Raw genomic sequence first — 57,671 nt, forward strand, 5'->3', positions numbered from 1 at the left:
CCACGCGATTGCGGCGTACCAATAGGCAAACGCCAAACTTTCTCTTTATAAACAATTCCACGTGATGAAAAGAAAAGAACCGGCGTATGTGTATTAGCTACAAATAAACGGGTTACAAAATCCTCATCTTTTGTAGCCATACCAGAACGCCCCTTACCCCCACGACGTTGGGCACGGTACGTATTTAAAGGCACACGTTTAATATAACCACTATGACTAACCGTCACCACCATTTCTTCTGGTGCGATCAGATCTTCACTATCCATATCCGCACTACCAAAACCAAAAACAGTGCGCCGAGGAGTTGCAAATACTTCACGAAGAGCGTTTAGTTCATCTTTAACAATACCCATAATTCGTGAACGCGATGCCAAAATATCAAGATAATCGGTAATATCTACACCAATTTTATTTAATTCGTCAGCAATCTCATCGCGACCAAGTGCTGTTAACCTCTGCAAACGCAACTCCAAAATAGCACGCGCTTGTTCTTCTGATAAATGATATGTATTATCCTCATGGATAATATGACGAGGATCATCAATAAGCTTAATTAAAGGTGCTATATCAATAGCCAACCAACGCTGCTCCATTAATTGTGCGCGCGCTATTTGTGGATCAGATGCCTTGCGAATTAATGCTATAATTTCATCAATATTAGCAACAGCAATAGCAAGCCCAACTAAAACATGCGCACGCTCACGCGCTCTACGTAAAAGATATTTTGTTCTCCGACTTACCACTTCTTCACGGAAAGAAACAAATGCACGAAGTATATCAAGCAACGTCATCTGCTCAGGTTTGCCACCATTCAACGCAACCATATTACAACCAAAAGAGGCCTGCAGCGGCGTATAACGATACAGTTGATTTAAAACAACATCCGCAACAGCTTCTCTCTTAAGCTCAATAACAACCCGATACCCATCACGATCAGATTCATCGCGTAAATCAGAAACTCCATCAATGCGTTTATCACGAACTAATTCAGCTATCTTTTCAATCATCGTAGCTTTATTAATCTGGTAAGGTATCTCGCTTACGATAATTGCCTGCCGATTATTGCGAATTTCTTCGATATCGACTTTAGCACGCATAATAATTGAACCCCGCCCCGTTTCATATGCTGAACGAATACCCGAACAACCAAGAATAATACCCCCTGTAGGAAAATCAGGACCAGGAATGATTTTAATCATCTCATCTAGCGTTATACTGGGGTCATCAATTAAAGCGATACACCCATCAACAACTTCACCAAGATTATGTGGAGGAATATTAGTCGCCATTCCTACAGCAATACCACCCGATCCATTTACCAAAAGGTTAGGAAAACGTGCTGGTAAAACCATAGGTTCACGTTCACGCCCATCATAATTATCTTGAAAATCAACAGTATCCTTATCAATATCAGTTAAAAGTTCTTCTGAAATTTTCTCTAAACGACATTCTGTATAACGCATCGCTGCAGGTGGGTCACCATCAATGGAACCAAAATTTCCTTGCCCGTCAATCAATGGATTTCGCAAAGAAAAATCCTGCGCCATACGTACTAATGCATCATAAATCGAAGCATCACCGTGGGGATGAAATTTCCCCATCACTTCACCGACAACACCTGCTGATTTACGATAAGATTTGTTGAAAGAAAGACCCATTTCATTCATCGCATGAAGAATACGACGATGAACAGGTTTTAATCCATCACGCACATCAGGTAATGCACGTGACACAATCACGCTCATCGCATAATCAAGATAAGAGCGTTGCATTTCTTCAATAATACTAACTGGCTCAATACCGGTCAGCACATCACGTTCTGTCAGTGGAGTAAGATCGGTCACAGTTTCAATACTTTCAAAAAAGAATCATTTTGATCGTTTATATCTAAAAATACTTTAAAATGCTAATTCCCCTGCCCACAAGAGAGTGAGAATTGAACAATAATTTCCAACATATTATTCGTTTATATGAAGAATCAGAAATAAAATGAATATAACTCACTCCCCTGAGTTAAAAAATGAAATAAACAATACCCAATGAATCTCTTCAAATTCCCCGCGTATCTTAAGCAATCTTTTCAATAAAAACACTTAAATAAAGATTTTAAAAATAGACCATTGCCTTTACAATAATCTTCCATCTTCAATCTACTTACATACTTTTTGACATGAGTGCACAACAGCAGCACCCTATGTTATAACCTACCACAATATTTTTAATATATTTACTGGTCAGCTTAACTGCATGATATAAAATAAGTTTTTTATTTTTCTTATAAGAAAATAAGCTTCAAATTAGAAATTTACTTTTCTTTCTTGAAAAGAAAAAAGCAATAATAACATCATCTTATAGATTATCAAAACGGCACATCATCATCCAATTGGTGTGAAAAATTTCCTTCCAAATAATTATTGTTCTGACTAAAATTCTCTTTGCGATCCAAACTACTATCACCAAAGTCACCACTGCCTAAAGGACTTGTGTCTTGCATTCTCTCGCCACCATCCATAGCACCACGACCTTCAAGCATTTGTAATTCACCACGATATTTTTGTAAAACAACCTCTGTCGTATAACGATCATTACCATTTTGGTCTTGCCATTTGCGTGTTTGCAATTGACCTTCAATATAAATTTTATTGCCTTTTTTTAGATATTGTTCCGCAATCTTTACAAGGTTTTCATTAAAAATAACAACACTATGCCACTCAGTGCGTTCTTTACGTTCATTCGTATTACGGTCACGCCAGCTTTCCGAGGTGGCAATACGTAGATTTGCCACTTGATCACCAGAGTTCAAACGACGGATTTCAGGATCAGCACCAAGGTTACCAATCAAAATAACTTTATTAAGGCTACCAGCCATTATACAAACTCCAAAATTTTAAATTACTTCATTATAGTAAAAGATGATAAAAACATATAGCTATGTTCATCATAAAGGAAAAAAGCTGTGTCTTTACTCCTTTTTCCAAAAGAATTTACACTCTTCTTTCCCATTATAATAATGGAACACATTGTAATTTCAAAGAAAAGATCTTATTTCACATAATAGTGTAAAATTTTTGTTCATACGCCAAGGATCAGCATGTCTCACCAAAAATATATTTCTATTCGCGGCGCACGTGAACATAACCTTAAAAACATCGACCTTGACCTTCCTCGTAATAAATTAATTATTATAACAGGGCTTTCTGGCTCAGGGAAATCATCCTTAGCTTTTGATACAATTTACGCCGAGGGTCAACGTCGTTATGTTGAAAGCCTTTCTGCCTATGCGCGCCAGTTTTTGGAAATGATGCAAAAGCCAGATGTTGATCAAATAGACGGTCTGTCTCCTGCTATCTCCATTGAACAAAAAACCACTAGCCGTAATCCTCGTTCAACAGTTGGTACTGTAACTGAAATTTACGATTATATGCGCCTTCTCTTTGCTCGTATCGGTATCCCTTATTCACCTGCTACAGGCCTTCCTATTGAAAATCAAACAATCAGCCAAATGGTTGACCAAATTATGGCCTTACCAGAGGGTACGCGGATTTTTATTATGGCGCCTTTAGTGCGAGGAAGAAAAGGCGAATATAAAAAAGAGCTAGCAGAACTTTTAAGAAAAGGATTTCAACGTGCCAAGGTTGATGGCAAATTCTATGAAATTCCTGATATTCCTCCGCTTAATAAAAAATATAAACACGACATAGACGTAGTGATAGATCGCCTTGTTGTGCGTCACGACATTACTTCTCGTTTGGCTGATAGTATAGAAACCTGTCTACAGCTTGCAAATGGACTTGCGATTGCTGAAATGGCAGATCAACCTTTAACAATAAAGGAAACCTCAAAGGAATCTGCTAATAAATCAAAAAATGAAACACATAAACGACTCATTTTTTCAGAAAAATTTGCCTGCCCTATATCTGGATTCTCTATTCCTGAAATCGAGCCACGTCTTTTTTCATTCAACAACCCTTTTGGTGCTTGTCCCACTTGTGATGGGCTTGGCATTCAAAAAGCAATCGACCCAGCAAAAATTGTGCCTAATGAAAACCTTACTTTAAAATCTGGAGCCATTGCCCCTTGGTTTAAATCACCCTCACCTTACCATAACCAAATATTAAAAGCGTTAGGCAAAGCCTATGCATTTAAACTCACAGATAAATGGTGTGAACTGTCAAGTGAAGCCCAGCGTGCTATTTTATACGGTACAAAAACAAAAGAAATCCCCCTTATCCATGAAGATGAAGGCTACTCTAACACAACAACCCAATATTTTGAAGGCGTTATTCCAAATATGGAACGGCGATGGAAAGAAACCGATTCTGCTGGTTCATATAAAGAAATTGAATATTACATGTCTTCTTCACCTTGCCGAGCTTGTAATGGTTATCGGTTAAAACCAGAAGCACTCTGTGTTAAAATTCATGAAATGCACATTGGGCAAGTATCAGAACTCTCTATCCTAAAAGCAAATGATTGGTTTGCTAATATTGATCAATATCTTAATAAAAAACAACGTAATATTGCAGCACGTATTTTAAAAGAAATTCGTAAACGTTTAGAATTTTTAAATCATGTGGGACTTGAATATCTTACCTTATCTCGAAATTCAGGAACACTTTCAGGTGGAGAAAGTCAACGTATTCGGCTAGCATCTCAAATTGGTTCTGGTCTCACAGGTGTTCTTTATGTTTTAGATGAACCGTCTATTGGCTTACACCAACGCGATAATGGACTCCTTCTACAAACGCTGTGCCATTTACGTGATCTTGGCAATACAGTTATCGTTGTTGAACATGATGAAGATGCCATTCTTACCGCAGATTATGTAGTGGATATTGGCCCTGCTGCAGGTGTTCACGGTGGAAAAGTTATTGCTCAAGGTACACCGCAGGAAATTATGAACAATCCATCCTCGCTTACAGGCCAATATCTTTCAGGAAAAATGGCAGTTACTATGCCCGCCAAGCGACGTAAAATATCAAAATCAAAAGTACTCAAAGTGATTGGTGCTCAAGGTAATAACCTTAAAAATATCAATGCCGACATCCCTCTTGGAACTTTCACTTGTGTAACTGGTGTTTCAGGTGGAGGAAAATCAACATTTCTCATTGAAACTCTGTTTAAAGCTGCATCGCGCCATATTATGGGAAGTCATCAAAATCCAGCACCCTATACCAAAATTGAAGGCCTAGAATTGCTTGATAAGGTCATTGATATTAATCAATCACCTATTGGACGCACCCCACGCTCTAATCCAGCAACTTATACTGGTGCTTTTACCGCAATCCGCGATTGGTTTGCTGAACTTCCTGAATCAAAGGCTCGTGGTTATCAAGCAGGACGTTTTTCATTTAATGTCAAAGGGGGACGTTGTGAAGCATGCCAAGGTGATGGTGTTATTAAAATTGAAATGCACTTTTTACCTGATATTTATGTTACATGTGATATATGCCAAGGGAAACGCTATAATAGAGAAACGCTAGAAGTAAAATTCAAAGGAAAATCCATTGCTGACGTACTTGATATGACAGTCGAAAAGGCTGAAAAATTTTTCCAAGCTGTCCCTGCTATTCACAACACAATGAAGACTCTTGTCAAAACTGGCCTTGGTTATATCAAAGTTGGACAGCAGGCTACAACACTTTCTGGTGGTGAAGCCCAGCGCGTAAAACTTGCCAAAGAACTTTCACGCAAAACAACAGGTCGCACACTCTATATTTTAGATGAACCAACAACTGGTTTACATTTTCATGATGTTGCAAAACTTCTTGAAGTTTTGCATGAACTCGTCGAGCAAGGCAATACAGTTGTAGTTATTGAGCATAATCTTGAAGTCATTAAAACGGCTGATTGGATTATTGATCTAGGACCAGAAGGTGGAGATGGCGGTGGTCAAATCGTTGCAATTGGTCGCCCTGAAGATATCATAAATATCCCTGAATCCTATACTGGAAAATTTTTAAAAGAACTTTTGTTACGCCGACCTTTGCATAATTCAGACTCTTAAAGAACTTAATGATATAATCATGAATAAAAATAAAGTTCGTAACTTATAATTATACCATTTTTATTCTTCACAAGCCTTTTTTATGCTATAATAAAATAATATTTTACTTCATATGTTATGCTGGAATTGTTTGCCTAAAAAACACATAATTATATTATTTTTTATTTTTTCGTACAGAAACTATTTGTTGGCACATCTCGTGCTTGCCGATATAATGTATAGTAGCCTAAAAAGATAAAATAACGTTGGAGATGATTTCAAGCATGAAAAAAATTGAAGCTATTATAAAACCTTTTAAACTGGATGAAGTGAAAGAAGCACTTCAAAAAGTGGGCTTACAGGAAATTACTGTAACAGAAGCAAAAGGTTTTGGCAATCAAGAGGAGTATACAGAACTTTACCGTGGTGCTCAATATGTTGTTGATTTTCTACCTAAAGTAAAAATTGAAGTTGTTGTTATAGACGAAATCCTAGAACAAGCTATTGAAGCAATACGTAAAGCAGCTCAAACAAACCATAGTGGTGATGGAAAAATATTTATTTCATCCATTGATGATGCTATTCGTATTCGTACTGGTGAATCTGGCATTGGTGCTCTTTAACATTTACAAAAATTTTTACTTTTTCTATTTACCTCAGTCCAATAAGGAAATTGCATATGACAACCGTATCAGACATACTTAAACAGATTGCAGATAATGACATACGCTTTGTTGATTTACGTTTCACCGACCCGTGGGGTAAATTACATCACGTTACAATAGATGTTACCGCAATCAGTGAAGATACACTTACTGATGGCATCATGTTTGATGGTTCTTCAATTGCTGGATGGAAAACAATTAATGAATCTGATATGGTATTAATGCCAGATCCAGAAACAGCTCATATGGATCCCTTTTTTGCTCAGTCTACTTTAGTCATACTGTGCGACGTACTCGATCCTATTTCTGGAGAATTGTATAATAGAGATCCACGTTCCATTGCAAAAAGAGCGGAAGCTTATATGAAATCCTTAGGGATAGGTGATGCAGTTAATATAGGTCCAGAAGCAGAATTTTTTATTTTTGACGATGTACGTTACAAAAACGACCCGTATAATACAGGCTTTAAGCTTGATTCAAGTGAACTTCCATCAAATGATGATACTGAATATGAAATGGGCAATCTCGGGCATCGACCACGTATGAAATGTGGTTATTTTCCAGTTCCTCCTATTGACTCTTGTCAAGACATGCGTTCTGAAATGCTCACCGCACTAAAAGATATGGGCGTAAATGTTGAAAAACATCATCATGAAGTAGCTGCAGCTCAACATGAACTAGGTATTCGATATGATACATTAGTTCGAGAAGCTGATAAAATGCAAATTTTTAAATATGCTGTACATCAAATTGCAAATAGTTATGGAAAAACAGCAACTTTCATGCCAAAGCCAATTTTTGGTGATAATGGTTCAGGCATGCATGTTCACATATCAATTTGGAAAGGTGGAAAACCAACCTTTGCAGGAAATGAATACGCCGGGCTATCAGAAACCTGCTTATTTTTTATCGGTGGTATCATTAAGCATGCAAAAGCAATTAACGCTTTCACAAACCCATCTACTAATTCCTATAAACGTTTAGTTCCTGGATTTGAAGCACCTGTTCTTCTTGCTTATTCTGCACGCAATCGTTCGGCATCTTGTCGTATTCCATTCAGCTCTTCACCAAATTCAAAACGTGTGGAAATTCGTTTCCCAGATCTAACGGCAAATCCATATCTAGCCTTTGCAGCACTCTTAATGGCTGGCCTTGACGGTATTAAAAACAAAATTCATCCTGGACAGGCTATGGATAAAGATCTTTATGATCTACCCCCTAAAGAGCTTAAAGACATCCCTACAGTTTCAGGTAGCTTGCGTGAAGCGCTTGAAGCTCTTGATAAAGATCGTAACTTCCTTAAAGCAGGAGATGTCTTTGATGACGACCAAATCAACTCTTTCATTGAATTGAAAATGCAAGAAGTTTTGCGTTATGAAATGACTCCGCATCCTATTGAATTTGATATGTATTATTCTGTTTAAAGAATAAGTCATGCTATTCAATCTAAAAATGGAGGCTTCAACCTCCATTTTTTTGTGATGTTTTTTTCTAAAGAGTATGAGCTATCTTTTTGCTGAGATATTTTTTCTTTATAAGAAAGATTGAATCCTTTCGAATCAATAATCAAGGTTCCTAATGCTGCAGATTTATCGATCTTTCTTTACTCTTTTATGTTTTGTTTTTATGATATTAGCAGCACAGGCCAATGAAGTAACAGATGACGAATTAATAAATCTACAAAAGGCAATTTTTATTTATAATAAAGCACTTAAAGAAATTGATTCAAATGCTATCTTAAATGCTATTCCTCCTCAAATTATCGAGAGTTTAGCTGCTAAAAAAAATCTTAATAAAGCACAATTTCAGCAAATAATAAAAAGTCAAATAGAACAACTAGCGAAAAATTATAAAATTGAGAATATAAAAATCGACCAAACGCAAAAACGTGAAGGAAAATTTGATAACGGTATTCCTTATTTTATTATGCCTTTAGAAATTGCAATTACGATAAATAGTGGAACAAAGTGTTATATCAAAAGTGAGATTATTGCCCTTCTCGAAAATAATCAGTGGTATTTTATTCGTGGCAATGACGACACAGCCTTAAACATAACCAATGAAGCTTTTCCCGGACTTGAAAAAATAAAAATTAATTCAACAGAAATTATAAAAATATCGTAATTGGAAATTTCACGTTTATGTGTGAGAAAAAGAAAGTTTCACTTATGTACAGGCAGTAATAATTGTAGCCGCTGCATTAAATTCAGCCTTTTTGTAAGCTCGCTGCATCATCGCTTCCTCATCAATACCCCATTGTTTCTTCGTCCAATTCTCATCTAAATGAGCAATATCCCAAGCATTATCCAAATTAATTTTCTTCTCAGCTACAGCAAAAGCAATAAGAGAAGAGCCTGTTAAAGTAGTCATTGCATGAAGTGCAGCAAGTATATAAGGGGATTTTATTTTGCGTAAATAATTACTCACCGCTTGAATAGCTTCCCATGGTTGTTCAATATGCATAAGTCCTGCTGCTATATTAAAACGTGCACCAAGTTTTTCTTCTGCCCAATCAAGTAAAAAGTCCCATTGTTTACATTGTTGTTTTACAAGTTCTTTTGGTGTTTGTGCACGATAAAAAATCATATCACATGCAACAAAACGCAATAAATCTTCAAAAATAACTTGCATATTATCGGCTATACCATCAACAACAGTGTTAACAAGACGCGTAATTGGCATTCTTCCTGGATCAATGCTCTCTTCCTGCACAGTAAATTCCTGTGCTACTAATGTAGCAAGTGCTTCTGTTGGCATGAGAAGACAGCGCTTCGCAGGTGTTTTTACGGGAGCTCCATCTAATAATATGGAAAAACCTCCCTCTTCATGCGTGATACTTACTTCTTTATAAAATCGTTTAGGTAGTGGCTGACATGAAAGCTTTTGTACATTGTAAACAGGATTATCCTTATTTAACGGTATATTAAAATCATCTAAAATTTTACGCATATTGTTCTACTTCTAATATTTTCAATTAATCTACCGAATTTTCTAAAATAAAATCCACACACTTCTCATACATTTTATACATTAGATATCACGTGATAAGCTTAAGAAAAACCAATTGTACTCATGTTATTGGCTATCTATATCTAATATTGAACTCTTAGCGTAGTAGTTCTTTTATTTTCATACTAATCTCTACATGAGACTCAAACAGAATTATAAAAGTAGCAATTAGGAAAATAATTATTAATCGTTTGCATTATCAATTAAATAATTAAATAATAAAATTGATACATCTAATTGAAAATACAGCGTAATTTTTTTATCACCACACCAAAAAAGATAGGATATCTAGCCATTGAATAAAGTGGCTAAAACTTTTATTCTTGAATGAAGTAAAGTTTCAAATATTGTTTTATTACAGATTAAAAACAATACCCGCTTATTAGTTTAAATCATCTCTTATATTTCACTATCGATGGTTTATGGTATAAAATTGTTATTGTCTTTTACTAAAAAAACTCCAATGATATTTTTTATAATTTGGCAGTTGATCATCAAATTCCTCAAATACCTTCTTATAATAACAAGTAATTAAACACTGCTAATAAATTGCGTTACTACAATTAATAAAATTAAGCTGAAAATTTTTTATTATTCTGTATCGCCATCATTTTCATTAAAAGCTAAAAGATTAAAGCTTTGTACCATATGAGGCGGTAAAGGAGCTATAATATCCAATATGCCTCCTGAGGGATGAGGAATACGAATACGGCGTGCATGAAGATGAAGACGATTTTGAATGCCACCAGGTAATTCCCAATTACTGTCAGAAAAAAAATATTTTGAATCGCCAATAATTGGATGATCCATATAAGCTGCATGAACACGTAGCTGATGTGTTCTACCAGTATAAGGTTCCATTTCTAACCAAGATAGAGCTCGCCCTCGCGTATCTAAAACACGATAGTAAGAAACTGCGTGATTAGAATCTGGTTCTCCATGTTCACAAACACGCATTTTATCGCCTTGTGCAGTTGTTTCCTTTACCATCCATGTTGAAATTTTATCTTGCTTTTTTTTAGGCACTCCCCGTACCAGCGCCCAATAAATCTTTTTCGTTTCTCGTGCTCGAAAAGCAGCAGTCAAAACCTGTGCCGCTCCCCTTGACCGAGCAATAATAAGTACACCTGATGTCTCACGATCAAGACGATGAACTAACCGTGGCTTTTCTCCTTTTTTATTACGCCACACTTCAAGCATACCATCAATATGGCACGTTAAACCAGAACCACCCTGTACAGCCAAACCTGCAGGTTTGTTTAATACAAAGATTTTTGGATCTTTATAGAGAAGCATTTTTTCCAAAATGGCTAATTTGTCCTGATCATGAATGGTCTTACCCGTTGCAGAAAGATTTCTCTTATTATCACCAGACAAAAACGGTACACGAATAGACTGCCCCATAATAAGACGTATATCAGTTTTAACACGCCTGCCATCAACGCGTATCTGGCCAGAACGCAGCAGTTTTTGTAGATACCCAAACGCAAGTCCTGGATAATGCACCTTAAACCAACGATCTAAGCGCATTCCGCCTTCACTTTCCTCAACCTTTTTGATTTCTACACCCACTGTAATAAACCCTCTTGCTAATACAATTTCCCTGTTTACCAACCGTATTTTCTCGTCTTTATAAACGCAAAAACTACATCCTTTTAAAATTAGACTTTATCACATTGCATTACAATCAGTATCCAAAATTGCATTTCCTTTCTGTATAAATTTCATTACTTCAAAGAAAACAATTACATAAAGAATTAGTAATCCTAATTTTGTAACTGCAATAGCTATTGGAGATAACCATCCCGTGCTTTTATTAAAAACATACGCGCGTGTTCTCTCTTATCTAGATAGAGAAAAAAGCACATTTTTTTTAATCTGTGCCGCTAATGTTATACTGGCTATTATCACAATAGCAGAACCTATCTTGTTTGGTCACGTCATTGATGCAATTGCAGACAAATCCGGTATCGTTTTTAACCTCACACTTTGGGTGTGTTTTGGTGTTTTTAATATTATTGCATACATCCTTGTAGCTCGTGGTGCAGATCGCTTAGTTCACAGACGGCGTTTAAGCGTTTTAACAGAATCTTTTGAGCGTATCATTACTATGCCATTAATTTGGCACCAACAACGTGGAACTTCTAATGCCCTTCATACGCTATTGCGCGCTACAGATTCCATGTCAGCTATATGGCTTGATTTTATGCGCCAACATCTTTCTACTTTTGTCGCATTATTCGTTCTAGTGCCCATAGCCTTTAACATGAACTGGCGTCTTTCAATAGTCTTAATGGTTCTTGCCATCATCTATGTATTGATTGCACGCTTAGTGATGCAAAAAACAAAAGACGGACAAGCCGCTGTAGAACGTTATCACCATAGTGTTTTTAAGCATATCAGTGATTCAATTTCTAATGTTTCCATTGTACAAAGCTATAACCGAATAGCAGAAGAAACGTCAGAGCTTCATCAATACACAAGTGATCTTCTTAAAGCACAAAACCCTGTTCTAAACTGGTGGGCACTTGCTAGTGGTTTAAATCGAATGGCCTCAACCATTTCAATAGTATGTGTATTTCTTCTTGGTGCTTTTTTTGTGGCAAAAGGCCAACTAAGTGTAGGTGAAGTTGTCTCTTTCGTCGGATTTGCTCAATTAATGATTAGCCGTCTTGATCAAATTAGCGGCTTTATTAATTTAGCTGTATCCTCACAAGCAAAATTACAAGAATTTTTTGAAATGGAAGACTCAACTTTTAATATGAAAGAACCTGACAACCTTCCTTCTCTTCAAAATGTTAAAGGTGCGATTCAATTTCATCACGTAACTTATGCATTTCCAAATTCTTCTCAAGGTGTCTTTGACATTTCATTCGAAGTCAAAACAGGACAAACTGTTGCTATTGTAGGACCAACAGGTGCTGGAAAAACAACATTAATCAATTTGTTACAGCGCGTATATGACCCTACAGTTGGACATATCAAAATTGATGGAATAGATATACGCTCCATTAACCGCGAATCCTTACGCAAAGCTCTAGCAACAGTATTTCAAGATGCAGGTCTCTTCAACCGTAGCATTCGTGACAACATTGCAATAGGTAGAACGACCGCAACAGATAAAGAACTTTATGAGGCGGCAAAAACAGCTGCTGCTCATGATTTTATTTTGAATAAAAATAATCGTTACGATACATTGGTTGGTGAACGAGGCTCCCAATTATCAGGTGGAGAAAGACAGCGATTAGCAATTGCGCGTGCCATTTTAAAAAATGCACCTATTCTCATTTTAGATGAAGCAACCAGCGCTCTTGATATTGAAACAGAAGCACGTGTTAAAGACGCTATTGATTGTGTAAGCCAAAATCGTACAACTTTTATTATAGCGCATCGTCTTTCAACAATCCGCAATGCTGATCTTATACTTTTTCTAGATCATGGTCGCTTAATTGAACAAGGTAGTTTTCAAGAGTTGACTAAAAAAGGTGGCCGTTTTTATAAATTATTAAAAGCCGGTGGATTAACAAACGATCAGCCAATGATAAAAGTGGAAGGTGAAAATGTGATTCCACTGTGTGAATTTATTGCATCGTAAAATAAGTGTTTCTTTTCTATATATTCAAATGCAAACTTAATCTAAATTACAAGTTTCTAGTCCCTTACAAGGCTTGTAATTTAAGTAATACGAAAATAAATTCACAAGTTTTTAAGAAAAACTTCCAATGCTGCAATAGCGTCATAAGCTTTATCCCCTTGCGGACCACCAGCTTGCGCCATATCAGGGCGCCCACCACCACCTTTACCACCAAGAGTATCTGATACAATACGTACTAAATCAACAGCATTTATTCTATCAATCAAATCATCAGTTACGCCAACAACAACACTTCCTTTGCCATCTTCTGAAACACTAATGAAAGCTACAACACCAGATCCAATCTGCTTTTTTCCAGAATCCACTAATGTCTTAAGATCTTTTGGTAAAATATTTTGAATGACACGTCCTATAAAAGAAATGCCATGAATAATTTTTATATCTGTTTTATTGTTCTTTGTAGCTCCACCATTAAGAGCAATTTTTCCGCGTGAATCACTTAATTCTTTTTCAAGCTTACGACGATCATCTAGTAAAGTTTGAATACGTTCTTGTACATTAACAGGAGAAGTTTTTAAAAGAGCAGCAATGTCATAAAGTTGCTTACCTTGATTACAGAGGTAAAGACGCGCAGTTTTACCTGTTAATGCTTCAATACGGCGAACTCCAGCAGCCACAGAACTTTCAGAAACAATATGAATCAAACCAATTTCGCCTGTTCTGTTCACATGTGTACCCCCACAAAGCTCAATTGACCAACAGCTTTTTTCTCCTATCTGCTCATGCCTTTTCCCCATAGAAACAACACGAACTTCATCACCATATTTTTCACCAAATAATGCTATTGCCCCTTCAGAAATTGCATCATCCACTGTCATCACGCGTGTTATTACTTCACTATTTTGCAACACAATTTCATTGGCTAAATCTTCTATTTTTTTCAATTCTTCTAGTGAAATTGATCGTGGATGAGAAAAATCAAAACGTAATCGGTCGGGTGATACAAAAGAACCTTTCTGTACAACATGATCCCCCAAAGTTTGACGCAAAGCCTCGTGTAATAAATGAGTAGCAGAATGGTTTGCACGAATTTTTTTACGACGAACACGATCAACTGTTAATTCTACACAATCACAAGTTTTTGCTTGGCCACTTTTAACCTCACCAATATGAACAAAAACGCCTTTAGCCTTTTTCTGAGTATCATGTACTTCAAAAACAAAATTTTCACCAGAAATTATACCGCTATCCCCAATTTGCCCACCAGACTCACCATAAAAAGGTGTCTGATTAACAACAAGCATAGCTTTTTGCCCTGAAGAAACTTTATCAACAATTTGACCATCGCAGATAAGAGCAGTAATAACACCTTCCGCTTTTTCTGTTTCATAACCCAAAAACTCTGTAGTACCTACTTGATCACGAACAGAAAACCACACCGTTTCCGTGACAGACTCACCAGAACCAGACCAATTAGCGCGAGCCTCTGCTTTTTGGTGTTCCATCGCTTTGTTAAAAGCATTAACATCAACAGATATTCCACGGTGCCGAAGAGCATCTTGCGTCAAATCAAGTGGAAAACCATATGTATCGTAAAGTTTAAAAGCAACTTCACCATTAAAACAATCGCCTTCCTTAAGATGAATACTTTCTTCATTCAACAAACGAAGACCCCGTTCAAGAGTTTTACGAAAACGTGTTTCTTCCAATTTTAAAATTTCTGAAATTAAAGATTCGGCACGCACTAATTCAGGATATGCTTGCCCCATTTCGGTTATCAAAGCAGGCACAAGACGCCACATCAATAACTCTTCTGCGTCAAGAAAATGAGCATAACGCATAGCACGACGCATAATACGACGTAGAACATATCCCCGACCTTCATTAGAAGGGAGAACACCATCTGCAATTAAAAATGCAGAAGAACGTAGATGATCAGCAATAACACGATGACTAACAACAAAGTCACCAATCGCCTCAACTCCTGTCATTCTTTGTGACTCACGAATTAATGCAGAAAAAAGATCAATATCATAATTATCGTGTACACCTTGCAAGACAGCAGCAATTCGTTCTAATCCCATCCCAGTATCAATGGAAGGGTGAGGTAATTCAATCCGTTCGTCTTTGCTCACTTGCTCATACTGCATGAAGACTAGATTCCAAATTTCAACAAAGCGATCGCCATCTTCATCAGCACTTCCAGGAGGCCCTCCAAAAACTTTATCACCATGATCATAAAAAATCTCTGAACATGGACCACAAGGCCCTGTATCCCCCATCATCCAAAAATTATCATTTGTTGCAATGCGGATAATTTTTTCGTCTGGGAGACCCGAAATTTTACGCCATAACTGAGCAGCTACATCATCACTATGAAAAACTGTAACCAACAACTTATCTTTTGAAAGACAAAATTCTTTTGTTAGAAGGTTCCATGCAAAAAAAATTGCTTCTTCTTTGAAATAATCACTAAAAGAAAAATTACCAAGCATTTCAAAAAAAGTATGGTGGCGTGCAGTATAACCAACATTATCAAGATCATTATGCTTTCCACCCGCACGTACACACTTTTGTGCAGTTGTTGCCCGGCTGCAGGAGAGCTGTTCAAGTCCAGTAAAAACATTTTTAAACTGAACCATTCCTGCATTTGTAAACATTAATGTAGGGTCATTGCGCGGAACAAGTGGGCTAGAAGAAAGAACTTTATGTCCATTACGATGAAAATAATCCAGAAATGTTGACCGGATCTTGTTAACGCTATTCATATTTACACTCGCACAATACAGTACAAAACTGCAAAAATAAAACTCATTTTTAATTAAACACTCTCTTTGTCACTTTTAGAGTAACTTAATTAAAATAGAAATATTTTTTCAGAAAAATTTGAAAATAAAAGATTTTACACTTAAAAAACTAACAAATAAAAACAGAAAAAACTAAACTGCACTTAAAATAAGCATTTTATTAAATTGATTCATCGCTTTCTGTATTCTCTAAACTTGCATTTTCTAATAACTCAATTGCAAGCAAACCAGCATTTTGACGTAAGGCCGATTCAATCTCTGTCGCTATTTCCGCATGTTCGTGTAAAAATTGCTTTGCATTTTCACGTCCCTGCCCTAAACGTTCAGAGTTATAGGAGAACCACGAACCAGATTTCTCTACAATACCAGCTTTAACACCCAAATCAATCAATTCTCCTACTTTGGAAATACCCTCACCATAGATAATGTCAAACTCCACCTGTTTAAACGGAGGTGCCAATTTATTTTTCACCACTTTAACACGCGTTTGATTACCAATTACCATATCCTTATCTTTAATCGCACCAACACGACGAATATCTAAACGGACAGAAGCATAAAATTTTAAAGCATTCCCACCTGTTGTTGTTTCAGGAGAACCAAACATTACACCAATTTTTATGCGAATCTGATTAATAAAAATAACCATACAGTTAGAGCGAAAAATTGATGCCGTTAATTTACGTAAAGCTTTACTCATCAATCGAGCTTGCAATCCCGGTACAGAATCATTCATTTCACCATCAATTTCCGCACGTGGCGTTAAAGCTGCTACTGAATCAACAACCAGTACGTCAATTGCACCGGAACGAACAAGCGTTTCTGCAATTTCCAAAGCCTGTTCACCGGTATCCGGTTGAGAAATAAGTAGATCTTCTAATTTAACACCAAGTTTACGTGCATAAATAGGATCGAGAGCATGTTCTGCATCAACAAAAGCACAAACTCCACCATTTTTCTGAGCTTCAGCAATAGCATGAAGAGCTAGTGTCGTTTTTCCGGAACTTTCTGGCCCATAAATCTCAATAATACGCCCTTTTGGTAATCCACCTACACCTAAAGCAATATCTAAGGATAACGAACCAGTTGGAATTGTTTCAATTTCAACAACCTGCTCCTTTTGCCCAAGACGCATAATTGAGCCTTTACCGAAAGAACGTTCGATTTGTGATAGAGCAGAATCTAGAGCTTTTGTTTTATCCACAATCATATCCTTAGTAAGTCAGAATAATTTTTCATACAATATATACTGCTCTATTAACTTAATTAAAGTCTGGAGTTTAGATTTTCACAGACTATTTCATCTCTATCTTCGTTGTATCAACAATTTTTAATCAATGTTATAAAAAAATCATATTTTCTTTTGTAACACAAAGCATATTTCAAAAAAATGCATCGAAAAAAATAGCAGCTTATGTATTAATTTATATCGTTAACCTATCTCATCCATAAAGAAAGTACCCCAAATTTTAATACAATGTTTTGGGTACACATTTTCTAATATAACGTGCATGAGCATCTAAACACGCGGAGCCAGGGTTACTAATCTACCGCTAATAGCCCAAAGTTAACGTTAATCAAAATCATGTAGTATTTGCTAAATAACTTGAAGCATCAATCAGAAAACCATTAAATATACTAACAATCATACTTAATTACAGTTTCGCAAACAACTTTCAAAACTTAGTTATCACCTAGATCTGAATCTACTCTCACTTAAAAAAGAAAATTCTTAATTATGGTAAAGAATGATATTTTTTGCACATGAGCTAGCTTATTAACAAAGCTATAATAATTGTGGCTGAATTGAAATCTACTAAAGAAAAATAAAAAATGATTTAGCTACAATCTTGTTTTTGATTGGTTCGTTTTTGTCGTAACTTTTTCCACCATTCAAGACGTTTCATAATTTCACGCTCAAAACCACGTTCCTGCGGTTGATAATAAATTTGACGTCCAAGTTTTTCAGGAAAGTACTCCTGCCCTGAAAAAGCATCCGGCTCAGAATGGTCATAACGATAACCTTCCCCATATTTATTTTCCTTCATAAGTTTTGTAGGAGCATTAAGGATATGCTTAGGAGGAGGTAAAGAACCATTTTTACGTGCACAATGCATTGCTGCTTTATAAGCAAGATAAACTGCATTAGACTTTGGTGCCGTAGCGATATAAAGGCATGCTTGTGCTAAAGCTAATTCACCCTCAGGCGATCCTAAATAATTATAAGCATCCTTTGCTGCATTACAAATAACAAGAGCCTGCGGATCTGCCAAACCAATATCTTCAACAGCTATACGTACCAATCTGCGTCCAATATATAGAGGATCTTCACCCGCATCAAACATACGTGAAAGATAATAAAGAGCAGCATCGGGATCAGATCCACGAACTGATTTATGTAATGCTGAAATAAGATTATAGTGACTATCTTGACCTTTATCATAAATTGGAGCTCGGCGCTGAACGATTTCTTGTAAAACTTTAGCATTAAATATTTCTTCCGGACGTGCAGCACACCAGATTTCTTCAGCTAATGTTAGTACCGCTCGCGCATCACCATCAGACATTCTTATCAAGAGATCTCTAGCATGATCATCTAAGGGCAAAGATTTGCCCTCCACTTCCTCAGCGCGCTTTAAAAGCATGCTTAAACTTTTACTATCATGTAAGCGAAACGTCAAAACACGTGCACGTGAAAGAAGGGCACTATTGAGTTCAAATGAAGGATTTTCAGTTGTTGCCCCTACAAGAACCACTGTACCATCTTCCATAAAAGGAAGAAAAACATCCTGCTGAGCACGATTAAACCGATGAATTTCATCAACAAATAAAAGTGTTCGACACCCAGACATAAAGCGAGCTTGAGCTACTTCAAAAATTTTCTTTAACTCTGTAACACCAGTACAAATAGCAGAAACTTGCTCAAAAGCGAAATTCGTCTCAAATGCCAATAAACGCGCAATTGTCGTTTTACCTGTTCCTGGAGGACCCCAAAAAATCATTGAACCAAACGAACCAGATTCTATCATACGTGAAAGAAAACCTTCCGTTCCAATCAAATGATCTTGCCCAACCACCTCACTCAAAGAACGGGGGCGCATTCTTTCAGCAAGTGGCCGATTTTTACTGACATGAGAATCAAAAGATGAAGTAAAAAAATCTTTATTCAAAATACCCCTCAGCGGATAAATTGACGAATATAGACACCATTGCGTTCATATTCCAGCTGCCAAGTACGCGGATGTTCCTGCATAAGAACTTTTTTTAATTGATTCACAGTTTGAATTTGATGACCATTAACAGCGCGCAAAATATCTCCTGAGCGGAAAATCTCTGCAGCATTACTCATGTTATCGAGATTAGCAATCACAACACCTTTTACAGTCGCAGGAAGATGAAAACGTTGACTATTTTGTGGTGTTAAATCTAGTACTTCAGCCCCAGAAAGAGGACTTTTATCAACAATTTTTTCAGATTTTAAAAATGCAGAATTAAACATTGATGAGATAGTTATCTTTGTCTTTAAAGTTTTTCCATCTCGCAAATATTCTAAATTAAGGTTTTGCCCAACACTAGTTGTTATCAAACGATATATAAGGCTATCTGGACTATCAATTTGTACATTTTGCACACTTAAAATAACATCGCCCACTTTTAAACCAGCTTTTGCAGCAGGACTATCTTGAACAATTTCAACAACAATAGCTCCATATGGACGTTCTAAACCCAAACCACTTGCAACGTCAGGTGTAACCCTTTGAAAAGATGCGCCAATATAAGGTGGCACAAAAAACTTTTCACCACGTTTAACTGTATCAAGAACTACTTTAACAAGGTTAGCTGGAATAGCAAAACCAATTCCTGTAGAACCGCCGGAGCGCGAATAAATAGCTGTATTAATCCCAATTAATCGGCCATTCACATCAATTAGAGCACCACCAGAATTACCCGGATTGATAGCCGCATCTGTTTGAATAAAAAAATCAAAATCAGAAACACCAACACGTGTACGTGCTTGCGCTGAAACAATACCACTTGTAACTGTTTGACCAACACCAAAAGGATTACCAATCGCAAGAACGAGATCGCCAACTTCAACTGCATCAGAATTTCCTAAAGGAAGAATAGGAAACTGAATATCTTTTGAATTAATTATTTCAAGTATCGCAATATCAGTTGCTTCATCTTTTAATATAACTGTGCTTTCAAACTCTCTTCCATCAGAAAGAGCAACTTTAATCTCGTGAGCACCTTTAATAACGTGGTAACTCGTAACAACCAAACCACGTGCATCAACAATTACCCCAGATCCTAACGATGATTGCGTGCGTAAAGATCTGTTATTTTGATAACGACCAAAAAATTGCTCAAAAAATGGATCATCTTCAAAAGAAGAACGCATTTTAACTTGTCGAGCAACGTAAATATTTACAACCGATGGAACAGTTTTTTTAACTAAAGGAGCAAATGAAAAAGTGATTTCTGATTGTGTTTGTGGAACTTGAGCATTCGTGGAATGAAACGATATTAATGCCATAATCACAAAAAAAAGCCCTATTAAAATAGAACGCTTCATTATCCACTCCCTCAAAAACTAAAACAGCCCCCATTTAGTAGAACATGGAAATCTTCTTATTTATCTCCATTTATTTGATATTTAAATCAAAAATGTCTGACTTTGGCAAGTAATATTGCAAAACCAACAATGAGAACAATCTTCTTTTTTCACTTATATATTGAACAACATTTATTCTGAAGCACAAATAAAAAAACGCCTCAGAAAGGCGTTTTTCATTCCCCCAAAAAAGAAAAGCTCCTTACGAAGAAGCCTTTTCTTCACTGGAAACCCCTTCTATATGTTTATAATTTACAGAATTTTTTGCATTAATATCCCTATCAACAAATTCTATAACAGCCATAGGTGCATTATCACCAGTACGAAAACCTGCTTTCATAATGCGCAAATAACCACCTTTGCGTGATGCATAACGTGGTGCAAGCGTATCAAATAACTTTGCAACCTTTTCAGTATCACGAATAGCTGAAATTGCTTGCCGGCGCGCGTGCAAATCACCCCGTTTACCAAGTGTAACCAACTTTTCAACAATAGGGCGAATTTCTTTAGCCTTTGGAAGCGTCGTCACGATCTGCTCATACCCGATCAACGAAGCTGCCATATTGGCAAACATTGCTTTACGGTGACTGGCAGTCCGGTTTAGCTTGCGACCTGATTTACCATGACGCATGAGCTTTCTCCTTAATTTAATTCTTAATACTGATCTTCATAACGCTTAGCAAGATCATCAATATTCTCAGGTGGCCACGCAGGAATCTCCATACCAAGATGGAGCCCCATACATGCAAGAACCTCTTTAATCTCGTTTAATGATTTACGTCCAAAGTTTGGTGTCCGAAGCATTTCAGCCTCTGTTTTTTGAATAAGATCACCAATATAAACAATATTATCATTCTTAAGACAATTTGCTGAACGAACTGAAAGCTCCAATTCATCCACTTTCTTAAGAAGTGCAAGATTAAAAGAAAGCTCAGAAGCTGGTTCTTCAACAAGTTCTTTTTGTGGCTCTTCAAAATTGACAAATACCGACAGTTGATCTTGAAGAATACGCGCTGCAAAAGCGACAGCATCTTCACCATTAACAGCACCGTTAGTTTCAATCGTTAACGTCAACTTATCGTAATCAAGGACCTGCCCTTCGCGTGTATTTTCTACTTTATAAGATACCTTACGAACTGGCGAATAAAGACTATCGATGGGGATAAGACCTATAACCGCATCATCTACACAATTACGATCAGATGGAACGTAACCTTTTCCTGTATTCACAATAAATTCCATACGAATTTCCGCACCCTCATCTAGCGTGCAAATAACATGCTCGGGATTAAGGATTTCCATATCTCCAACAGTACGTATATCTCCAGCTCTAACAACACCAGGCCCTTCTTTACAAATGATAACATGCTTAGGGCCCTCCTCTTCCATGCGAATAGCGATTTCTTTGATATTTAAAATAATATCTGTAACATCTTCACGAACACCTGGAATTGATGAGAACTCATGCAATACACCATCAATTTGCACAGCAGTAACAGCAGCACCACGCAGTGATGATAATAATACACGACGAAGTGCGTTTCCTAATGTTAAACCAAAACCACGCTCAAGCGGCTCTGCAACAACATTCACTACATTTGAATTACCACCTGCATGAAACTCAACCTTATTGGGTTTAATTAACTCCTGCCAGTTTTTCTGGATCATATTTTTATTCCTGTTCTTTAGTTCCGCTACCATTCAATCGCAACGGCCAGTGTGAACATCGGAAAAAGTTTCCGATTATGAAAAACAATACCTAATCAAACACGCCGTCTTTTTCGGGGACGACATCCATTATGAGGAATTGGCGTTACATCTCGAATGGAAGTAATTACAAAACCAACAGATTGCAACGCACGCAAAGCAGATTCACGACCTGACCCAGGACCACAAACTTCAACTTCCAATGAGCGCATACCATGTTCTTGCGCCTTTTTAGCGCAATCCTCTGCTGCAACCTGTGCAGCAAAAGGTGTAGATTTACGAGAACCCTTAAACCCCTGAGCACCAGCAGATGACCATGCAATCACATTCCCTTGAGCATCAGTAATAGTAATCATCGTATTATTAAATGTTGAATTGATATGCACAACACCTGATGAAATATTTTTACGCTCGCGACGGCGAACACGTGTGGCTTCCTTGGCCATAACTTTCCTTTCAACGATCTCTCCACTGCCGTAACACCAGCAGCTCCACCTTATTTACCTTTATTCAAAACTTCCCACAAAAAGAAGAATATTAAAAATAAAAGATCACTATTATTTCTTCTTACCAGCAATTGCTTTAGCTGGACCTTTACGCGTACGCGCATTAGTATGTGTACGCTGCCCACGAACGGGTAAAGAACGACGATGGCGCAACCCCCTATAACAACCAAGATCCATTAAACGTTTAACATTCATCGCAACTTCACGACGAAGATCTCCTTCAACTTGATAACCTTGATCTATCGTTTCACGAATTTGCAACACTTCCGCATCTAAAAGTTCATGTACACGACGTTCCGGAGGAATGCCAACTTTCTCGACAATTTCTTGAGCAAATTTCCGTCCAATCCCGTGGATATACTGAAGCGCAATAACTACACGCTTATTTGTTGGGATATTGACGCCAGCAATACGAGCCACACTTATTCTCCTTGATTATGTTAACAATGAACCATAAAATACTTGAAGCACTTTATAGAAACAAAGAAATGATCTCGGCTCCCACATACCCCAAATCCCATTTTTACTGAAATAAATAAAGCAGCTTTTGATAGATTTTACTATAAAAGTCAACTCTTTTCATTTATTTTTAAAAATTTTCTTATTTAAGGAACTCTCTAATTGTACGTGATACATCAGTAACACCAGCCATTCCATCAACCTTTTTTAACAAACCTGTGTTTAAGTAAAATTCTGATAAAGGAGCTGTTTTTTCACGATATTCAACTAATCGTTTTGCAAAAGAATCAGAGTTATCATCTGAACGAACCTGTCCACCAACAGCAATCGTTTCCTCAACACGTTTCTTCATGCGCTCAATCAAAGCCTTTTCATCAACAATAAATTCAATAACGGCATTAAGCTGCACGTTTTTTGATTGCAAAATTTCTTGTAATGCCTCTGCTTGTCCTACAGTGCGCGGATATCCATCCAATATAAAACCGTTTACACAATCATTCTCACCAATACGATCTGATACAATTTGATTAACAATATCATCAGACACCAAAGCACCACTTTCTATAATGGCTTTAGCTTTTTTACCAATCTCTTTCTCTGCCATAACGGCTTCACGCAGCATATCACCCGTTGATAATTGAGGAATGTTATAATGCTCACCTAATATTTTAGCTTGAGTACCCTTACCAGCCCCAGGAGGTCCTAAAAAAATAACTCTCATCGATTCCTTTTACCTCCACGGAGTTTTGATTTTTTAATCAACCCTTCATATTGATGCGCAACAAGATGTCCCTGAATTTGAGCAACTGTATCAAGTGTAACAGTAACAACAATGAGCAAGGATGTACCCCCAAGATAAAAAGGAACATGCAGTGCTGATATCATAAACTCCGGCAGTAAACAAACTAGAATAATATAAATCGCACCGACAACAGTGATACGTGTCAAAACATAATCAATATATTCAGCTGTACGTTCACCAGGGCGAATTCCAGGAATAAAACCTGAATGTTTTTTTAATTGATCTGCTGTATCACTAGGATTAAATACAATAGCTGTATAAAAAAAACAAAAAAATGCCATCAAAGCCGCATAAATTATCATATAAAGTGGCTGTCCATGACCAAGAGAAAAAGAAATAGTCTGAATCCACTGCGGCATTTTATCAGAAAAATTATTAATAGTTGCAGGCAACAATAACAAAGATGAAGCAAAAATTGGAGGAATAATTCCAGCAGTATTCAATTTTAAAGGAAGGTGCGACATATCACTCTGAAACATCTGATTACCAACTTGACGTTTCGGATATTGAATAAGAATTCGTCGCTGTGCACGTTCTATAAAAACAATGAATCCAACAACAACAACAATAATAAGAACAATTCCTATTAATAAAAAAGTTGATAAATCAGCATGACTATGTGCAGTCAAAAGTTGAGCAAAAGTGGAAGGAAAATTAGCCACAATACCTGTAAAAATAATGAGAGAAACCCCATTACCAACACCACGTGATGTAATCTGCTCGCCAAGCCACATTAAAAACATCGTCCCACCAACCAACGTAATGACAGCAGAAATACGAAACATTACACCTGGCTCCAAAACAATTTGAAGTCCTGTTCCTATACCGGTTTCAAGCGCAACCGCAACACCAAAAGCTTGCAGAATAGCTAATACTACCGTTACGTAACGAGTATATTGATTGATAATTTTACGGCCTAATTCACCCTCTTTTTTAAGAGATTCCAATGAAGGAATAATTGAAGTTAGCAACTGTACAATAATTGATGCTGATATATAAGGCATAATTCCTAGTGCAAAAATCGCCATCCGCCCAACAGCACCCCCAGCAAACATATTCACCAACCCCAACACACCAGACGCGTGCTGTTCAAACGTTTGCCGTAAAGCATCAATATTAATGCCAGGTAAAGAAATATAAGTACCAAAACGATACACAAGAAGTGCAGCTAGAGTAAACCAAATACGCTTTTTTAATTCAGTCGCACGTGAAAAAGTACCAAAATTTATATTGGAAGCAAGTTGTTCTGCAGCTGATGCCATAAAATCTCTCCAGTTTATACTCCAACTCGTTGCTTACACAACAATAACCCTAACATTCATATGCTATATAAGAATAAACGCAAAACTTAAATGGTCTCTCATAAATAATGGCCTAGAACGAGTTACAGACACCCCTTTCCAGGCCAGCTACTATTTGTCAAAATGAACTTACTGGACAGATTCAAGAAAATTAATCTGACCACCAACTTTTTCAATCTTTACACAAGCAATTTTAGAAGCACCAGAAACATTAAACACAACTTTAGCTTTTAACTCACCATCAGAAAGAAGACGAACACCATCTTTTACACGACGAACAACACCAGCTTCTTTTAGTACAAATACATCAACCGGTTTTTCAATATTTAACTTTCCTGTATCAATCGCTTGCTGAATTCGACCTAATGAAACTTCATTATAAATCTTAGCAGAGAAATTTCTAAATCCGCGCTTTGGTAAACGACGATAGATAGGCATCTGCCCACCCTCAAAACCATTAAGTGATACACCAGAACGCGATTTTTGCCCTTTAACACCGCGACCACCAGTTTTACCACTACCCGAACCAATACCGCGTCCAATACGCTTACGATTCTTTGTTGCGCCTTCGCGATCACGCAGTTCGTTGAGTTTCATATTCTATACTCCTGCGACCTTCTATTCTAACTTTCATCTACAATCCGAACAAGGTGGGAAACCTTAGCAATCATACCTCGCACACAAAGCGTATCCTCTAAAGTGCGACGACGACGCATCTTATTTAATCCAAGCCCCTTTAACGTTGCACGTTGAGTTTGTGGCCTTCGAATCGGACTTCCAATTTGTTCCACCGTTACAATCTTACCAATCTGAGATTTTTTTTGAACCATTTTCAATTCCTTTTCTGACAAACCTCAGAAATTATTCCTCTGAACCAATCAAATGTTGGCGACGCGACTGTAAAGTTGAATATTTAATACCACGCTGCGCCGCAATATCTTTAGGATGAACCTGACGCTTTAAAGCATCAAAAGTCGCACGAACCATATTATAAGGATTTGATGAACCCAATGATTTAGCAACGACATCTTGCACACCAAGAGTTTCAAAAATAGCACGCATTGGCCCACCAGCAATAATACCAGTACCAGCAGAAGCTGAGCGCAATAACACGCGACCAGCTCCATGACAACCTTCAACATCATGATGTAATGTGCGCCCAGATCGAAGCGGAACATAAATCATTTCACGCCTTGCAGATTCTGTAGCTTTACGAATTGCTTCAGGCACCTCACGCGCCTTACCATGACCAAAACCAACACGTCCTTTTTGATCTCCAACAACAACAAGAGCAGCAAATCCAAAACGTCGTCCACCTTTTACAACTTTAGCAACACGATTAATGTGCACAAGTTTATCAACAAATTCACTACTATTTTCATTTCGACGCTCATCGCGATCATTACGTTCTTTTTGTGCCATTCCTCATTCCTTTTTCTTTTCCGGAAGCACTTTAACTAATCCTCAACATTAAATTAAGGAACTCATATGAAACATTAAAAATATCTTCTTAGCAGAATTGCCAAACAAGATATTTTAAAAAATCAAACCGCCCTCACGAGCAGCTTCAGCTAAAACTTTCACTCGACCATGATAAACATATGCTCCACGATCAAAAACAACTTCATTAACACCAGCTTTTTTTGCACGTTCAGCAATTAATTTACCAACAGCAAAAGCGGCCGCTTTATCAGAACCGCTTTTTAAAGATTTTCTCAATTCTCCTTCAAGAGTACATGCAGAAGCAAGTGTACACCCACATAAATCATCAATAATTTGTGCATAAATATTCTGATTTGAGCGGTAAACACTAAGTCTCGGACGACCATTAGCAACAGTTTTAATTTGACGACGAACACGCTGCGCACGGCGCTGAATAACCTTTTTAGATGAAACCATAACGCAAAACCCTTACTTCTTTTTACCTTCTTTACGAACGATACGTTCATCTACATATTTAATACCTTTACCTTTATAAGGCTCGGGTCCACGATATTCACGAATTTCTGCTGCAACTTGCCCAACTTGTTGTTTATCAATTCCAGAAACAACAATTTCTGTTGGCTTAGGGACTGTTACAGTAACACCAGACGGCACTTTATAAATAACATCATGGGAAAAACCCAATGATAATTGAATATCTTTACCCTGTAAAGCAGCACGATAACCAACGCCGTTGATCTCAAGTTTCTTCTCAAAACCATCTTTCACACCGCAAAAAATATTCTCAATCATTGAACGTGACATACCCCATTTAGAGCGTGCATCCTTTGATTGATCACGCGGTAAAACCGACACAACATTTTCCTCAAGCTTGACCAAAACTTCATCATTAACGACGTAGCTCAGTTCACCTTTTGGACCCTTCGCCTTAATCAACTGACCTTCAACAGTGGCCGTAACTCCAAGAGGAACCGGAATAGGTCTTTTTCCAATACGAGACATTGTTTTAACCTGTTTTACTTTCGTTTGCTTACAACCAATCAGAAAACACGACAGAGAATTTCTCCACCGACATTTTGTTCACGCGCTTCATGATCTGCCATTACCCCTTTAGGAGTCGACAAAATTGAAATACCAAGACCATTTGCTACCTGAGGAATAGACTTAGCAGAAACATACACACGACGACCAGGTTTTGAAACACGTGAAATCTCACGAATAACAGCTGAACCTTCAAAATACTTCAATTCAATCTCGATTTCGGATTTCCCTTTACCAAAATCAACCTGATTGTACCCACGAATATAACCTTCAGACTGCAAAACATCAAGCACCCGCCTACGAAGCTTAGAAGCAGGCGTAACCACTTTATCTTTTTTACGACTAAGCGCATTACGAATACGTGTTAACATATCACCAAGAGGATCTGACATAGACATCTTGTTATCTCCTCTTACCAACTAGATTTAACAATACCAGGAATATGGCCTAGAGAACCAAATTCACGTAGCGCAATCCGCGACATTTTTAATTTACGATAATAAGCTCTTGGACGCCCCGAAACTTCACAACGATTACGAATACGAACCTTTGCAGAATTACGTGGCAGTTCCGCCAACCGAATAGAAGCTTTAAAACGCTCTTCAAGCGAAACCTTCTGATCCATCACAATTGCTTTCAAACGCGCACGACGCGCAGCATAACGTTTTGTCATCACAACACGATGCTTATTTTTTTCAACGGCACTTACTTTGGCCATAATCTCACCTCACTACGTCTGCCGTTACAAGCGAAATGGAAAATTAAAAGCACGCAATAATTCACGTGCTTCATCATCCGTTTTTGCTGTCGTACAAACGATAATATCCATGCCCCAAATCTGATCAACTTTATCATAATTGATCTCTGGAAACACAATGTGCTCTTTAATACCCATAGCAAAATTGCCATGACCATCAAAGCTTTTTGGATTCAAACCACGAAAATCACGAACCCGTGGAAGAGCAATCGTAATAAGACGATCCAAAAACTCAAACATACGATCTTTACGTAATGTAACCTTAGCCCCAAGCGGCATTTTTTCACGAACCTTAAAACTCGCAATAGAATTACGCGCATAGGTAACCACAGCTCTCTGACCTGTTATCAATGTCAGATCTTCAGCTGCAATAGATGGTTTTTTGGAATCAGCAGTTGCTTCACCAATCCCCATATTAATCACAATTTTATCAACACGTGGAATTTGCATTTCGTTTTTATAGTTAAACTTCTCTTGAAGCATTTTACGAACAACTTCAAGATAATGCGTCTTCATACGCGGTTTCTGTTTTTCTTTAGCCATTAATCAGTTCTCCCGACCGTTTGGCAACACGAACTTTATTACCATCCGCATTTACACGAAAACCTACACGTGTAGGTTTACCATCTTTAGGATCAATAACCGCCAAATTAGACAAATGAATAGGCGCTTCCTTAGAAATAATTCCAGCTTCTTGTGTTTGAGTTTGACGCTGATGGCGTTTAACTACATTAATTCCAAGAACAAGAGCGCTGCTATTTTTGGGATTCACCTTAATAACTTCACCGCTACGACCTTTATCTTTCCCAGATAAAACGATAACTTTATCACCTTTTCGAATCTTTTGCACGATATTTACTCCTTACAACACTTCAGGAGCGAGTGAAATGATCTTCATGTGGTTTTTACCACGAAGTTCACGAGGAACAGGCCCAAAAATACGTGTACCAATAGGCTCTTTTTTATTATCCACCAAAACAGCAGCATTTCTATCAAAACGAATTACACTACCATCCGCACGACGAATATCCTTGGCAGTACGGACTACCACAGCTTTCATCACATCACCTTTTTTAACACGGCCACGGGGAATAACATCCTTAACCGAAACAACAACAATGTCACCGACCGAAGCATATTTCCGCTTTGAACCGCCCAGCACCTTGATGCACATGACACGACGAGCACCAGAATTATCAGCAACGTCGAGGTTTGTTTGCATCTGAATCATGACTGGCCACCACCTTTTCTTAATGTTTAAATCCGACTATGCCTTTGGCACATCCGGACTTGCCTGTCAAACAACAATGAAGCTATGGTTATCAAAATTTACCCAATGGAAAAAACCAATGTTAAATTTTAAAACAATTAGCCTGGTTAATTACGTTACACTGTCTACAACAACAATCCAACGTTTATCTTTCGAAATCGGTTTAGATTCTTGAATAGAAATCTGATCTCCGATTTTGAATTGATTGTTCTCGTCATGCGCCTTGTATTTTTTAGACTGTCGAACCGTCTTTTGGAGAAGCGGATGAGAATAACGACGCTCCACTTTGACAACTACAGTTTTATCATTCTTGTCGCTAACGACAACGCCTTGCAAAATGCGTTTAGGCATCTCTTATTTCCTTAAACCTTGTTTCCATCCATCTTCTGACGAAGAAAAGTTTTAATACGCGCAATGTTACGACGAACTTGCTTAACACGTGCTGTTTTTTCTAATTGACCTGTCGCTTTCTGAAAACGCAGATTAAACTGCTCTTTCTTTAACTTAGCCAATTCATCTTTCATTTGGTCGAGCGTTTGCGCCCGTAATTCTTCGGCTTTCATCGCTTAACCTCTTTATTCAGCAATTCGTTGAACAAAACGAGTCTTAACAGGCAACTTCGCAGCACCCAATCTAAGAGCTTCACGTGCTACATCCTCAGGAATCCCGTCAAGCTCAAACATAACACGCCCAGGAGAAACACGCGCTGCCCAATAGTCAACACTTCCCTTACCCTTACCCATACGAACTTCAGTCGGCTTAGATGTAACCGGAAGATCTGGAAAAATCCGAATCCATACACGACCAGAACGCTTCATGTAACGTGTAATTGCACGACGCGCCGCTTCAATTTGGCGCGCAGTAATACGCTCTGGCTCAATAGCCTTCAGACCGTAAGCACCGAAATTCAAATCCGTACCACCTTTCGCAACACCGTGAATACGGCCTTTGAATTGCTTACGAAATTTTGTGCGCTTTGGCTGCAACATTACTTTTCACTCCAAATCTCAATTTAACCATAAATCAAGTATTTTCACGGCGGCGATTCGATGAAACTCCTGAATGATCACTTTCCATAGCACGACTTTCCGAAGCCATTGGATTATGTTCAAGGATCTCACCTTTAAAAACCCAAACTTTAACACCACAAATACCATACGCCGTTTTAGCCTCTGCTGTACCATAATCCACATCGGCACGCAAAGTATGAAGTGGAACACGACCTTCACGATACCATTCCATACGAGCAATTTCAGCACCACCAAGACGACCAGAACAATTAATACGAATACCTTCCGCCCCAAGACGCATAGCGGATTGAACAGCACGTTTCATTGCACGCCGAAAAGCAACACGACGCTCAAGCTGCTGAGCAATTGATTGAGCAATGATTGTCGCATCAATTTCCGGCTTACGAATCTCAACAATATTTAGTGAAGTCTCAGCATTCGTCATTTCTGAAAGTTTACAACGAAGCTTTTCAATATCAGCACCCTTTTTACCAATAATAAGACCAGGACGTGCTGAGTGAATTATAATACGACACTTTTTATGAGGACGTTCAATAACAACCTTAGAAATAGCCGCTTGCTTCAGCTCTTCAATCACATATAAACGAATTTTTAAATCTTCATGAAGAAGACGTCCATATTCACCACTATCAGCATACCAACGTGAATCCCAAGTCCGATTAACTCCAAGACGAAGCCCTATTGGATTGATTTTCTGCCCCATTACGCAGCCTCCTCTTTTTCGGTAACTTCACGAACAATAATAGTAAGATGCGAAAATGGACGCTCAATCCGGCTAGAACGCCCGCGACCACGAACATGAAACCGTTTCATTACTATAGATTTACCAACATGCGCTTCTGAAACAATCAACGAATCAATATCAAGATCATGATTATTTTCCGCATTTGCGATCGCTGATTCAAGAGTTTTTCTAACTGTCTGAGCGATACGTTTACGTGAAAATGTTAAATCAGCCAACGCCGTATTAACCTTTTTACCACGAATCATCGCAGCAACCAGATTAAGCTTTTGTGGACTAACACGAATCGTTCGAGCAACAGCCTTCGCTTCATTGTCCTTAAGTTGGCGCGGAACTTTAGCTTTGCCCATTATTATTTCCTTTTTGCTTTCTTATCCGCACCATGACCATAATAGGTTCGAGTAGGAGCGAACTCGCCAAATTTATGTCCAACCATTTCTTCAGAAACAGAAACAGGAATATGTTTATTGCCGTTGTAAACACCAAAAGTCAAACCAACAAATTGCGGCAGAATGGTAGAACGACGACTCCACATTTTAATAACTTCATTACGCCCACTTGCACGTACCTTCTCTGCTTTTCCAAGAAGATAGCCGTCAACAAACGGACCTTTCCAAACTGAACGAACCACTTTAGACTACCTCTCTTACTTCTTACGTTGATGACGCGAACGCATAATAAATTTATTAGTAGCTTTATTGGAGCGTGTACGCTTACCTTTCGTAGGCTTACCCCAAGGAGATACAGGGTGACGACCACCCGATGTACGCCCCTCACCACCACCATGTGGATGATCTACTGGATTCATAGCAACACCACGAACATGAGGACGTTTTCCACGCCAACGCGACCGACCAGCTTTACCATCATTAATATTTCCATGATCAGGATTTGAAACAGCACCAACAGTTGCAAAACAACCACCAGGAACCAAACGCTGCTCCCCAGAATTAAGACGAAGAATAGCCATTCCCTGATCTCGCCCAACTAACTGTGCATAAGACCCCGCCGAACGTGCAATCTGACCACCTTTACCAGGTTTCATCTCAACGTTATGGATAATCGTACCCACTGGCATATTACAAAGAGGCATTGCATTACCTGGCTTAATATCAACATTTGAACCAGTAATAACCAAATCACCAACACCAAGACGCTGAGGTGCAAGAATATAACTTAATTGACCATCTTCATAACGAATCAATGCGATAAAAGCAGTACGATTTGGATCATACTCCAAACGCTCAACCTTTGCAGACATATCACGTTTAAGGCGCTTAAAATCAACAAACCGATAGCTACGCTTATGCCCCCCACCTTGAAAACGGGCTGTAACTCTACCATGATTATTACGCCCACCCTTTGACGACAACCCTCCCGTCAGCGTCTTTACAGATTTACCCTTATGAAGATCAGAACGCTCCACAATAATAAGCTGACGTTGCCCGGGTGTTGTTGGATTAAAGTGCTTAAGTGCCATTATTCTTATCTCCGAGCTTTATTAAAGACCTGTTGAAAGGTCAATTGAGTAACCTTTAGCCAATGTCACAATCGCTTTTTTGACATCATTCTGTCGACCAACAACACCTTTGAAACGCTTCACTTTACCCTTACGAATCGTTGTGTTAACAGCCTTAACCTTAACATTAAAAAGCGCCTCAATAGCTGCTTTGATTTCAGGTTTCATTGCTTTTGGTGCAACATTAAAAACAACTTGATTATATTCAGAAATCATAGTCGATTTCTCAGTAATAACCGGACTAATAATTACATCATAGTGGCGAAGATCCGTCATTTGAAACGCTCCTCAAGAGCCTCAACAGCTGCCTTCGATAAAACAAGCTTATTGCGACGCAAAATATCATAAACATTAATCCCCTGAACTGGTAAAACATCAATATTAGGGATATTAGATGCTGCACGAGAAAAATTCATATTTATTTCTTTTCCACCAATTAATAGGGCATTATTAAAACCAAGCTTAGAAAAACTCTTAGCAAGTACCTTAGTTTTAGCATCCTGAACATTAAGTTCATCAACTACAATCAAATCATTTGTCTTTAGCTTTACTGACAAAGCAAGACATAGCCCAAGCGCACGACTCTTTTTAGGAAGAATATGCACGTGACTACGAGCCACTGGACCATGTGCTTTACCACCACCTCGAAACTGCGGTGCGCGAGCAGATGAATGCCGGGCACGCCCAGTTCCTTTTTGTTTAAACATTTTCGCACCTGTCCGAGCCACATCCGAGCGCCCTTGTGACTGATGCGTTCCTTGCTGACGACGCGCAAGTTGCCAACGAACAACACGCTGGAGAATATCTTCACGCGGAGCGAGGCCGAAAATATGTTCAGAAACTTTTAACTTACCAGCTTCGTTGCCGTCAAGAGTTTTAATTACAAGATCCATTATTCATGCCTCCTCAACTTTAGAGGCCTCTACCACTGTAGCTGATTCAGTCTTTTTCTCCACAGAGCGACGAATCCCAGCAGGCTTTGGCGCATTATCAGGAAGACGCTTCTTTACAGCATCACGCACTAAAATCCAAGCCCCTTTAGAACCAGAGACAGCACCACGCACCAAAATCAAGCCACGATCAATATCAGTAGAAACAACTTCGATATTTTGCGTCGTCACACGTACCTGCCCCATATGACCAGCCATTTTTTTGCCTTTAAATACTTTACCCGGATCTTGGCATTGCCCCGTTGAACCATGAGCACGATGTGTAATTGAATTACCATGTGAAGCACGATGCCCACCAAAATTATGCCGCTTCATAACACCGGCAAAACCTTTACCGATACTTGTACCCGTTACATCAACTCTTTGCCCTGGAATAAAATGTTCCACTGTAATCTCAGTACCTACATCAAGTAAATTATCGGGACTAACACGAAATTCCGCCACTTTAGCTTTTGGCTCAACCACAGCCTTAGCAAAATGCCCACGGAGAGCTCGCGAAACATTTTTAACTTTCGCAAACCCCACACCTAATTGAACAGCAGTATAACCGTTCTTCTCAACTGTACGCTGAGCAATAACCTGACAATTCTCCAAACGAAGTACTGTCACTGGCACATGCTCACCAGCCTCATTATATATACGGGTCATACCCAGTTTTTGTGCTATTACACCTGAACGCATCGGGTTTGTTCCTTCTGTCCTCAAACCTCAGAGCTTAATTTCTACATCCACACCAGCAGAAAGGTCGAGCTTCATAAGAGCATCTACCGTTTGCGGTGTAGGATCAACAATATCAAGAAGACGCTTATGTGTGCGCATCTCAAATTGCTCACGACTTTTCTTATCAATGTGCGGCCCACGATTGACCGTAAACTTCTCAATCCGCGTCGGAAGCGGAATGGGACCACGGACATTGGCGCCAGTACGCTTGGCAGTCGACACAATTTCACGCGTCGACGCATCAAGAATCCGGTGATCAAACGCCTTTAAGCGAATGCGGATATTCTGACCATTCATATTCTTATTTCCCTGTCATACGGAGTAACTCTAACACCAAAGACACTTCTCACAATTTATTGATATTATTCAATAATCTTAGAAACGATACCAGCTCCGACAGTACGCCCTCCTTCACGGATAGCGAAACGAAGCTTTTCTTCCATTGCAATCGGAACAATTAAAGAAACATCCATTGCAACATTATCACCCGGCATAACCATTTCCGTACCTTCTGGAAGTGTAACAATTCCTGTCACATCCGTGGTGCGGAAATAAAACTGTGGACGATAATTCGTGAAAAACGGGGTATGACGACCCCCCTCATCTTTCGTCAAAATATAAGCCTCTGCTTTAAACTTGGTATGCGGCGTAACAGAACCAGGCTTTGCCAAAACTTGTCCACGCTCAATCCCTTCACGATCAATACCACGAAGCAATGCACCAATATTATCACCTGCCTGACCTTGATCTAAAAGCTTACGGAACATTTCAACACCTGTAACCGTCGTCTTAGAAGTCGGACGAATACCTATAATCTCGATTTCTTCACCAACTTTAATAATTCCACGCTCAACACGACCCGTTACAACCGTTCCACGCCCAGAGATCGAAAAAACATCCTCTATAGGCATCAAAAATGGCTGATCAACCGGACGCTCAGGCGTTGGGATATAATTATCAACCTCACTCATCAAACGACGAACCGCTTCTTCACCTATACTTTTATCTGAATCCTCAAGAGCTGCTAATGCAGAACCCTTAACTATCGGTATATCATCACCAGGGAAGTCATATTTCGAAAGAAGCTCCCGAACTTCAAGCTCAACAAGCTCTAAAAGCTCAGCATCATCAACCTGATCAACCTTATTCAAAAAAACTACAATCGCAGGAACACCAACCTGACGTGCTAGCAAAATATGCTCACGTGTCTGAGGCATCGGTCCATCAGCTGCTGAAACAACCAAAATCGCACCGTCCATTTGCGCTGCACCTGTGATCATGTTCTTCACATAATCTGCGTGGCCCGGACAATCAACATGCGCATAGTGACGTTGCTCTGTTTCATACTCAACATGCGCTGTTGAAATGGTAATTCCACGGGCACGCTCCTCAGGCGCCGCATCAATTTGGTCATACGCTTTAAATTCACCAAAATATTTCGTAATCGCTGCTGTCAATGACGTCTTCCCATGGTCAACGTGACCTATCGTTCCTATATTAACATGCGGCTTCGTACGTTCAAATTTGCTCTTTGCCATTTGAGCTCTCCATTTTCTGTCCAGATCAAGGACTAAGTTTAAAGTTAATACGTAATCGGAAGATCACGCGTATTTTTTCTGAATTTCCTGCGCCACAGCTAAAGGAACAGGCTCATAATGATTAAATTGCATTGTATATTGAGCACGCCCCTGACTCATTGAACGAAGCGTATTCACATAACCAAACATATTCGCCAAGGGAACCATTGCATTTACTACTGTTGCAATACCACGCACCTCAGTACCTGAAATTTGACCTCGGCGAGAATTTAAATCACCAATTACATCTCCCATATAATCCTCTGGAGTCACAACCTCCACCTTCATGATTGGTTCAAGAAGCTGTGCACCTGCCTTCTGTGCCCCCTCTCGAAAAGCTGCACGCGCAGCAATTTCAAAAGCTAAAACAGAAGAATCAACATCATGATAACCACCATCAATTAGAGTAGCCTTCACACCAAGCATGGGAAAACCTGCGAGAGACCCTGATCCCATAACGCTTTCAATACCCTTCTGAACACCTGGAATATATTCCTTAGGAACAGCACCACCAACAATTTTTGATTCAAATACAAAATCATCACCGTCATGAGGCTCAAAAATAATCTTCACACGAGCAAATTGCCCAGCACCACCAGATTGTTTTTTATGAGTATAGTCAATTTCTGCAACTTTCGTAATTGTTTCACGATAAGCAACCTGTGGTTGACCTACATTAGCTTCAACCTTAAATTCACGCCGCATACGATCAACAATAATATCAAGATGCAATTCTCCCATTCCAGCTATAATTGTTTGACCAGATTCCTCATCTGATTTAACACGAAATGAAGGATCTTCCGCAGCCAAACGATTAAGTGCAATACCCATTTTTTCTTGATCTGCTTTCGTTTTCGGCTCAATCGCAATCTCAATGACAGGCTCAGGAAATTCCATTCTCTCTAGAATAACAGGCTTCAAAGGATCACAAAGAGTATCACCTGTCGTTGTTTCCTTAAGACCCGCAAGAGCAACAATATCACCTGCAAATGCCTCCTCAATATCTTCACGAGAATTTGAGTGCATCTGAAGTATACGCCCTAAACGTTCCCTTTTTCCCTTCACCGTGTTCTCAAGAGAAATACCTCTCTGAACCTTACCAGAATAAATACGACAGAAAGTTAATGACCCAACAAATGGATCATTCATAATCTTAAAAGCAAGCATAGAAAGCGGAGCATCATCTGAAGACTCACGTGTTGTCTCAGTTTCAGTTTTAACATCAATGCCATTAATAGCTGGAACATCAACCGGAGAAGGAAGATAAGAAACAATAGCATCTAATAGCGGCTGAATCCCTTTGTTTTTAAAGGCAGTACCACAAAGAACCGGATGAAACTGAACCTCTATTGTTCCCTTACGAATAAGAGCCACAAGCTGCTCATCAGTTGGCATAACACCGTCCAAATAAGCCTCCATAGCAGCTTCATCAACCTCAACTGCCATTTCAACTAATTTCTCACGATATTCTTCTGCTTTTTCTTTTAACTCGACTGGAATTTCACCTACTGTAGCCGAAGCACCAATAGAACCATCCCACTTCAACGCCTTCATCTCAACAAGATCAATAACGCCTTCAAAATCATTCTCAGAACCAATTGGCAACTGAATAACAAGCGCCTTAGCACCTAATCGTGAACCAACCATTTCTACACTACGATTAAAGTCAGCTCCAATTTTATCCATTTTATTAACAAAAACCATGCGTGGTACATGATATTTCTCAGCCTGCCGCCAAACTGTTTCCGTTTGAGGCTCTACACCAGCATTAGCATCTAATAAAGCTATCGCACCATCAAGAACACGTAAAGAACGCTCAACCTCAATTGTAAAATCAACATGCCCTGGCGTATCAATAATATTAAAACGTCTACTCCGGCCATCACGCCCTTTCCAAAAAGTTGTCGTCGCAGCAGATGTAATTGTAATACCACGCTCTTGCTCTTGCTCCATCCAATCCATTGTAGAAGCGCCATCATGAGTTTCACCAATTTTATGGTTTTTACCGGTATAGAACAAAATACGCTCAGTCATCGTGGTCTTACCCGCATCAATATGCGCCATAATACCAAAATTACGATAGTCTTCGATTTTATATTCGCGAGCCATTCTATTTGCCTTAGATTTACAATATACCTACCAGCGATAATGAGAAAATGCACGGTTAGCCTCAGCCATACGGTGCACATCCTCACGCTTTTTCACTGCAGAACCACGATTATTAGCCGCATCCACCAACTCTCCAGAAAGACGATCAATCATTGTCGTCTCATTACGCCCACGCGCCGCCACAATTAACCAACGAATAGCAAGAGCCTGACGACGATCAGGACGAACATCTATCGGAACCTGATAAGTAGCACCACCAACACGGCGCGAACGAACTTCAATATGTGGAGCAACATTTTCCAATGCCTGATGAAACAAAGCTACAGGATCTGTTTTTACTTTACTCTCAACCGCATCAAGCGCACCATAAACAATGCGCTCAGCAACAGATTTTTTACCATCAAACATAATGGCATTCATAAACTTTGTAATTACCAAATCACCAAACTTAGGATCTGGATTAATTTCACGTTTTTCTGCTCTATGGCGACGGGACATCGGCTTTGTCTCTCAGTATTTATTTCGGACGTTTCGCGCCATATTTTGAACGGCGCTGTTTACGATTTTTAACACCCTGTGTATCAAGCAAACCACGAATAATGTGATAACGAACTCCAGGTAAATCCTTTACACGACCACCACGAATCATCACAACAGAGTGTTCTTGAAGATTATGTCCCTCACCAGGAATATAACCGATAACCTCAAATCCATTTGTTAAACGAACCTTGGCAACTTTACGAAGAGCAGAATTAGGCTTCTTCGGTGTTGTTGTATAGACACGAGTACAAACGCCACGTTTTTGCGGGTTTGCCTGAAGGGCAGGAACCTTATTACGCTTAACCGGCGCTACACGTGGTTTGCGAATCAACTGGTTTACGGTAGGCATACAACCTTCCTCTTTCAATCTACGTTCATCTTGCCCACTTGGGCTTTTTTACCTTAATGCCTATCCCGATACAATTGGAATAAAGACTTAAGCTTACACATAAAATCGGGCATGCTTAATAGACAGCTTACCCGACTAAAAGCAGAGGAGGCATTAGCCTCTTGCACTAGTATTGGTTTTTAAATTTTTAAAAACAAATTCTGTTTAAGATGAATCTCAGGGCAAAACCCTAAAATATTAATCACTCTCACATCGATCATGATGATTTTTAATAACGAGAACATATACATTCGTCAAGTATTAAACAGCAGAAAGTTTGTAAAAATGAAAATAAAGTAACATTACGGCACTTTTACAAATTTGGTTTTTAAAGAAACTATTGTAAAGAAAGTCGCTGCTGTAATAATTCCATCCAACAAAAATAACTGCAATATATTAGAGTTTTCAACATACTATTCTGTAATTACTTGCTAATTGTATATATAATGCTTAAAAGTTAATATTATGAAAATTGCAACATGGAACATTGCTGGAATAAAAGCACGACATGACACACTATGTAAATGGCTGCAAAAAAATCAGCCTGATATAGTTTGCTTACAAGAAATTAAATGTATTGATGCAAATTTTCCACGTGATGAAATTGAAACTTTAGGATATCATATAGAGACACATGGACAAAAAAGTTTCAATGGCGTTGCGCTTCTTTCTAAAAAAAGACCTGATGAACTCATTCGTCGATTGCCAGGTGATGACAATGACGAGCAAGCACGTTATATTGAAGCCGTTTACTCAACAAATAAAGGGATTATCCGTGTTGCTTCCCTTTATCTTCCGAATGGTAATCCCATCAATAGCGAAAAATATCTTTATAAAATGAAATGGATGGAGAGATTGTATACACATGCAAAATCATTACTTGCATATGAAGATCCTCTTGTTCTAGCTGGTGATTATAATGTCATCCCAACCCCATTGGATGCAAAAAAACCTGACGAATGGAAAAATGACGCTTTATTTCTTCCACAAACACGACAAGCGTTCCAACGCATTATTTATTTAGGTTTTTATGACTCTATTCGTAACGTTACAGATGATTCTTCTTTTAGTTTTTGGGATTTTCAAGCTGGCGCATGGCGAAAAAACAATGGCATTCGTATTGATCACTTATTATTATCCCCAGAAGCTGCAGATCAACTTGTTTGCGCTTACAGTCAAACAGAAGTAAGAGGATATGAAAAGCCATCAGACCATGTTCCTGTTTGGATTGAGCTCAACTCTAATTTAAAAATTTAACCTTGTTATGAGGATAATTAAAAAAATACCCACTTTGAATAATAAACATGTTACATTGCGTGTAAAAGATTTTTAAATATAATAATTAAGAACAAAAATAAAATAAATGGAGGAAATAATGAAAAAATCACTGTTGGCATTTAGTGCAGCGATTGTTATTGGGCTAACAAGTATGGTGCAAGCTCAAAATGACACACTGGAGAAAATTAAAACAACAGGAGAAATTACTTTAGGTGTTCGCGAATCATCTATAGGTTTAGCTTATGCTATTGGTAATGGTAAATATACAGGTTTTCATACAGAAATGGCAGAATATATCATTGATGATATTTCAAAAAAAATTGGTCAATCAATTAAAATCCATTATCTTCCTATCACGTCACAAAATCGGATTCCTCTGTTACAAAACGGAACTTATGATTTCGAATGTGGTTCTACAACAAATGATTCTTCTCGCAATAAAGAAGCAGCGTTTGCTTATACCACTTATATTGAAGAAGTTCGAATTGCTGTAAAGAAAAGTTCTGGTATTAAATCTATTGAAGATTTAAATGGTAAAACAGTTGCAACCACCACCGGTACAACATCTGTTCAACTTATCCGTAAAAATAAACGCGCAAAAAACATTAACTTCAAGGTTGTAACTGGTAAGGATCACGGAGATAGCTTTTTGTTGTTAGAATCTGGCCGTGCTGACGCATTTGTGATGGATGCTTCAATTCTCTCTGGGCATATTTCTAAATCAAAAAAACCATCCGATTATATAATTCTTGATACCGTGCTTTCAATTGAACCTATTGCCTGCATGCTTAAATTAAATGACAAAAACCTCGAGCAAGAAATCAACAATAGTATTATGCGGCAAATTAAAGATGGTTCACTTGAAAAACTTTACAATAAATGGTTTATGGAACCAATTCCTCCTACAAATACTGTTGTCAATCTTCCCTTATCCCAATCAACAAAATCCGCTTGGGAAAATCCCAACAATAAACCTCGGGAACATTATACAGAAAACAATTTGTAGTATTTGAATAAAGAGCAACCACATTCTCAAAAAATCAGTGTGGTTGTACTTTTTTAGCTTTTCAATAAATTTAGCATGTGTAATGCAGCTGATTTATCCACCCTACTAAGGGATGGACAACTTTAGGAAATGTTGACTAATGGACTTTTCTTTCCTTTGTATAGATGATCTTAATCAAACACCAGTAATTGGGTGTCTTGGAACTCCTGGTATAAGTCATACCTACTTGGACACACTGCTCGATGGCTTTAAAAATACCGCTATATTATCTGTCTCTTCATTAATATTAGCTGTATTTGTCGGTGTCATTATAGGGACAATACGCACTTTACCTCACACTTCCATCATCAACCGCGTTCTTCGTGCTATTGGTCGTGTTTGGGTAGAAATTATGCGCAATATCCCTCTGCTTGTACAAGTGTTTTTATGGTATTTTGTTGTCCCTAAAATTTATCCACCAGCAATAAATTTTTCACCTATTGTATTAATAACCTGTGCTTTAGGGTTCTTTACATCTGCACGTGTCGCAGAGCAAGTCCGTTCAGGTATTGAATCTATTTCTTCTGGCCAGCGTTATGCAGCCATGGCAATGGGATTTACTACTGGTCAAAGTTATCGCTATATCATATTACCACGTGCTATTCGTACAATCATGCCACCATTAACTTCAGAGGCAATGGGGATTGTAAAAAATTCATCTATAGCATTTGCCGTTTCTATTAATGAACTAATGCAGTTCCAATATCAAACAATTGAAGAAATAAGTCATGTTTACGAAAACTATTTGATTGTTACTATTCTTTATATTGCCATCGCTTTATTCATTTTTATTATGATGACAATCATTGAAAAAATGTTTAAAATTCCTAATCTTCAAACGGGGGGGCGTTGAATATGAAAGATTTTATGAATTCTTATTTTTGGCCTTATCTTTCTTTCAATTTTTCAGACTTTGATTTTTCATTTTTTACTTTTGATATATTCCTCTCTTATATTCTGCCAGGTCTGCTTTTTAGTGTCTTTTTAACACTTTTTGCAACGATATTTGGGCTTATCTTCGGCATATTGTTAGCAATGATGCGGCTTTCTTCTATTAAACTTTTTTCTTCGCTTGCCGTAATTTATATAACTGCCATGCGCTCAATACCACTTGTTATGGTTATCTTATGGTTTTTTGTACTCTTACCTTTCCTAACGGGAACGTCAATCGGCGCGAACAAATCAGCATTAATTACTTTTACTGCATTTGAAGCCGCTTATTTTGCTGAAATCATGCGCGCTGGCCTTTCTTCAATACCGCAAGGGCAAAAATATGCAGGACAAGCTCTTGGAATGACGTATTGGCAAAACATGTATATTGTACTTCTTCCCCAAGCCTTCAGAAACATGCTTCCTGTTTTTTTGACACAGGTTATTATTCTGTTTCAAGACACAACACTTGTTTATGCAATTAGTGGTAACAGTCTTTTAAACGGTTTTGATATTGTTTCTAACAATTTTGGCGTAAAACAAGAAGCTTACATTTTAGCCGCCATTTTCTATTTTGCTATCTGCTTTACATTGTCGCAGATAGTCTTATATCTCCAGAAAAAAATATCCATTATTCGCTAATAAGGAAAAAAAATGTCTACTCATATGATCGAAATGAAAAACGTTTCCAATTGGTACGGCGAAGTTAATATTCTTAAAAATTGCACAACCAATATTAATAAAGGGGAGGTTGTGGTAGTTTGTGGACCATCAGGTTCAGGGAAATCAACTTTCATTAAAACCATCAATGCTTTAGTACCTTTTCAAAAAGGCGAAATTTGGATCAATGGTGTACCAGTGCACTCAAAAAAAACAAATTTACCTAAATTGCGCAGTCACGTAGGAATGGTATTTCAACATTTTGAGCTTTTCCCACATTTATCTGTCACAGAAAATTTAACAATTGCGCAAATTAAAGTTCTAAAACGCAGTAAGAAAGAAGCACTTGAGCGTGGTTTATTGTATCTTGAACGTGTTGGACTTATCGAACATAAAAATAAGTACCCCGGTCAACTTTCAGGAGGCCAACAGCAACGTGTTGCTATTGCACGAGCTTTAACTATGGACCCACTTGTTATGCTTTTTGATGAACCAACCTCTGCCTTGGATCCCGAAATGGTAGGTGAAGTGTTAGATGTTATGATCAACTTAGCAGAAGAAGGTATGACAATGATTTGCGTAACCCATGAAATGAGTTTTGCGCAAAAAGTATCAAAACGCGTAATTTTCATGGATCAAGGAAAAATCCTTGAAGACTGCTCGTCAGAAGAATTCTTCTCTGATCCACAAGCTAGAACACCACGCGCACAAGAATTTTTATCAAAAATTCTCAATCATTAACTGTTATATTGTGTATGTAAGCCATTTTACTGTGAGTCTATACATAAAAAATTTTATGTATAGACATTAGAGGTGTATTATCCGCAAATAAAATTGCTTAAGAATTACCTTTTTCAAGAATATCAATAGCTAACGACATCGCTGTACGCCGTTCAAATTCATCACAAATAGCAAAAGCTCGTTCTTGCATAGGACGAATCCAACTTTGGTCTTTTGTGTTAGCCTTCTCATAAGCTGCAGTTAACATTGCTACACCACGAACCGTTTCCCCTGCTTGAAACAACATATTTCCGAGCATAGCCTGAGCAGAAGAATTTCCTTTCTTAGCTGCAAGCTGAAACCATCGGGCTGCTTGTACAGGATTTTTTTCCCCACCTTCGCCTTTTAAAAGCATGCTACCTAGATAATATTGAGCCTGAGGATTTCTATAATTCGTTGCAGCTTGCGTATAAAGATCAACTGCATAAGAAGGATCAGCTTTTACAGGAGAATCAGGAATACCCTTTCTAAGATATCCCGCAAGCTTAACTAATGCATCAGAAACATAACTTTCATTTTCAGAGCCAGGATCAGCACCTTTTTCAACGATATGTGCAAAAAAATTATATGCCTTATAATCATTTTCAGGCACACCGTCGCCATTTGCATAAATATAACCAAGTTTCCAATTTGCACCAATGTGGCCCATATTAGCAGCACAATGTAAAGCTGAAATAGCCTGATCTGTTTGTCCATTTTTATAAGCAGACATACCACGCTTAAAAAAATCAGATGAACGGTTAGTTACTTTCTGGGAAACGCTTACATCCGTTGCATAAACAGTAGAAAGCATCCCTAAAGTAATAACCATCGTAGCCATTTTGAACATTTTAAAGCTATTTATCATTAAAAGTTATCCAATCTCATTACAGCATCGGTGTTACTACAAATCTTAAAAAAACATGTATTTAACATGCATTACCTTTTAAAAATAAAGTATTACATAATTTCAATTTTTAAAATACATAATGAAAAAAACTATGAAATGTGTCACATTTAAATAATTTTTGACTTTCATAAAAATAAAAAATTTCAATTAAACCAAGCGCTCTAAAGCAAGCGATGTTTTATTCCTTGCAGCACGTAATTCGATGATTTTTTTACGTTCAATTTCAACAACTTCTAGTTTTGCATTCTCTATAAACTTTGGATTATTTAACCTAGCTGATATTTTTTCAATATCTTGTTCAATCTTATCGATATCTTTCATCAAACGGGCACGTTCAGCATTTAAATCAATCAACTGCTCCAGCGATAAACAAAAAGTCACCTCTCCTAAAACAATTTGTGCAGATCCAGATGGAATTTTATCAGAAAAACAAATCGTTTCAGCACGTGCTAATCTTTTAAGAACAGTATCATAGCGCTGCACACGTTCTTGTATTGTCCCCTCCCCCTCTATAATAACAAGAGGTGCTTGTGCAGCTGCTGGAACATTCATCTCAGAGCGCACAGAACGAATTTCACTAATAACGTCAATGAGCCAATTAACATCGATTGCAGCTTCTTCATCTACAAATGTTATCTGCGGCCATTGCGTCAATGCCAACATATTTTCACGCTTTATGCCCGACATTGCTGTGAGAGACCACAATTTTTCCGTCATATGAGGCATAAAAGGATGCAGCAGTTTATAAACTTCATCAAGAATCCAAGCAGTACATGCTTGCGCTTCTTTTTTGGAATCTTCGTCTGAACCTTGAAACACAGGTTTAAGAAATTCAAGATACCAATCGCATAATGTATTCCAAACAAATCGATAAAGTGCGCTAGCAGCCTCATTAAATTTATAGCTCTCAATACCAGCAGTCACTGCCGAAACAGTTTTGGATAATTCTGTTACAATCCAACGATTAAAAGTAAGTTTTGCTTCTTCCGGCTTAAAAGACAAACCATGCCTAACCCCATTCATTTCTGCAAATCGAGTGGCATTCCATAATTTTGTAGCAAAATTGCGATAACCTGCAACACGCGAAGGATCAAGTTTTACATCACGCCCCTGTGCTGCCATAATAGCTAAAGTGAAACGTAATGCATCTGCGCTATATTGATCAATAAGTTCTAGTGGATCAATAACGTTTCCCTTTGACTTTGACATCTTTGCACCCGTCTGATCCCGTACGAGAGCATGTACATAAACAGTCGAAAAAGGTATCTCACCCATAAAGTGAATACCCATCATCATCATACGGGCAACCCAGAAAAAAATAATATCAAATCCAGTAACTGATAGAGAAGTTGGATAAAATGTTTTTAATTCAGTCGTCTTCTGGGGCCAACCTAGTGTTGAAAAAGGCCACAAAGCTGATGAAAACCAGGTATCTAACACATCCTGATCACGCGTTAGCTGAACCTCTCTACCATAATGAGATAAAGCTGAAACTAAAGCTTCTTCTTCACTTTTTTCAACAAAAATCACACCATCAGGGCCATACCAAGCTGGAATCTGATGCCCCCACCATAATTGGCGAGAAATACACCAAGGTTGAATATTCTCCATCCAATTGAAATAAGTTTTCTCCCAACTGGCTGGAACAAATTGTGTTTTGCCTTGACGAACAGCCTCTACTGCCGGTTTTGCTAATTTTGCAGCATTGACGTACCATTGATCAGTTAAGAATGGTTCAATAGGCACTCCACTCCTATCACCATGAGGAACGGTGTGCAGATGATCATCAACTCTTACAAAATAACCCCGTTCCTTCATTAAAGATATGATCCGATTTCGCGCAACAAAACGATCACACCGATCTAAATCCTCCACTAATGCTTTCAATTCGTCTGATAAGACCAAACCATCAAAAAATGCCTCATTATCACGTAAAAAAACTTCAGCCTTTTGCGTTAAAATATTGATTAAGCGCAAGCCATTTCTCTGCCCTACTTCAAAATCATTAAAATCATGCGCTGGTGTAATTTTTACAGCACCACTTCCCTCTTCAGGATCAGCATAAGAATCACCAACAATCAATAATTTGCGACCAACAAGTGGTAAAATAGCATTTTGACCTATAAGATTTTTATAACGATCATCTTCAGGATTAACCGCAATACCCGTGTCACCAAGCATTGTTTCAGGCCGCGTTGTCGCAACTGTTATAAAAGTTGTTGAATCATTTGGATCAAAAACTTTACCTTCAAGCGGATATCTAAAATGCCACAAATGGCCTTTTATTTCTTTCGAATCCACTTCAAGATCTGAAATAGCTGTTAATAACTTGGGATCCCAATTAACCAAACGCTTGTCTTTATAAATCAACCCTTGCTTATAAAGCGCAACAAACACTTCACAAACGGCTTGAGACAACCCCTCATCCATTGTAAATCGTTCACGCGACCAATCACATGAAACACCAAGACGCCGTAGTTGGTTAACAATGATGCTTCCCGTCTCACGACGCCATTTCCAAACACGTTCGACAAATTTTTCCCTACCCATTTCTTGACGTGTTGGCTCTTGATGTTCTGCCAATTGGCGTTCAACAACCATTTGCGTCGCAATCCCTGCATGATCCAAACCAGGTTGCCATAATACGTTTTTACCCTTCATTCGCTGAAAACGTACCATAATATCTTGGATTGTCGTATTTAAAGCGTGCCCCATATGAAGTGAGCCCGTTACATTCGGTGGGGAAAGCATAACGCAAAAAGGCTCTGCACCTAGTTTTGAACCAGCTCCCGCCTTAAAAACACCATGAGCCTCCCACTCTTTTGCGATCTGTGGCTCTATGGAAGCGGCATCATAGTTTTTTTCTATCATTCTTTTACCCACTTACTCATAACACCACGAAAAAACGTAACTTATAACCTAATATCCAGCAAACATTATTCGCAAACGTTACCTACTTAAAATGGCCTCACAAAATTACAAACTAGCTTTTACAATAAAAGGAAAATACCAAATAGCTAAAAGTAACAAACAAACACTTAAGATAAATTCTTAATTGTCTTAGTGATCTCTTCACGCAAAATCTTTTTAACAAAAACAGGTAATTGACGCTGTAACCATTCTGCTATAACCGGGCGCAAAATGTCCTCTGCAATTTTCTCTGCAGAAGAGACAAAATATGGAGATAGCTCTACACAATCAGAAACTGTATTTTCTTTCTGCGATACAAATGCCTTAGTATTATATTGTTTTGTTTTATGAACAGAAGCCTGTTCTTCGGAAGAAAGTTTTGTTGCTTGTACACCCATACTAACTGTATTATCCTCTACATTTGTGTTATCTTGCACTTGAGTCAGAGAAAAATCTTCGTCATCAGAGGAAAGGCCAATACGGTCAGCCAAAGCTTTCATTGCATCATCAACGGATAAAGTGGTTTCACAAACATTTTCCGAAGATACCTCTGAGTGCTTTTCAGAAGAACCATCAGCAAGAGTTTCATTTACAAAATGATCAGCCTGAACCGCATTCTCTTCAATGATTTCACGAATGGATGTCAAAATCTCATCCATACTTGGCTCACGTAACGCATTTGAACTCTGTACCATATTAAAAACCTCTTAAAAACGCAAAACAATGCATTAGTGTAATAAAAGAATTATAAGATTGCCATGTCTCTTCATACGAAATATGACGCCACACACAACTTTCTTTCTTCAGTTAATGAATTTCCCCGCTTAAATGAAATTACATGTAAACAATATATTTTTCAATATGATTAGCAATTTGATTTGTTTATCCTCTAAATGCTAATCACTATATACACATAGGTTATAATTTCAGCGAGTATATTTAACTGTCCTCAAACCTAAATAATTTGCAGTCAATTTTCCAATAGAAGATTGAACACTATAGCTTGCAACCACAACATCCCGTTCTGCAATTGCCAGTGCAATTTGGGCATTAATTAACTGAGTTCGAGAGTTCAAAACATCTAATGTAGTTGCCTGCCCCACCCGATTTTCTTGAATACGACCTTTAAGAGCAATTTCAGCAGCACGAACACTCTCACGATAAGCAATAACAGACGCACGTGCACCCTCTAACTGAAACCAGGCAGCAGTTAACGCTTGTCTTACACCATTTTGAGCTACAGTAAGTTGGAGACGAGCCTGTTCAAACTGCTCTTTTGATTGACGAACCTGCGCAGATGTACGTCCACCTTCAAAAATTGGAACACTCAATGAAACTCCAACCGATTGAGAAACCCCATTCTCACCAGGGCCACTATAAATTCGATTATAAGACACTGTTGTGGAAAAATCTACTTTAGGAAGCAAAGCCCCCTCTTTTGCTTTTACATTATAAGAACTGGCATCAGTCAAATATCTTGCATAAAGAATCGCTGGATGCATGATATCACCAACTCGATAACCAATATCAAGATTCTCTGGAAGCTCTGTCGCCACTGGTGGGCGTTCTAACTGTGTAGGATCTGAACCAATGATTTGACGATAAATGGCTTCCATTGCCTTCACATCAGCACAAGCGAGACTAAATTCAGAAACAGCTACAGAACGCGCCGCCTGTGCTTGAGCAAAATCTACATGAGCCCCTTCCCCTACATTTAACCTTGCTTCATTTGAACGAACTTGCTCTTCAAGAGCAGCTAAATTTTCCCGACGAAGATCAGCAATACGACGTGCTTTATACACATTAGCATATGCTGTTACAGCATCCAAAAACATATTTTGTTCAGCATTGCGAAGATATTCACGTTGTGCTTGTGTTTTAACTTGAGCTGAAAAAAATGTATTTTGCGTCACAAAACCGTCAAATAATCTTTGACTCAACTTTATTCCTACAGATCCACCTGTTACGGTGTTATTCCGACCATAGGTTCCAATACCTTCAATTTGTGGTAAAAAATTTGAGCGTGCAATGACCATATCATCATCTGATATACGCACAGCAGCACGTTCGCTATTCAACTTGGCATTATACATATAAGCTTCAGCCAAAGCATCTTTCAACGTACCAGCATGAGCAGATCCTGATATAAAAACATCCAGTATTAGCAATAAACATGCCTGAAGTTTTTTATTTATTTTAAGCACACTATAAATCCTAAACTTACCACACAACTCTTTGCATATTCATGGATGAAATTAAATATTAAAACACAAAATCGAATGTCTTTAAAAAACCAGGAAGGGGTTTTACAGCAAGGTTAAAACTACGACGAACTGAAATAACCTTGTCTTCTTTTATATAAATTTGTGCAACACCTGCACCACCATGCCCTTCAACCACAACAAGACGCCCACCTTCTTTCATTTGATCAAAAATACCATCAGGAATAAAATCAACAGCGCCTTCGATAAAAATCACATCATAAGGCCCCTTAGCAGCATAACCCTGCTCTAATGGTCCATGAACAACAACCACATTATCACACTGATGATATTTTAAAAGCTTATCTGCTTGTTCTACAAGCGTTTTATTACTTTCCAACGCAACAACAGACCTAGCAATCTTTGAAAACAATGCTGCACAATAACCACTATTTGCGCCAATATTTAGCACGTTATCTGATGGTTTTATAGCTGCAAGTTGTAGTAATTTTGCTAAAGACGCAGGCTTCATCAAATAGCATGCACGTAAATCATCTTGCGCTGGAAAAACAACGATATCCCCATCAAGATAACTTAAATCCTTAACGTCTTCTGAGACAAAATCTTCACGCGGCACCGTTAAAAATGCCTCAAGAATTGATAAATCCGTTACATCTACTGTACGAATTTGATTGTCAACCATTTTGCGGCGAAGTTCTGCAAAATCTGCAACCATAACTAGTTTTTTCTCCTAATGCATAACAAAAACCACAATCAAAATGGCGGTAATAAAAGCGTAATACTTTTCATTGTGAATGTGACAAAAAAGCATGTTACAGTCAATAACAAGATTCTAATTACGCTAATTTTCCATATAAAGCTAACTTCACTCGAAAAATTAAAAATACTATTTAAAAATTATTTTAATCCAAATCAAGTGGAGGCCTCGCCCGGAATCGAACCGGGATACAAGGATTTGCAGTCCTCTGCGTAACCATTCCGCCACGAGGCCTCGTCAATAAATATCAAAATTGTCAATAAGGGAAGGTAATGCATCCGTCAAGATACAGTAATCTTTCTTGGGTCTTTTTTATTCTTTTTATGCAATTTTTGAATTTTTTTTTTAAAAAAGTAATTTTACCCTTTGCAAATGGATATTGCTTTGCTATAGCCCTTGCACTAAACTAAATTAGTGTTATTCCTCGGTAGCTCAGTGGTAGAGCAACCGGCTGTTAACCGGTTGGTCGCTGGTTCGAATCCGGCCCGGGGAGCCATTTTTTTAAGCAGTTATTTGCTTTTCATTATTGGATGTTATGATTAGAAATATTTTAATTAAAATTAAGATTTTCTAACTTTCCTTTAAAGATATTATTGAGATTACCTTGAAATTTTTTGAATGCGTTTTCCTTACACAAACGTTTTCCATACGTTCTCCATATTCATCATATTTTTAAATGCCTCTTGTTAAGTCTGAATTGATGCTACTTAGAAAAATATTTTGAGAAGAATCTTAATTTTTAAAACACATTACAATAGAGTTTTGCTCACGTAGTATAATAGACAAATTTCGAGCAAACAAAAAAATACAAAACGGTTGATATTTGTTTTATTTTTGAAGTACGAAAAGAAGTTATTGCTTTTTGTGTGGAACTTCATTTTTGCCTATACTTGTATCATTTTTACTACAGATTTTTTATGAAAAAAAATGTATCGTTATATGGTTTAGTGTATAACTTTGGAGCAACATATGAATACTAAATGTTTAATCACCGCATCTATTTTTACTTTGGTTGCATCTTCTGCAGCACAAGCAGAAAGTGGTAGAATTTCTCAAGAATCAATGTCTGTTGTTCTACCAAATGTCGTTGCTCCTTCTTTTTCTTGGACAGGTTTCTATTTTGGTGGTCAAATTGGTGGTTTTTCGAGTAAGACTGCTCTAAATTTAGATTTAAAAGGTATTGGTTCTACAAAATTATCATCAACTGAGAAAAATTTATTACCAAAACTTTCGGGCTTTATGGGTGGTCTTTACGCAGGAGTTAATTTTGATCTTAATAATAGCCTTATTCTAGGTGTTGATACTGATGTAATTTGGTCTGATAAAAAAGATACAAAGGTTATCAAACATAGTGGATATAAAATGAGAGATGGGGGGCGTGGATTGCAGAGGCGAAATCTTTTGCAAGAAGCAGTGTCAAGTGATGAATTATTAGAAAAATTTGTTGTAACCATAAGTCATACTTTAAAACAAAAGTGGGCTGGTGCTACACGAATGCGTGTAGGTTTTGCTGTTGACCATATTATGCCTTATATTGCTGGTGGTGTTGCTTATACGCAGATTCAAGATATCTTATTGGCCTCAATTGAAGTAAAAAAAGATAAAATAGTAGATGAAACCAAAGCAATGATTGGTTACACTTTTGGTGGTGGTGTCGATTTTGCAATGATGGATGACCTCATTTTACGCACAGAATACCGTTTCTCGAATTTTGGTAAAAAGAAATTTATTAAAGATAAATTTGAAATTGATTATAAAACCAATGATTTCCGTGTTGGTGTGTCTTATAAATTCTGATCTTTATAAGATATAATTGGCTAAGAAGTTCTGTTATTTTTTGCTCGGAATTTTATAAATATCTTTCGAAGATTTATGTACTTCATGCTTTTGCAAATAGTGTTTTAGTTATAATATAGCCTTTAAAACAATAAAATAAGTTCATAGTGAGTTGTATTTAAAAGTAATACAAAGGGGTGAAGCTATTTTTTGAATAGGGTTTTACTTTTCAGAGTTTTCTCTCTTTTCTTGGTTATTGTTTATCTTCCACTTCAAGTTTGTAATTGGTATTTAATGTGAATTTTCAAGCTTTTTAAGGAAGCTTTTAGGTTCAGTTTAACATAAACCAATTTAATTCATTTTTTAATTAAAAGATAGCTACAATTTATTGAAAATAAAAAATAATTAAAATATTATAGTTCTCAATTTTCAAATAACATAATATAATTCATCTTTTAAATTAAAGATACCTTTTAACTCATTGAAAATAATTTATTTATTGTTGTAATAATTGGTTTTTGCACTCTTTGAAGCATTCCTTTATTTACTCTGGTTTTGAATATTTTTTATCCGGATTAATATCTTCTATAAGGCGAAATATCCAAATCTTTTGCAAAAAGTTTTTTTTCAACCTTTTCCCGATTTAAAAGTGAGAAAGATGTATATTAGGCTAAATAGTTTTAGCAACAAAATTTATTAATAATGCTTCATTCTTCTTTTATATTAGCTGACAGAACTCAAATTCTTTTTTGAATTCATCGTTTTTTACCAAACAAGCGAAAATGACACTTATAAATAAAAGTAAATAATCTAAACTATACTGAAAAATCAGTTTAAAATATATTTTGCTTTTGAATTAAAGCGTGCGCTCATCATTGAACTGTAAGTAATTGAGTTGATCAGTATTTTAACACGTAACCACTAGAGCTATATAACTTACAAATAAATGAGATCCATCATGCTTGAAAAATAATGAAAAACCAGCTTTTTTATCAGATTAATTATTACTAAAATTAATTGATACGCTTTTCGATTTATTTCTAAGTTGCTTCAAGAATACACTCACTATCATATATATCATACATTACGTAAACATATTGCTTCGTATTACATTTCACAACCTTACAGCCAGAATAGCACTATTTATGTGCTTTCTTTAAGTGTTCCATTGTATTTTCTCACAATAGATAACCAATATACGATTAGGTACTTTAAAAGCACCAAATACATTTAAAATACAACCACCAAGTCTGTCACTACAGCTTAAAAAGATTTTGTCCAGGTTTTCTCTGATATAACCTGGTTATTTTTGTTACATCTTCCAAATGTTTTATTTAAGCCACCTGCTTTATTGACTTACGAAAACGAAATGATTTAGCATGTTTTGTTGTGGTTTTTGCTTTCTTACATCTTTTACTTTTAGATGAAGAATTCTTTATATATAATTGTTTAATTTGATCTATATGATCAAAATTCTGCTTTTGACACTGAGATTTTTTAAAACAATGTTTCTTACCATTTTCTAGTATAAGAGATTTCTCTGGAAGTACTGCAATTTGTGGTGGAATATCTTCGTGCGTCAATTTCATTCGAATAACACGTTCTACAGCACGTAAACGCACTTGTTCTACCTTTTCATCAAAAAGTGTAATAGCGTTGCCAAACGTATCATTTCGTCCCGTACGGCCAATACGATGCACATAATTTTCAGCTTCATCTGGTAAATCATAATTAATAACGTGGCTGACTCCAGGCACATCAATACCACGTGCAGCAATATCAGTTGCAACAAGAAGCCCTACCGACCCTTCACGAAAAGCTTTTAACGCACGCTGTCGTGCAGCATGCGATTTATTTCCATGAATTACTGCAACAGAATATCCCGCCTTCGTCAAACTGCGCGCAACAGCATCAGCACCATGTTTAGTTCGCGTAAAAATAATAACCGAAGCTAAAGCTGGATCTGTTAAAAGCTTATTCAAAACGCTCTTTTTTTCACGTGTAGGAACACAATATAATTTTTGAGTAATTTTTGTAGCAACAGTCCCTTGAGGAACAATTTCTATTTTTACTGGTTCATTAAGTAAACTCTTTGCAAGAGTAGCTATTTCTTGCGGCATTGTCGCCGAAAAAAGCGCTGTTTGACGCTCCTTATGCAAAAGTTTTGCAATGCATTGTACATCGTGAATAAAGCCCATATCTAACATACGATCAGCTTCATCCAAAACCAAAAAACGAGATTGAGAAAGATCAATGCATTTTTCACAGACAAGATCCATTAAACGCCCTGGTGTTGCAATTAAAACATCCACGCCTGTTTTCATACGTTTGATTTGCGCAGATCGAGACACCCCCCCTAAAATTAAACATGTTGAAAGATGAGATCCTTTTGCAACCATACGAATTGATTCTTCAATCTGAACTGCAAGTTCACGAGTTGGAACCAAGATCAAAGCTCGTGCAGTTTTAGGATATCTTTTATCACCTAAAGCTAAAATTTGGCTCAAAATAGGTAACCCGAATGCTAATGTTTTTCCAGAACCAGTTTGTGCAATACCTAAAATATCGCGCTTTTTGAGCATTACTGGGATAGCTTGTTTTTGAATAGGTTTAGGTTTGTTTATACCAGCAATAAATAGGTTTTCAGTTAAAAGTGCAGGTATACCCAATTTTATAAAGGTATTTTCTTTTATATTCACAACAAAATCTCTCTTTAGCTCAAGAACTGCAAACAGCTAACAAGCTATAATTATATCACTTTAAATCCCGCATAATCGAGACCTGACATTGAACATTTAAAATACCGCTTAAAATAGAAATAAGCGACTTGAGCAGTTCATAAGTATCTTAAAATTTAAAGAGAAAATATAAAATTACTTTGTAAAACCCCATATGTAAGCTTAAATGTCTTAAGTTACACTATTGTTGGATTAAAATAAAAAAGCAAGTACTTTCTAAAGGCATTTATTATAACCAGAAGAAACATTAGCTTCATTATTTATCTTTTTATTACCGTTTCCTTTGGAAGATTGATTCCATCAAAATCAGGATAAATTTCAAGAAAAACTGGATTTTGTATTGTTTTCTGCCCTCCGTAAACTAGATACCACCTGTTATTATCAAAAATCGCCAATGTCTTATAGTGAATAATACGATCTTCTGTTGTTAGCGTAGTTGGAATCAAAGCGTAAAAAGAACCATTATCTGTTTGCCGATAATCTATTTTTATCTCATCTAAATAATAAGCGTCAGCAGATAAATTTTCAAATTGAACATGGAGCTGTTTAAGCAAATTGTTGCGTAAATCATCTTCTGTTGTATTTAATCGACGTGCCATTTCTTTATAAAGCCGGTCAGGCATATGAGCAGAAACAATTGCAAAATTTCTGTCTTTTATAGCATTATTGATATCAACAATTAGATTTAAAAGTTCTGTTTTTTGTATCGTTGTTTGTTTGGCTGCTAAACTTTGTCCGCCAGCACCTAACAACAAAAATACACCCAGAGTAAAATAACAAAAAAATCTCATTTTTATAACTTTCGCGCTAATAAAAAATTTAGACTCTCAAATTACAAAATCAAATAACACTTGATCATTAGTAATATCACGATAAGACCAACCTAACGCTTGAAAATTTTTCTCTAAGGCATAAAAATTATCATACTTTTTTGTTTCAATTGCAATCAAAACAGAACCAAAATTTCTAGCTGATTTTTTGAGATATTCAAACCGCACAATGTCATCATCTGGTGTTAATTGAGCAAGAAAACTACGTAAAGCACCAGGATGTTGTGGAAAACTAAAAATAAAATATTTTTTTAATCCCTGAAAACGCAAAGAGCGCTCTTTAATATCTGGCAAACGTTCAAAATCAAAATTACCACCTGAAATAACTAAAAGAATTTTTTTGCCTTTCAGTTCCTGACGGGAAATACTTTTAAGAGCATCAATCGATAAAGCACCAGCTGGCTCAAGAACCACACCTTCAACATTGAGCATTTCAACCATTGTAGAACAAACTCTGTTCTCAGGAACTGTAATAACACAATCGGGTGAAAATTGCTGCAACATAGCATAATTTAATGCACCAATTTCAGCCACAGCAGCACCATCTACAAATGTATTAATATTTTCAAGTTTGATACGTTTTTTACTCTTTAAACATGCAAGTAAGCTCGCCGCCCCTTCTGGTTCAACAAAACGGATCTTTGTTTTCCAACCATATTCATGTAAAAAATTGCTCACACCACTCGCCAGACCACCACCGCCCACAGGTACAACAATTAAATCTGGCTCACTTTCTCCATTAAGTTTTTTCCATTGTAAAGCAGCCTCACATAAAACTGTTGCTTGCCCTGTAATAATGCGAATATCGTCAAAAGGTGGTGCCATCACACCTCCCCCCTCAGCTACAAAAGATTGCGCAGCCTCATAGCATTGGTCAAATGTATCACCAACCAAACGGATTTCAATAAATTCTTTACCGAAAATGCGCGTCTTATCAATCTTTTGCTGTGGTGTTGTCACAGGCATAAAAATAATGCCTCTACGTTTAAAATAGCGACAAACAAAAGAAACCCCTTGTGCATGATTACCTGCTGACGCACAAACAAATGCCGCATCTTGAGATACCTTATCAAGCATTTCTGAAACAAAACTGAAAGCACCACGAATTTTATACGACCGTACAGGTGTTAAATCCTCACGCTTTAAATAAATTTCTGCATCATATTTTTGACTAAGAAAGTCATTGCGTTGAAGTGGTGTTTCCGTAAAAACATTACGTAAAGCTAACATAGCTTTAGTTACATCTTGAACAAATTCACTCATAGCACCACTTATTTTCCTGATTTATTGATAGTGTATAGATTTCTTCTAACTGTA

Annotated in this window: 58 protein-coding genes and 2 tRNA genes (1 of these 60 only partly in view); 12 read left to right on the top strand and 48 right to left on the bottom strand. The window is 37.5% G+C overall.

Translation table 11 applies throughout. The annotated features are described in order from the left end of the window. Both gyrA and ssb read right to left on the bottom strand, forming a co-directional pair. On the bottom strand, positions 1–1,844 hold the 5' portion of the coding sequence (gene gyrA, locus BWD121_RS03745; RefSeq protein WP_078663443.1) for a DNA gyrase subunit A. It extends 940 nt beyond the left edge of the window; the window shows 1,844 of its 2,784 coding nt (coding positions 1–1,844); its start codon is at positions 1,842–1,844; the stop codon falls past the left edge of the window. Positions 1,845–2,359: 515 nt separating this feature from the next. Then, positions 2,360–2,869 carry a single-stranded DNA-binding protein gene (ssb, locus tag BWD121_RS03750; protein WP_078663444.1) on the bottom strand — a complete coding sequence of 170 codons (510 nt, stop codon included), beginning with the start codon at positions 2,867–2,869 and terminating at the stop codon, positions 2,360–2,362. Between the two features lie 222 nt (positions 2,870–3,091). On the opposite strand from ssb, the gene uvrA reads away from it, so the two are divergent. From uvrA to BWD121_RS03770, 4 genes are all read left to right on the top strand, one after another. Further along, positions 3,092–6,007, top strand: a complete 2,916-nt coding sequence (uvrA, locus tag BWD121_RS03755; protein ID WP_078663445.1) for an excinuclease ABC subunit UvrA — start codon at positions 3,092–3,094, stop codon at positions 6,005–6,007. Positions 6,008–6,270: 263 nt separating this feature from the next. Beyond that, on the top strand, positions 6,271–6,609 hold the full coding sequence (locus tag BWD121_RS03760; protein ID WP_078663446.1) for a P-II family nitrogen regulator: 339 nt from the start codon (positions 6,271–6,273) through the stop codon (positions 6,607–6,609). Between the two features lie 56 nt (positions 6,610–6,665). Continuing rightward, the gene (gene glnA / locus BWD121_RS03765) at positions 6,666–8,075 is read left to right on the top strand and encodes a type I glutamate--ammonia ligase (protein WP_078663447.1); all 1,410 of its coding nucleotides are present in this window, start codon (positions 6,666–6,668) and stop codon (positions 8,073–8,075) included. A gap of 154 nt (positions 8,076–8,229) precedes the next feature. After that, a complete protein-coding gene (locus BWD121_RS03770) occupies positions 8,230–8,775 on the top strand; it encodes a hypothetical protein (protein WP_078663448.1) in 546 nt (181 codons plus the stop codon). A 42-nt stretch (positions 8,776–8,817) separates the two neighbouring features. Here the strand turns inward: BWD121_RS03770 and BWD121_RS03775 are convergent, their stop codons facing one another. Continuing rightward, positions 8,818–9,600, bottom strand: a complete 783-nt coding sequence (locus tag BWD121_RS03775) for an ATP12 family protein (RefSeq protein ID WP_078663449.1) — start codon at positions 9,598–9,600, stop codon at positions 8,818–8,820. A gap of 651 nt (positions 9,601–10,251) precedes the next feature. Then, positions 10,252–11,190, bottom strand: a complete 939-nt coding sequence (locus BWD121_RS03780) for an RluA family pseudouridine synthase (protein WP_078664063.1) — start codon at positions 11,188–11,190, stop codon at positions 10,252–10,254. Positions 11,191–11,467: 277 nt separating this feature from the next. Between BWD121_RS03780 and BWD121_RS03785 the strand changes: the two genes are divergently transcribed. Then, complete coding sequence (locus BWD121_RS03785) at positions 11,468–13,255, top strand: glucan ABC transporter ATP-binding protein/ permease (protein ID WP_078663450.1); 1,788 nt, start codon at positions 11,468–11,470, stop codon at positions 13,253–13,255. 101 nt (positions 13,256–13,356) lie between these two features. Here BWD121_RS03785 and alaS read toward each other — a convergent pair whose 3' ends face one another. From alaS to rpsL, 35 genes are all read right to left on the bottom strand, one after another. Further along, positions 13,357–16,023, bottom strand: coding sequence for an alanine--tRNA ligase (gene alaS, locus BWD121_RS03790; protein ID WP_078663451.1), 2,667 nt, complete (start codon positions 16,021–16,023; stop codon positions 13,357–13,359). 199 nt (positions 16,024–16,222) lie between these two features. Next, positions 16,223–17,266, bottom strand: a complete 1,044-nt coding sequence (recA, locus tag BWD121_RS03795) for a recombinase RecA (protein WP_078664064.1) — start codon at positions 17,264–17,266, stop codon at positions 16,223–16,225. 634 nt (positions 17,267–17,900) lie between these two features. Continuing rightward, a complete protein-coding gene (locus BWD121_RS03800) occupies positions 17,901–19,232 on the bottom strand; it encodes a replication-associated recombination protein A (protein WP_078663452.1) in 1,332 nt (443 codons plus the stop codon). Between the two features lie 8 nt (positions 19,233–19,240). Beyond that, a complete protein-coding gene (locus tag BWD121_RS03805) occupies positions 19,241–20,638 on the bottom strand; it encodes a Do family serine endopeptidase (RefSeq protein WP_078663453.1) in 1,398 nt (465 codons plus the stop codon). A 241-nt stretch (positions 20,639–20,879) separates the two neighbouring features. After that, a complete protein-coding gene (gene rplQ, locus BWD121_RS03810) occupies positions 20,880–21,308 on the bottom strand; it encodes a 50S ribosomal protein L17 (RefSeq protein WP_078663454.1) in 429 nt (142 codons plus the stop codon). A 23-nt stretch (positions 21,309–21,331) separates the two neighbouring features. Then, complete coding sequence (locus BWD121_RS03815) at positions 21,332–22,345, bottom strand: DNA-directed RNA polymerase subunit alpha (RefSeq protein WP_078663455.1); 1,014 nt, start codon at positions 22,343–22,345, stop codon at positions 21,332–21,334. Between the two features lie 95 nt (positions 22,346–22,440). After that, complete coding sequence (gene rpsK, locus BWD121_RS03820; protein WP_010703867.1) at positions 22,441–22,830, bottom strand: 30S ribosomal protein S11; 390 nt, start codon at positions 22,828–22,830, stop codon at positions 22,441–22,443. Positions 22,831–22,941: 111 nt separating this feature from the next. After that, a complete protein-coding gene (gene rpsM / locus BWD121_RS03825; RefSeq protein ID WP_078663456.1) occupies positions 22,942–23,310 on the bottom strand; it encodes a 30S ribosomal protein S13 in 369 nt (122 codons plus the stop codon). Between the two features lie 181 nt (positions 23,311–23,491). Then, positions 23,492–24,070, bottom strand: coding sequence for an adenylate kinase (locus tag BWD121_RS03830; protein ID WP_078663457.1), 579 nt, complete (start codon positions 24,068–24,070; stop codon positions 23,492–23,494). Then, on the bottom strand, positions 24,067–25,413 hold the full coding sequence (gene secY / locus BWD121_RS03835; RefSeq protein WP_078663458.1) for a preprotein translocase subunit SecY: 1,347 nt from the start codon (positions 25,411–25,413) through the stop codon (positions 24,067–24,069). Before secY ends, BWD121_RS03830 begins: the two co-directional genes overlap by 4 nt. A 168-nt stretch (positions 25,414–25,581) precedes the next feature. Then, positions 25,582–26,049 (bottom strand): 50S ribosomal protein L15, encoded by a 468-nt coding sequence (rplO, locus tag BWD121_RS03840; RefSeq protein ID WP_078663459.1) that lies wholly within the window; start codon positions 26,047–26,049, stop codon positions 25,582–25,584. 26 nt (positions 26,050–26,075) lie between these two features. Continuing rightward, positions 26,076–26,282: a 50S ribosomal protein L30 gene (gene rpmD / locus BWD121_RS03845; protein WP_078663460.1), complete on the bottom strand. Its 207-nt coding sequence runs from the start codon at positions 26,280–26,282 to the stop codon at positions 26,076–26,078. A gap of 31 nt (positions 26,283–26,313) precedes the next feature. Next, the gene (gene rpsE, locus BWD121_RS03850) at positions 26,314–26,874 is read right to left on the bottom strand and encodes a 30S ribosomal protein S5 (RefSeq protein ID WP_078663461.1); all 561 of its coding nucleotides are present in this window, start codon (positions 26,872–26,874) and stop codon (positions 26,314–26,316) included. 114 nt (positions 26,875–26,988) lie between these two features. Continuing rightward, positions 26,989–27,351 carry a 50S ribosomal protein L18 gene (gene rplR, locus BWD121_RS03855; RefSeq protein ID WP_078663462.1) on the bottom strand — a complete coding sequence of 121 codons (363 nt, stop codon included), beginning with the start codon at positions 27,349–27,351 and terminating at the stop codon, positions 26,989–26,991. 12 nt (positions 27,352–27,363) lie between these two features. After that, positions 27,364–27,897: a 50S ribosomal protein L6 gene (gene rplF / locus BWD121_RS03860; protein ID WP_010703875.1), complete on the bottom strand. Its 534-nt coding sequence runs from the start codon at positions 27,895–27,897 to the stop codon at positions 27,364–27,366. 38 nt (positions 27,898–27,935) lie between these two features. Continuing rightward, positions 27,936–28,334 (bottom strand): 30S ribosomal protein S8, encoded by a 399-nt coding sequence (gene rpsH, locus BWD121_RS03865; RefSeq protein ID WP_078663463.1) that lies wholly within the window; start codon positions 28,332–28,334, stop codon positions 27,936–27,938. Between the two features lie 14 nt (positions 28,335–28,348). After that, on the bottom strand, positions 28,349–28,654 hold the full coding sequence (rpsN, locus tag BWD121_RS03870; RefSeq protein ID WP_078663464.1) for a 30S ribosomal protein S14: 306 nt from the start codon (positions 28,652–28,654) through the stop codon (positions 28,349–28,351). Between the two features lie 24 nt (positions 28,655–28,678). Next, on the bottom strand, positions 28,679–29,236 hold the full coding sequence (gene rplE / locus BWD121_RS03875; RefSeq protein WP_007477077.1) for a 50S ribosomal protein L5: 558 nt from the start codon (positions 29,234–29,236) through the stop codon (positions 28,679–28,681). Next, entirely contained in the window at positions 29,229–29,543 is a 315-nt protein-coding gene (gene rplX / locus BWD121_RS03880) for a 50S ribosomal protein L24 (RefSeq protein ID WP_078663465.1), read from the bottom strand. The genes rplE and rplX overlap by 8 nt, the downstream gene beginning before the upstream one ends. Positions 29,544–29,555: 12 nt before the next feature. Then, on the bottom strand, positions 29,556–29,924 hold the full coding sequence (rplN, locus tag BWD121_RS03885) for a 50S ribosomal protein L14 (protein WP_010701323.1): 369 nt from the start codon (positions 29,922–29,924) through the stop codon (positions 29,556–29,558). 150 nt (positions 29,925–30,074) lie between these two features. Next, positions 30,075–30,314 carry a 30S ribosomal protein S17 gene (rpsQ, locus tag BWD121_RS03890; protein ID WP_010703878.1) on the bottom strand — a complete coding sequence of 80 codons (240 nt, stop codon included), beginning with the start codon at positions 30,312–30,314 and terminating at the stop codon, positions 30,075–30,077. A gap of 11 nt (positions 30,315–30,325) precedes the next feature. Continuing rightward, on the bottom strand, positions 30,326–30,526 hold the full coding sequence (gene rpmC, locus BWD121_RS03895) for a 50S ribosomal protein L29 (protein WP_007477073.1): 201 nt from the start codon (positions 30,524–30,526) through the stop codon (positions 30,326–30,328). 12 nt (positions 30,527–30,538) lie between these two features. Continuing rightward, the gene (rplP, locus tag BWD121_RS03900; RefSeq protein ID WP_007477072.1) at positions 30,539–30,952 is read right to left on the bottom strand and encodes a 50S ribosomal protein L16; all 414 of its coding nucleotides are present in this window, start codon (positions 30,950–30,952) and stop codon (positions 30,539–30,541) included. A gap of 34 nt (positions 30,953–30,986) precedes the next feature. Continuing rightward, a complete protein-coding gene (rpsC, locus tag BWD121_RS03905; RefSeq protein WP_078663466.1) occupies positions 30,987–31,697 on the bottom strand; it encodes a 30S ribosomal protein S3 in 711 nt (236 codons plus the stop codon). Continuing rightward, entirely contained in the window at positions 31,697–32,086 is a 390-nt protein-coding gene (rplV, locus tag BWD121_RS03910) for a 50S ribosomal protein L22 (RefSeq protein ID WP_010703880.1), read from the bottom strand. Before rplV ends, rpsC begins: the two co-directional genes overlap by 1 nt. A gap of 2 nt (positions 32,087–32,088) precedes the next feature. Then, a complete protein-coding gene (gene rpsS, locus BWD121_RS03915) occupies positions 32,089–32,367 on the bottom strand; it encodes a 30S ribosomal protein S19 (protein WP_007477069.1) in 279 nt (92 codons plus the stop codon). Positions 32,368–32,382: 15 nt separating this feature from the next. After that, positions 32,383–33,216, bottom strand: a complete 834-nt coding sequence (rplB, locus tag BWD121_RS03920) for a 50S ribosomal protein L2 (RefSeq protein ID WP_078663467.1) — start codon at positions 33,214–33,216, stop codon at positions 32,383–32,385. A 21-nt stretch (positions 33,217–33,237) separates the two neighbouring features. Further along, complete coding sequence (locus BWD121_RS03925; protein ID WP_007477067.1) at positions 33,238–33,531, bottom strand: 50S ribosomal protein L23; 294 nt, start codon at positions 33,529–33,531, stop codon at positions 33,238–33,240. Next, positions 33,528–34,148 carry a 50S ribosomal protein L4 gene (gene rplD, locus BWD121_RS03930; protein WP_010703883.1) on the bottom strand — a complete coding sequence of 207 codons (621 nt, stop codon included), beginning with the start codon at positions 34,146–34,148 and terminating at the stop codon, positions 33,528–33,530. Before rplD ends, BWD121_RS03925 begins: the two co-directional genes overlap by 4 nt. 3 nt (positions 34,149–34,151) lie before the next feature. Next, a complete protein-coding gene (gene rplC / locus BWD121_RS03935) occupies positions 34,152–34,886 on the bottom strand; it encodes a 50S ribosomal protein L3 (RefSeq protein WP_078663468.1) in 735 nt (244 codons plus the stop codon). A gap of 27 nt (positions 34,887–34,913) precedes the next feature. Continuing rightward, the gene (gene rpsJ / locus BWD121_RS03940; protein WP_007477064.1) at positions 34,914–35,222 is read right to left on the bottom strand and encodes a 30S ribosomal protein S10; all 309 of its coding nucleotides are present in this window, start codon (positions 35,220–35,222) and stop codon (positions 34,914–34,916) included. A gap of 65 nt (positions 35,223–35,287) precedes the next feature. After that, positions 35,288–36,463 (bottom strand): elongation factor Tu, encoded by a 1,176-nt coding sequence (gene tuf / locus BWD121_RS03945; RefSeq protein ID WP_078663139.1) that lies wholly within the window; start codon positions 36,461–36,463, stop codon positions 35,288–35,290. Positions 36,464–36,526: 63 nt separating this feature from the next. Then, entirely contained in the window at positions 36,527–38,611 is a 2,085-nt protein-coding gene (gene fusA / locus BWD121_RS03950) for an elongation factor G (protein WP_078663469.1), read from the bottom strand. 27 nt (positions 38,612–38,638) lie between these two features. After that, entirely contained in the window at positions 38,639–39,109 is a 471-nt protein-coding gene (gene rpsG, locus BWD121_RS03955; RefSeq protein WP_007477054.1) for a 30S ribosomal protein S7, read from the bottom strand. Positions 39,110–39,128: 19 nt separating this feature from the next. After that, positions 39,129–39,500, bottom strand: coding sequence for a 30S ribosomal protein S12 (rpsL, locus tag BWD121_RS03960; RefSeq protein WP_007477052.1), 372 nt, complete (start codon positions 39,498–39,500; stop codon positions 39,129–39,131). A 504-nt stretch (positions 39,501–40,004) separates the two neighbouring features. On the opposite strand from rpsL, the gene xth reads away from it, so the two are divergent. From xth to BWD121_RS03985, 5 genes are all read left to right on the top strand, one after another. Continuing rightward, on the top strand, positions 40,005–40,796 hold the full coding sequence (xth, locus tag BWD121_RS03965) for an exodeoxyribonuclease III (protein WP_078663470.1): 792 nt from the start codon (positions 40,005–40,007) through the stop codon (positions 40,794–40,796). A gap of 118 nt (positions 40,797–40,914) precedes the next feature. Beyond that, positions 40,915–41,823 (top strand): transporter substrate-binding domain-containing protein, encoded by a 909-nt coding sequence (locus BWD121_RS03970; protein WP_078663471.1) that lies wholly within the window; start codon positions 40,915–40,917, stop codon positions 41,821–41,823. Between the two features lie 139 nt (positions 41,824–41,962). Continuing rightward, positions 41,963–42,715, top strand: a complete 753-nt coding sequence (locus BWD121_RS03975) for an amino acid ABC transporter permease (protein ID WP_078663472.1) — start codon at positions 41,963–41,965, stop codon at positions 42,713–42,715. A 2-nt stretch (positions 42,716–42,717) separates the two neighbouring features. Then, entirely contained in the window at positions 42,718–43,434 is a 717-nt protein-coding gene (locus tag BWD121_RS03980; RefSeq protein WP_078663473.1) for an amino acid ABC transporter permease, read from the top strand. Between the two features lie 12 nt (positions 43,435–43,446). Further along, a complete protein-coding gene (locus BWD121_RS03985) occupies positions 43,447–44,193 on the top strand; it encodes an amino acid ABC transporter ATP-binding protein (protein WP_078663474.1) in 747 nt (248 codons plus the stop codon). Positions 44,194–44,290: 97 nt separating this feature from the next. Here the strand turns inward: BWD121_RS03985 and BWD121_RS03990 are convergent, their stop codons facing one another. From BWD121_RS03990 to BWD121_RS04015, 6 genes are all read right to left on the bottom strand, one after another. Further along, a complete protein-coding gene (locus BWD121_RS03990) occupies positions 44,291–45,079 on the bottom strand; it encodes a tetratricopeptide repeat protein (RefSeq protein WP_078663475.1) in 789 nt (262 codons plus the stop codon). A gap of 189 nt (positions 45,080–45,268) precedes the next feature. Continuing rightward, positions 45,269–47,992, bottom strand: coding sequence for a valine--tRNA ligase (locus tag BWD121_RS03995; protein WP_078663476.1), 2,724 nt, complete (start codon positions 47,990–47,992; stop codon positions 45,269–45,271). 167 nt (positions 47,993–48,159) lie between these two features. Next, complete coding sequence (locus tag BWD121_RS04000) at positions 48,160–48,726, bottom strand: DUF2497 domain-containing protein (RefSeq protein WP_078663477.1); 567 nt, start codon at positions 48,724–48,726, stop codon at positions 48,160–48,162. Between the two features lie 231 nt (positions 48,727–48,957). Continuing rightward, positions 48,958–50,235 carry a TolC family outer membrane protein gene (locus BWD121_RS04005; protein ID WP_197684861.1) on the bottom strand — a complete coding sequence of 426 codons (1,278 nt, stop codon included), beginning with the start codon at positions 50,233–50,235 and terminating at the stop codon, positions 48,958–48,960. 58 nt (positions 50,236–50,293) lie between these two features. Then, positions 50,294–50,968, bottom strand: a complete 675-nt coding sequence (locus BWD121_RS04010; protein ID WP_078663478.1) for a protein-L-isoaspartate O-methyltransferase — start codon at positions 50,966–50,968, stop codon at positions 50,294–50,296. A gap of 202 nt (positions 50,969–51,170) precedes the next feature. Then, positions 51,171–51,244, bottom strand: a tRNA-Cys gene (locus BWD121_RS04015). A 187-nt stretch (positions 51,245–51,431) separates the two neighbouring features. On the opposite strand from BWD121_RS04015, the gene BWD121_RS04020 reads away from it, so the two are divergent. Further along, positions 51,432–51,506: transfer RNA gene (locus BWD121_RS04020), tRNA-Asn, on the top strand. Between the two features lie 473 nt (positions 51,507–51,979). Next, positions 51,980–52,807, top strand: coding sequence for an outer membrane protein (locus BWD121_RS04025; RefSeq protein WP_078663479.1), 828 nt, complete (start codon positions 51,980–51,982; stop codon positions 52,805–52,807). Positions 52,808–54,120: 1,313 nt separating this feature from the next. On the opposite strand, the gene BWD121_RS04030 is transcribed toward BWD121_RS04025, so the two are convergent. From BWD121_RS04030 to ilvA, 3 genes are all read right to left on the bottom strand, one after another. Further along, positions 54,121–55,485: a DEAD/DEAH box helicase gene (locus tag BWD121_RS04030; protein WP_078663480.1), complete on the bottom strand. Its 1,365-nt coding sequence runs from the start codon at positions 55,483–55,485 to the stop codon at positions 54,121–54,123. A gap of 299 nt (positions 55,486–55,784) precedes the next feature. Next, positions 55,785–56,315: a hypothetical protein gene (locus BWD121_RS04035; protein ID WP_078663481.1), complete on the bottom strand. Its 531-nt coding sequence runs from the start codon at positions 56,313–56,315 to the stop codon at positions 55,785–55,787. Between the two features lie 36 nt (positions 56,316–56,351). Next, the gene (ilvA, locus tag BWD121_RS04040) at positions 56,352–57,617 is read right to left on the bottom strand and encodes a threonine ammonia-lyase IlvA (protein WP_078663482.1); all 1,266 of its coding nucleotides are present in this window, start codon (positions 57,615–57,617) and stop codon (positions 56,352–56,354) included. Between the last annotated feature and the right edge of the window lie 54 nt (positions 57,618–57,671).

The sequence above is a fragment of the Bartonella sp. WD12.1 genome (assembly GCF_002022415.1).
Taxonomy (GTDB): domain Bacteria; phylum Pseudomonadota; class Alphaproteobacteria; order Rhizobiales; family Rhizobiaceae; genus Bartonella.

Bases quoted from the DNA above. Each gene is read 5' to 3' on its own strand.
- ssb (WP_078663444.1), bottom strand. From the start codon at position 2,869: ATGGCTGGTAGCCTTAATAAAGTTATTTTGATTGGTAACCTTGGTGCT.
- uvrA (WP_078663445.1), top strand. From the start codon at position 3,092: ATGTCTCACCAAAAATATATTTCTATTCGCGGCGCACGTGAACATAAC.
- BWD121_RS03760 (WP_078663446.1), top strand. From the start codon at position 6,271: ATGAAAAAAATTGAAGCTATTATAAAACCTTTTAAACTGGATGAAGTG.
- glnA (WP_078663447.1), top strand. From the start codon at position 6,666: ATGACAACCGTATCAGACATACTTAAACAGATTGCAGATAATGACATA.
- BWD121_RS03770 (WP_078663448.1), top strand. From the start codon at position 8,230: ATGCTGCAGATTTATCGATCTTTCTTTACTCTTTTATGTTTTGTTTTT.
- BWD121_RS03775 (WP_078663449.1), bottom strand. From the start codon at position 9,600: ATGCGTAAAATTTTAGATGATTTTAATATACCGTTAAATAAGGATAAT.
- BWD121_RS03780 (WP_078664063.1), bottom strand. From the start codon at position 11,190: ATGCGCTTAGATCGTTGGTTTAAGGTGCATTATCCAGGACTTGCGTTT.
- alaS (WP_078663451.1), bottom strand. From the start codon at position 16,023: ATGAATAGCGTTAACAAGATCCGGTCAACATTTCTGGATTATTTTCAT.
- BWD121_RS03805 (WP_078663453.1), bottom strand. From the start codon at position 20,638: ATGAAGCGTTCTATTTTAATAGGGCTTTTTTTTGTGATTATGGCATTA.
- rplQ (WP_078663454.1), bottom strand. From the start codon at position 21,308: ATGCGTCATGGTAAATCAGGTCGCAAGCTAAACCGGACTGCCAGTCAC.
- BWD121_RS03815 (WP_078663455.1), bottom strand. From the start codon at position 22,345: ATGATCCAGAAAAACTGGCAGGAGTTAATTAAACCCAATAAGGTTGAG.
- rpsK (WP_010703867.1), bottom strand. From the start codon at position 22,830: ATGGCCAAGGAAGCCACACGTGTTCGCCGTCGCGAGCGTAAAAATATT.
- BWD121_RS03830 (WP_078663457.1), bottom strand. From the start codon at position 24,070: ATGAGAGTTATTTTTTTAGGACCTCCTGGGGCTGGTAAGGGTACTCAA.
- secY (WP_078663458.1), bottom strand. From the start codon at position 25,413: ATGGCATCAGCTGCAGAACAACTTGCTTCCAATATAAATTTTGGTACT.
- rplO (WP_078663459.1), bottom strand. From the start codon at position 26,049: ATGAAACTCAACGAACTGCGTGATCGCGAAGGCGCAACAAAGAATCGT.
- rpmD (WP_078663460.1), bottom strand. From the start codon at position 26,282: ATGGTTCAAAAAAAATCTCAGATTGGTAAGATTGTAACGGTGGAACAA.
- rpsE (WP_078663461.1), bottom strand. From the start codon at position 26,874: ATGGCACAAAAAGAACGTAATGATCGCGATGAGCGTCGAAATGAAAAT.
- rplR (WP_078663462.1), bottom strand. From the start codon at position 27,351: ATGGTTTCATCTAAAAAGGTTATTCAGCGCCGTGCGCAGCGTGTTCGT.
- rplF (WP_010703875.1), bottom strand. From the start codon at position 27,897: ATGTCTCGTATTGGAAAAAGACCTATTCCGGTTCCTCTTGGAGTTACG.
- rpsH (WP_078663463.1), bottom strand. From the start codon at position 28,334: ATGTCTATGTCAGATCCTCTTGGTGATATGTTAACACGTATTCGTAAT.
- rpsN (WP_078663464.1), bottom strand. From the start codon at position 28,654: ATGGCCAAAGTAAGTGCCGTTGAAAAAAATAAGCATCGTGTTGTGATG.
- rplE (WP_007477077.1), bottom strand. From the start codon at position 29,236: ATGGCTAAAGAAAAACAGAAACCGCGTATGAAGACGCATTATCTTGAA.
- rplN (WP_010701323.1), bottom strand. From the start codon at position 29,924: ATGATTCAGATGCAAACAAACCTCGACGTTGCTGATAATTCTGGTGCT.
- rpsQ (WP_010703878.1), bottom strand. From the start codon at position 30,314: ATGCCTAAACGCATTTTGCAAGGCGTTGTCGTTAGCGACAAGAATGAT.
- rpmC (WP_007477073.1), bottom strand. From the start codon at position 30,526: ATGAAAGCCGAAGAATTACGGGCGCAAACGCTCGACCAAATGAAAGAT.
- rplP (WP_007477072.1), bottom strand. From the start codon at position 30,952: ATGTTGCAGCCAAAGCGCACAAAATTTCGTAAGCAATTCAAAGGCCGT.
- rpsC (WP_078663466.1), bottom strand. From the start codon at position 31,697: ATGGGGCAGAAAATCAATCCAATAGGGCTTCGTCTTGGAGTTAATCGG.
- rplV (WP_010703880.1), bottom strand. From the start codon at position 32,086: ATGGGCAAAGCTAAAGTTCCGCGCCAACTTAAGGACAATGAAGCGAAG.
- rplB (WP_078663467.1), bottom strand. From the start codon at position 33,216: ATGGCACTTAAGCACTTTAATCCAACAACACCCGGGCAACGTCAGCTT.
- BWD121_RS03925 (WP_007477067.1), bottom strand. From the start codon at position 33,531: ATGACGGATCTTCGCCACTATGATGTAATTATTAGTCCGGTTATTACT.
- rplD (WP_010703883.1), bottom strand. From the start codon at position 34,148: ATGGATCTTGTAATTAAAACTCTTGACGGCAACGAAGCTGGTAAGTTA.
- rplC (WP_078663468.1), bottom strand. From the start codon at position 34,886: ATGCGTTCAGGTGTAATAGCACAAAAACTGGGTATGACCCGTATATAT.
- rpsJ (WP_007477064.1), bottom strand. From the start codon at position 35,222: ATGAATGGTCAGAATATCCGCATTCGCTTAAAGGCGTTTGATCACCGG.
- tuf (WP_078663139.1), bottom strand. From the start codon at position 36,463: ATGGCAAAGAGCAAATTTGAACGTACGAAGCCGCATGTTAATATAGGA.
- fusA (WP_078663469.1), bottom strand. From the start codon at position 38,611: ATGGCTCGCGAATATAAAATCGAAGACTATCGTAATTTTGGTATTATG.
- rpsG (WP_007477054.1), bottom strand. From the start codon at position 39,109: ATGTCCCGTCGCCATAGAGCAGAAAAACGTGAAATTAATCCAGATCCT.
- rpsL (WP_007477052.1), bottom strand. From the start codon at position 39,500: ATGCCTACCGTAAACCAGTTGATTCGCAAACCACGTGTAGCGCCGGTT.
- xth (WP_078663470.1), top strand. From the start codon at position 40,005: ATGAAAATTGCAACATGGAACATTGCTGGAATAAAAGCACGACATGAC.
- BWD121_RS03970 (WP_078663471.1), top strand. From the start codon at position 40,915: ATGAAAAAATCACTGTTGGCATTTAGTGCAGCGATTGTTATTGGGCTA.
- BWD121_RS03975 (WP_078663472.1), top strand. From the start codon at position 41,963: ATGGACTTTTCTTTCCTTTGTATAGATGATCTTAATCAAACACCAGTA.
- BWD121_RS03980 (WP_078663473.1), top strand. From the start codon at position 42,718: ATGAAAGATTTTATGAATTCTTATTTTTGGCCTTATCTTTCTTTCAAT.
- BWD121_RS03985 (WP_078663474.1), top strand. From the start codon at position 43,447: ATGTCTACTCATATGATCGAAATGAAAAACGTTTCCAATTGGTACGGC.
- BWD121_RS03990 (WP_078663475.1), bottom strand. From the start codon at position 45,079: ATGATAAATAGCTTTAAAATGTTCAAAATGGCTACGATGGTTATTACT.
- BWD121_RS03995 (WP_078663476.1), bottom strand. From the start codon at position 47,992: ATGATAGAAAAAAACTATGATGCCGCTTCCATAGAGCCACAGATCGCA.
- BWD121_RS04000 (WP_078663477.1), bottom strand. From the start codon at position 48,726: ATGGTACAGAGTTCAAATGCGTTACGTGAGCCAAGTATGGATGAGATT.
- BWD121_RS04010 (WP_078663478.1), bottom strand. From the start codon at position 50,968: ATGGTTGCAGATTTTGCAGAACTTCGCCGCAAAATGGTTGACAATCAA.
- BWD121_RS04025 (WP_078663479.1), top strand. From the start codon at position 51,980: ATGAATACTAAATGTTTAATCACCGCATCTATTTTTACTTTGGTTGCA.
- BWD121_RS04035 (WP_078663481.1), bottom strand. From the start codon at position 56,315: ATGAGATTTTTTTGTTATTTTACTCTGGGTGTATTTTTGTTGTTAGGT.
- ilvA (WP_078663482.1), bottom strand. From the start codon at position 57,617: ATGAGTGAATTTGTTCAAGATGTAACTAAAGCTATGTTAGCTTTACGT.